Below are 56,556 nucleotides of genomic sequence, written 5' to 3'. Positions count from 1 at the left end.
ACGGGTCAAGTGAGGTGAACTCCGTCATGAACCCGGTCACGTAGTTGAGCACCTCGCGGTCTTTGGATGCGGCGTGCTCACGGGATTCATGCGAGATCAGGATCAGGGTGGACAGCGTGATCGCCACCGCCATCAACACCCCGGCGACCGAACTCGCCAGCGGCAGCCCCCACGGCCGGCGCTGCGTCACCGGGTCGGTCGCGACGAGCAGTGCTCCCTGTCCGGGCTCAAACTTGCGCCGGGGACTCATTTCCCGTTCCCCGGCGGTTTCGGCTTGGTCAGCACGGTGAGGTCGTTGACGCGCCAGGGGCCGTCGCCGTCCTTGGCGAACTGCACGCGGACGGTTGCGGTGATGTATCGCTCCTCGGGCGCCGCGCCGCGCCGCCCCTGCATGAACAACAGCATCGTCGCCCGATCCGGCGACGCCGATTCGATCGAGCCGTCGGTCACCCAGTACTCATTGATCACCGGGTTTCCCTTTTGGACGATGTCCTGCTGAGCCTTGAGCTGACTCCGGTAGTTGTCGGTCGCCAGCGACTGGGCACGCGTGAAATCGTCGTGCAGCGACTTCGGATCGTACGTCAGCATCTGCGCGACGATCTTCGGTCCCTGGATCGCGATCTGTGCCCGCGTTTCATCGGTCGCCCGGTCGCGGGAGTAGACGACCGCGTAGCTGACGACGACGCCGGCCAGGCACAGCCCGGCCGCGGCGAGCACCGCGATGCCCGTCCACCGCCGGATATCGGCCCGCGGCCGCTCCGGCCGGCAGGATCGGACCTCGGTGCGCAGCAGCATGTCGGCGAAGGTGCGGCGCCGCGAATCCCACAGCGGCCAAAGCCATCCCACCACCGAGACGGTGTCGAGCAGGTGAGCCAGGTCCCGCAGCAGCAGGCCCCAGGCGCCGACGACCGCGCCGTCGCGCCGCGTCACCGCGATACCGCACAGCGCGCGTCCCAGGCTCCAGCCGAGCGTGGTCGGCAGCAGCAACCGGTTGACCAACATCGAGAGGATGGCGATGCCGAGAACACAGATGCACAACCACCACCACGCGCCGCGGGCCGGCACGGCGAACGACACCAACGCCATCGTCGTCGCCACGGCCGCGGCGGGCAGCACGTCGACTGCGAACGCGCAGGCGCGAATATGCCAGGGCGCCAAGGCATTCTCCGATGACACTTGGGTGGCCGTGGTCTGAGTGTCCTCGACCACCACCGTCACTTCGTCACCTGGTCGAGCTTGGCTATTCGGTACTGGCCTTCGTCGATCGCCATTTTCACCCGCAGCCGATAGCCGGTTTCGTTCTGCGACTGGTCAGTGGCCACCTTCACGCGCATTGCCACCAGCACATCGATCGAGCCGTCGTTGTTATTGCGCTCGACCGCTGCCCGCACATCCGCGACCTGAACGTGGACGTTCGCCGACTGATAGGCCTGCACGAGCATCCCGGTGTAGACCATGGCCTGTTCGCGGAACGCGCCGGTGCCGCACTCGACGATCTTTTGTTCGCTCGCGATCATCGCGCTGGTGTCGGGCGCTTGCGTCGCCGAAACGCAGTCGATCGCCGCCTTGAGCGCCGCGGTGTTGTTACGCGCGATTGCCTGGCTCTCGTGGTGATACCGCAGCGCCAAGTAGCCTCCGGTACCGACGCCACCGGCCAGCAGGACGAGGGCGGCGGCAATGCCGGCCAGCCACGCGCGGCCCAGACCCGACGGGGGTCGCCCGGAGCCGGCGGCATCGGCATCCGCCTCGGCCGCATCCTCCGTCGTGGCGTCGGCGTCCGGCTGTTCGGGATCATCGGCCGCCGGCACGGCCTCGGCTTCGGCCTCCGGCAGTTCGTCGGCTTCGGCTTCCGGGGTGGCTTCGGTTTCGGGCTCAGCCGACTCCTCGACCGTCACCCCGGTACTGGTCTGGTCGGCTCCGACCTCGGATTCTGATGAATCCTCGCTCGTCACCTCGGTGTTGGTCTGGTCGGCTCCGACCTCGGATTCTGATGAATCCTCGGTCGTCACCTCGGTGTTGCTCTCGTCGGCGGCGGCGTCCGATTCCTGACGAATCTTCGGCCGTCTCCGACGCAGACGACTAATCATCGACATCGGTGGTGGGTTCAGCCGGCTGGCGCCAGCATCTCCTTCCATCCGTCGTCTCCTGTTTTGGTCGAGTTTTCGACGGAGTATTTGACACCGTCGGGCCCTACCAGTTCACCGCTCTGGGGACTGTATACCGCTGAGGGAGGTCCGGTGGGAGTGTAAACGCACGGGTTGGGCTGCTGTCCGTTGCACTGCACGGTACCGGACCCGGGCCGGGTCAAGGGGTCACTGGTCGGCGGTGGCGTCCCCGCGACTCGGTCCGAGGGTGCCGGGTTCATGCCGTTGTTGATCGACGGCGCCGGGATCACCATGCCCGGGCGCACCGACTGATCGCATCGCGCTCCCGGCGCGGGACAGGTCAGGATCTGGTTCGGATCCCCGAACCAGGGGTTCGTTCCGGCGGGCACGTACGGCCTGGGGTCGCGACACTCGCGCGGCGTCGCCGCCCGCTTGCCGGGGATATCCGTACACGGGATGTTGCGCGATCCACGCACGCTGTTGGCCGGCGTATCCATCGGAATCTTGCAGTAGGTACCCGACGGCAACGGCGCCGTGCTGGTGTCGGCCGGAGACCGCCACTCCGGGGCCGGAATGAAACCGGTCAGACATGGCGGCGGCTGGTTGATCGACAGCGCCAAGTCGAGTGCGGCCTGGTTCGGGAAAGGAGCGGCCACCGTCTGAGCGATCGAGGCACCCTGCGGCAGGAACACCAGCACCTGCTCCACCCCGGTGTGGTAGCGCTTGAGCAGGTCGAACACCACCTCGAGATTCGCCAGCGTCTGCGGCAGCGACTCCCGCACGTCGCTGAAGACCTCGTTGACCTGATCGGCGGTCGGCGCCGCTTGGGACAGAATGCTTTTCACGTTGCTGTCGCGTTGCGCGGCCTGCGCGGCGAGCGTGTTCAGGTTGCGCGCCCAGCGCTCGATCGCGTCACCCGACTTCACTTGGCTGTCCAGTACCGGCCCGGAGTTCTGGATGATGTCGTTGACGTTGGTGATGTTCGTCCGGAAATCGCCGACGATCGCCTGCGTGGAGTCAACCAGGCGCTGCAGCGCCGGGCCCAGGCCGCCGACTGACTCTGCCGTCTCGTCGAGCAGCTTGCCGATCTTGTCCCTCGGCAACGCCTCGAGCCCGCGGTTAGCGGTGTCGAGCGCCGGCCCGATCTCGGCCGGCACCGTGCCCTTGGTGATGGTTTGTCCGTCGGCGAGATACTTTCCGGGGTTCCCGGTCGAGACCAGGTCCAGATACTGCTCACCGACCGCGGAAACCGAGTGGACGTTGGCGACCGTATCGACCGGGATCTTGTACTGGCTGTCGATGCTCATCGTCGCCTCGGCGCCATGCTCGGTCGGCTCGACGCCGGTGACCTTGCCGATCGTGATGCCGCGATACGTCACGTTGGCTGTCGGGTAGAGACCACCCGACGCGGGCAACTCGGCCTTGAGCGAGTACCGGCCGATCCCCATCAGGCTCGGAACCTGCAGGTAGTAGATGCCGAGTACCAGCAGCGAGACAACCGTCAGGACCAGGAACAGCCACAGCTGGCGTCTAATGAACGGAGTCAGCAATTCCGGTCCCCCCTTTCCACCAGCGGGCCGCCGGGCGCGTCATTCGGGTTCGGCGTGTAGCGCACGTCGGGAATCATCGTCTCCGGGTCGCGGCCGAAGGACTGCTCGAGTGCCCGCAGAGCGCCCGACAATCCGGTTCCGGTGAGGAACGCGTTGTCGACGGAACTGTAGGTCACGTCAAGCGTCAGCGAGATGTTCACGTAGTCACCGCGGAACATCTTCGGGACGGTGTCGATGTCGAACGGCTGGGTCAGGATCAGCTTCAGCGCGCCGATCAGATACGGCGACGAGCGGCCGAGTTCCTTCAGCGGGCATTGCAGTGCCTGCAGGTCGGTGTGCAGCGGCGCGCGGGCCTCCGACAGGTACTGGTCGGCGGACCCGCTGAGCCGGCCCACCGCATCGATGGCGTTGATCAGCAGGTTCTTGGTGTCGGCGAAATGCTTGATCAACGGCGGAATGTCGGTCAGCACTCGATCGAGGACATCCGACCGCCCACCGACGTAAACCAGCAGCCGGTTGGTGGAGTCGATCGCGTGGGTGATGTCGTCACGCTGCTGGTTGAGCTGGGTGGTGAAGGTGTCCAGCTTGCCCAGGAAGGACCTGATCTGTTCCCCCCGCCCGTTGAAGATGTTGTAGACCTCGTTCTGCAGCACCTCCAGGTTCGGGATGCCGCCCCCACGCAAGATCAACGACAGGCTGGCCAGCGTCTGCTCGGTGGTCGGATACGAGGACGAATTCTTCAGCGGAATAGTGTCGCCGTCCCTCAGCAGCTCCGGCGACGGGTTCGGCGGGGCGGCCAGCTGCACGTGCTGAGAACCCAGCAGCGAAGTCTGGCCGATCCTTGCGATGGCGTTCTTCGGGAGCTTGACGCCGCCCTTGATGCCCAGCGTCAAGGTGGCCACCCAGTTCTTCAGGTTGATGGCCTTGATCGAGCCGACGAAGACGTCGGCGACCATCACCTTGCTGTTGCCGTTGATCGCCAGGGTGTCCGGCACCTGCACGTAGACGGTGTAAGCCCCCGTCCCGTTGCCCGGGCCGCCCGGAATCGCCACGTTGGAGATGCCTCGCCACCCGCAGGAGCTCAGCACCGTGGCGATCACCAGCAACACCAGGCCCTGCCAGGCACGGTGTCGGATCAGCGCGCTCGCCGCGCGCAGCGCGGTCACTGGCCCAGCCCTGCGTCAGCGGGCACCGGCGGACCGCCGGCGTTGGGTGCCGTCGCGCCCACCGGCGCCGGCGTCGGAGCGACGGGACCCGGCAGGACGTTCGGACCGGGCGCCGGCGGCTGGATCGGCGTCGGGGCCCGCAGCCCGATGGGCGGCAGGATCGGGTTCTCGTCGTAGGCGTTCGGCGGCCCCGGCGGCGTCTGCAGGTTCGATTGAACGGGTTCGATGTTCGGGCCGCCCATCAGTTCGGAAAGCGAGTCGGGCGTCATCAGGCCCGCGGTGATCGGCCCGACTTGCTGGCCCTGCATACCCGGAGCCACGATCCAGCCTTGCTGGGTGTTGCGGTGCGAGGTCGGTGTATCCGGCACCCAGATCCCGGGGACGGTCGTGTCCTTGTAGCCGTTGGGCGGGTGCAGCCGGTCTTCGGAGTACGCGACTTGCTTGGGCAACGTCTCGGCGGTGCTGAAGGCGTTGATACCGAACGGCAGGTAGTTGAACTTGATCGCGTCCAGGACCGGCGCCAGGTACTGCGCACACAGTTCGGCGGATTCCTGGTAGCCAAGCCGGCTGCCGGCCTGAATCGAGCTGCAGATGAACTGCATCGGGTTCGCGAAGTTGGTGATCGCCGGAATGGCCACCACCGAACCGTGCGACGGGTGATAGATCTGGTTGATGTTGGCCGCGGCCGTCGGCAGGACGTGCAGGGCGGTCTCCAGCCCGTTCAGCGGATCGGGTTGCAGCAGCGTGTTCGTAGCGGTGGCCAGGTTGTTGACGTCGGTGGACAGCACCTCGCGGTTCTTGTTCAGCCACGGGCGCACGGTGGTCAGCAGACTGTCGAACTGCTGGATGGCATTGGAGAGGTCGCCGTCGGAGCTCGCCAGCCGGCCGGTGACATCTGCCAGGTTTTGATTCAGCGCGACGAACTGCGCGTCGTCCTGGTGCAGCGCGTTGACGAACAGCGCCAGGCTGCGCACCACCGCGAAGAAGTCGCCGCGGCCCTCGTTCAACGCGTTCAACGCCGACGACAGGCTGTTGAGCGCGGTGTTGATCTGCTTGCTCTTGCCGGCCAGACCGTCGGCGAACGACGAGATGACCTCACCGAACGGCCCCGTCGGCTGCTCCTTGGTGGGACCCAGCTTCGAGATGATGTTGGTGATGCTGTTGCGCAGTTCGTCCCACTCCACCGGCACCTGGGTGCGCTCTTCGGGGATCACGGCGTTGTCGTTCAGCACCGGCCCACCCTTGTAGGGCGGTTCCAGCTGGATCGCGCGCGACGCCACCAGGGTGGGGTTGAGGATCACCGCGGAGGCGTTGGCGGGAACCTTGTATTTGTTCTCGTAGTGGAACGTCACCTTCATCTTGTCGCCGACCGGCTCGATGTTGTCGATCGCGCCGACCCGCAGGCCCATGATCTGGACCTTGTCCCCCTTGTAGAGCGCGTTCGCCGCCGGGAAGTAGGCGACCACGGTGTTGTTCGTCAACTTCTCGAACAGCCGGTAACCGACATAGCCGACGACCAGCGCCACGACCACCACCAGCGACCCGATGATGACCGTCGTCCGGGACATCCTCGGTAGCCGCACGTTGCGGATGTCAAAGATGGTGCTCAATTCTGGCTACCTCCCGTGACACCGCTACCGCCCGATCCGCCCGGATTGATGAACGGTGCCGGCAACTGGTTCCCCGGCCCGGGCGGGGCCGGTGGGCCCGGCGGCAGTCCCGGCGCGAATTGCGACGGGGGCGGGACCGGACCGGCCGGCGCCAGGTTCTCGGTACGCGCGCCGGGCGGTGCTTGCGTCGGCAGCGGCACCGGTGTGCCCGGAGCGTTCGGAGGTGGATCACCCGGACGCCCGGCGATCGGAATACCGGGAGTGGGCGGCAGCCCGTCGGGGTTCGGCGGTGACGCCGCGACGTCGACCGGCGCGGGGAAGCCGGGGCCGCCGAACGGGCCGGCGCCGGCACCCGCACAGGGCAGCGGGTTCCACGGCCGCGGCAGACCCTCGTCGCCGACGGTGACGTTGCCGCCGGGGTTCGCCGGCGTGTACGAGCACGGCGACCCGGGTGGGATGGCCGGCCCCGGATGCTCCGGGGTGCCTTCCAGCACCGGCGGCGCCGGCGGCGGCGCACCGTTGGGGAACCGGGTGCCATTGGGGTCGGGCCAGCGGTATTCCGGCAGACCGGCACCGCGCCAGAAGTTCTCCGGGTCGATGCCGCGCTTCTTGAATGCGGCGTCCACCCACGGCTGGATGATCTGGTAGAGCGCCAGGTTGTGCAGGACCACCTTGAAGAACGGTCCCGACGCGATGGCCTCGTTCAATGACGGAAGGAAATGGCCGACCTCGGTCAGACCCGCCGCCACGTCGTCTTTGCGCTCAACCAGGATCTGGCTGATCGTGCGCAATTGCTCCAGCACGTGGTTGAGGTTCGGGTTGTCGTTGATCAGGCCCTTCACCTGCTCCGAGAAAGCGGCGATGTTGCCCAGCAGCGCGTTGATGGCTTGTCCGCGTTCGTTGAACGCGGCCAGCAGCGTCTTGGCGTTCACCAGCAGGCGGTCGACCTGCTCGCTGCGGTCGCCGAGGACGCTGGCCACCTGGTTGGCCTGGGCGAGCAGATGCTTGACCTCCGCGTCGCGTTTGCCCACCGTGTCGGAGAACTTGGCGACACCGTCGAGCGCTGCGCTCAGGTGCGGGTAGGTCTGGTCGATGGTCTCCGAAAGCACATGCAACGACTTCTTGACCATGTCGATGTCCCAGCCGGAGGCTGCCTTGGTGACGTCGAAGAAGGCGTCGTAGATCTGATAGGGCGTCGTGCTCTGGCCGATCGGCAGCGAGGCCCCGGGCCGTAGCTGTTGGGAGCCCCGCGCCTCGATCTCCATGACCTTCTTACCGAGGATGGTGTCGGTCTTGATCGCCAGCCGGCTCTCGGTGCCGATGGTGTTCGTGCCGATCGAGAACTTCACCTCGATGTGGTCACCGTCGATCTTGAGCGCCTCCACCTTGCCGACATCCATGCCGGCGATGCGCACCTTGTCGCCGGTGCTGATTCCGCCGGAGTCGGTGAACTGCCCGTAGTAAGCGGGCTTCGCGAACAGGATCGGGACACTGGTGAAGCTCTGTCCGACGCCGATCACGAGCGCCGTGACCACGATGCCCATCAGGCCGATCCGAAGCCGGTTCGGGGGTTCCAGCGTTCTCATTGCGGCGTGCACCTACCCGTCGGCTGCTGGAAGAGCCGGACCGTGCGGACCGGGCCACCGCCCTGCAGACCATTGATCTTCAACGTGATGTCGCAGGCGTAGAAGTTCACGAAGTCGCCGTAGGACCCGATGGCGCGCCCGATCATGTTCAGCGCGGTCGGCACCTTCTTGAGGTAGTCCTGCAGTTGATCTTGCTGGTCGATCAGCGGCTGCTGAATCCCATCCAGGTAGTTGATGGTCTTGTGCAGCAGTGCGCGGTCCTCGCCCAGCAGGTCGGCGACGGTGCCGGCGGCGTTGCTGATGTGCGCGGTCCCGCCGGCCAGTTGGTCGCCGTGGTCCTTGAGCCCGGTGATCAGCACCTCGAGGTTGTTGATGGTCTGATCGAATTGCTGGCGGTGCCGGACCGTCGTGTCCAGGACGATGTTCAGGTTCTTGATCACCTCGCCGATGGCCTGGTCACGCTCGCCGATCTGACTCGTCAGCTGCGCGGTCTGGTCGAGGATGTCGTTGATGGTGCCGCCCTGACCCTGGAACACCGTGACGAGCGCGGTCGCGATGGTGTTGACCTTCTCCGGGTCCAGCGCCCGGAACAGCGGCTTGAAGCCACCGATCAGTGCGTCGAGGTCGAGTGCCGGCGAGGTGTGCGACATCGGGATGAATCCACCCGGCGACAGCACCTTGTCGGCGCCTTCACCGTCGCCACGCTTGAGCTCCAGGTACCTGTTGCCGATCAGATCGAGGTAGCGGATCTGTGCCGTCGTCGACTGATACAGCGGAACCGAGCGGTCGACGTTGAACTTCACCCGCACGCGCTTGCCGCCGTCGGCCAGCTGCACCGAGTCGACCTTGCCGATCTCCACCCCGGAGGCGCGGACGAATTGGCCCTGCCGCAGCCCGCTGATGTTGTTGAATTCCGCCGAATACGCGTTGGTGCGGTCAAACCGCATCTGACCGAACACCACGATGATCATGACAGTGAACAGCAGCAGCACCAGGGAGAAGATGCTGAGTCGGACGAGCGTACCGGTGATTTTCATGGGTTGATCGTGTTATCCCCTACCTGACGGCCCCAGACGTACTCGATCGCGTAGGGCGAACCGGTGTCGAGGTGGTTGTACGGCGCGATGCTGTTGCCGGAGTCCATCACCAACTCGGGTGCGGGCCAGAGGTCATGGGTGATGTGCTGCCAGCAGCCCGGCGCACCGCCCGGTCCGCCGCGGGCGTTCACCCGGGGCAGGTTCTCGGGATAGATGTAGGGGTTCGGCGCTCCACCGACCACGCCGGCCAGGCCGCCGACCAGGCTGGCGATCGTGGCTACCGCCGAGACCGGGTTGGCCAGCAATCCAAGGCCGGAGAGCGCCTCGGTGTGGGCGTTCAGCGAGTACCCGTTGCCGGCGAGGAACGAGGCGGCCTTCGGCTCGATGTCGTGGTAGTTGCGCAGCGTGCAGAAGATCGCCGGGCTGTAGGTGTCCAGCAGTTGCGCCGACGGCACCAGGTCCTCGGCGCCACGCGCCAGGTACGGCCCGCCCTTCTCGAATATCTCCGCACCGGTGTTGCCGAACCCGGCCGCCGACAACAGCGCTTGGTCCAGATCCTTTTGCTGCTGGTTGATCGTGCGGGAAGTGACGACGGCGTTGTTGAGGAAGTCGAACAGGTCGGGCGAGGCGTTGGCGTAGGTGTCGCCGAGGCCGGCCAGCTGCTGGATGTCGTGGCGGATCTGCGGCATCTGCGGGTTGACGTCGTCGAGGACGGCGTTGGCGTTGACGATCGACTGCCCGAACTTGTCGCCGAGGCCGGCCAGCGACTGCGCGGCCGCGCTCAGCGTCAGGTTCAGCTTGACCGGATCCACCTTCTCCGAGATCGAGGTGATGGTCTGGAACAACGTGTTGATCTCCGTCGTCACCGTCCTCGCGTCGATGACCGACTGCGCGCTGAGCTTTTGCGGCGACGGATTCTGCGGCGTCGTCAGCGACACGTACTTGCCACCGAACACCGTGGTCGCCTTGATGTCGGCGTTCACGTTGGACGGGATCAGCGATAGGTACCTGGGGTAGACGTCCAGGGTGAACTTGGCCGCCGGCTTACCGTCGCGGACGATCTCGGAGATGGCATCCACCCGGCCGATCTCGACCCCGTTGTAAGTGACCTTCGAGCCCGGGTCCATCACCAGCCCGGCCCGCGCGGCCAGCATCGTCAACTTGGTCTTGGGGGTGAAGTCGCCGCGGAACTGCCCGTAGACCATCACGAACACGAGCACAGCGATGACCAGCAAGCCGACGCCCGCCAACTTGTAGGGCGGGTTCCGCGCTGCGTTGATCTTTCCGGGTCGGGTCATGGCGCTACACCGTTAAGGCGAAGTTCGGGTTGACGCCGTAAAGCGCCAACGCGGCGGACAACACGACAACCTGCACCGAGACCAGTGAGAAGCGCATCGAGCGACCGACGGCCTCACCCACACCGACGGGTCCGCCGCCGGCGTTGTAGCCGTAGAAGCAGTGGGTGATCATCACGACGGCCGTGATCAGGATGGCCTCCACAAATGACCAGAACACGTCATCAGGACGCAGGAACGTCCGGAAATAGTGGTCGTAGGTGCCGTTGGACTGTCCATAGATCACCGTCGTGGTGATCTGCGGGGACAGGAAAGTCATGATGATGGCCATCGAATAGATCGGGATGATCACCACGAGCCCGGCCATGATCCGGGTGGTCGCCAGGAACGAGATCGACTTGATGCCCATCACTTCCAGGGCGTCGATCTCTTCGCTGATCCGCATGGCGCCCAGCTCCGCGGTGGCGCCGGCGCCGACGGTGGCGGCCATCGCGATGCCGGTGACGACGGGCGCGGCGATGCGGACGTTGATCAGTGCGGCAAAGAAGCCGGTGAACGCCTCGACGCCGATGTTTCCCAGGGAGGCGAAGCCTTGGATGGCGACCAGGGAGCTACCGGACAGCGTGACGAAGCCGACGATGGCGACGGTGCCGCCGATCACGGCCATGGCGCCGGTGCCCATGCCGATCTGGGCGATCAGCCGCAAGGTCTCCTTGCGGTAGTTGCGCAGCGCGTGCGGGATCTGCCCGAGCGCCACCGCTCCGAACCAGGCCATCTGGCCGATGTCGTCGAGGCCGCGGCCGGCTGCACCGCCGTAGCGATTGAGGTTTTCGGCTGCCCGGGGAAAGCGGGCGCGTAAGACGGCAGCGGTTGACATGTCAGTGCCCCGTCCCGAATCGCACGCCGATCGTGGTGAGCACGACGTTCACCGCGTACAGCGCGACGACGCAGAGCACCACGGTTTCGTTGACGGCGGTACCCAGGCCCTTGGAGCCGCCGCGCACCGTCAGCCCGCGGAAGCAGCCGACCAGACCGGCGATCAGGCCGAAGATCGCGGCCTTGATGGTCGCGATCATGACCTCGGGCAGGCCGGTGATCGTGGTCAGGGTGGCCAGGTAGGCACCACCCGAGACGTTCTGCAGGTACACCCCGAAGAGGTAGCCGCCCACCAGGCCGACGGTGATGACCAGGCCGTTGAGCAGCGTGGCGACCAGGGTCGCGGCGAGCACCCGGGGGACCACCAGCCGGTGGATCGGGTCGATGCCGAGCACCTCCATCGCGTCGATTTCCTCGCGGATGGTGCGCGCGCCCAGGTCGGCGCAGATTGCGGTCGATCCGGCGCCGGCCACCACCAGCACCGTGGTCAACGGGCCGAGCTGGGTGACCGCACCGATCGCCGCGCCGGCGCCCGACAAGTCGGCGGCACCGAACTGCGCCAGCAGCACGTTGAGGGTGAAGATCAGCAACACGGTCAGCGGGATCGAGACGAAGACCGTCGGCAGGAATGCGACCCGCATGATGAACCAGCACTGCAAGACGAACTCGCGCCACTGGAATGGCCGCCGGAACAACGCCCCGCCGGTCAGGACACACATCCGGAAGAATCCGCCGATCAGGGTCAGCGGTGTCTCCAGTTGGTCGCGCACGTAGCCGACCAAGTGCGGACGCGACGACGTTGTCACCACTGCCCCCTCACACCGGCACCGCCCGCCTCGCGGCGCCGCGAATCATGTCGCACGCCTTTCCCCCTCGCCACTGCGCTGCTAGGGGGACCCCCACCCCTCGTCGCTGGGCGGCTGGGGGTACCCCTACCTTGCCCCGGACCCACATGTGTGACCACCGACTCCCTACTGGCAAGTAGTAACGGAGACCACAGGAATGTACCCGATGGCCAAGCACGTGTGAACCGCATCTGCACAATTAACCCTTCGTCAACAGTGGGCAAACGTTACAGTCTCGATCAGGTTTCCTCCCCCGCCGTGAAATCCCTTGAAGTAGCCTGCTTTTGAGCTGCGTCCGCGTCACCGTAGCGAACCCTCAGCTCAGTCTTGAGGACCTTGCCGGCCGGGTTGCGGGGCAACGCGTCGACGATCTCGAGTGCTTTGGGGTGCTTGTAGCGTGCGAGCCGCTCGGTCAGGAACTCGTCCAGGTCGTCGAGCCGGGGTCCGTCCTCGATGATCGCCACGACCGCGATCGGCACCTCGCCCCACTTCTCGTGGACGCGGCCGATGACGGCGACCTCCACGATGCCGGGATGACCAGCGAGAACGTTCTCCACCTCGGCGCAGTAGATGTTCTCGCCGCCGGAGATGATCATGTCCTTCTTGCGGTCCACCACCCAGATGTAGCCCTCCTCGTCCATCCGGACGAGGTCGCCGGAATGGAACCAGCCCCCCGCGAACGCTTCCGCGGTGGCCTCCGGGTTGTTCCAGTACCCGCTCATCAATGTGGGTGCCCGATAGACGATTTCGCCGACCTCGCCGATCGGCACGTCGTTCATGTTTTCGTCGACCACACGGGCGGCGACCGTCGGGATCACCTTGCCGACCGATCCGCGCTTACGGATCGCGTCCTCGCCCAGCAGCATGCAGGTGACCGGGGACATCTCGGTCTGCCCGAACGCGGCCAGGATCTGGGTGCCGGGGAACGTCGCCGACATCTCGCGCAGCAGCGCATCCGGAGCGGGGGCGGCGCCCCACGACATGATCCGCAGCTTCAGGTCGCGGGGGCGGGCTTGCTGCTCGGCGCAGACCGCCTGCCATTGGGCGGGAACCAGGAAGATACCGGTGACCTTCTCAGCCGCCAGCACGTCGAGTAGCTGGCCCGGTTCGAACGCACCGAGGGGATAGATCACCGTCGGCAGGCCCAGCAGCAGCCCACCTAGCAGGTTGCCGACCCCGGCGATGTGGAAGAGCGGGACACCGATGAAGCCGACGTCGTTGTTGATGTCGGCGCCGTTGGTGTAGAGCCCGGTCATCGTCTGACCGGTCAAGTTGGTGTGGGTGAGCACCGCGCCCTTGGGACGCCCGGTGGTGCCCGAGGTGTACATGATCAAGGCCGGCGAGTCGTTCGGGACGTCCGCCGGCTCGGCCGGGCCGCCGGGCTCGTCGATCAGGTCTTCGTAACCGAGCAAGCTGTCGTCGCCTGCGCCGCCGGCCACGATCACCGTGCCCAGCAGCGGCTCGATGTCGCGGACCCCGGTGGCCACCGGAGCCAGTACGGCTTCGGTGACCATGACCCGCGCCTCGCAGTCTTCGACCAGGAGGCCGATTTCGGACGGGGTGAGCCGGAAGTTCAGCGGAACCGCGATAGCGCCGAGCAGGTTGGTGGCCAGCATCGCCTCGACGAACTCCGGGCGGTTGAGCATCAGAATCATGACCCGGTCGCCAGAGCCGACCCCGCGGCGGCTCAGCGCTCCGGCCAGCGCGCTGACCCTTCGCTGTAGGTCAGCCCACGTCAAAGTGCGCCCCATGAACCGCAGCGCGACGGCCTGCGGCTGCATCAGCGCGTGCCGCTCGAGCTGATTGACCCAGTTCTGGCGCCGGGCCAGATACGGCTGCTCGTTCGGGTGTGCAGGCTGCGATGCTTGTGCCTCGTGGCTAGCAAGTTGCGCGGTCAACTAATGCCTTCCCTTCACTCGCGCACCGCTTGCGACAGGTTGATATTTGATAAAACATAGTGTTGTGTGGGTCACACTATGGCCTTACCGCCCTGATGACAAGCCCCGTTACAACCTGAAAACACCCTGAAAATCGCCCCGAAAGCCCTGGCCACCGACGTGAACGTACCTCTATCTACGCGACCCCACGGCAGGCGGCGACAGCTGCGCCGGGCGCAGTTGTCGGACGAGGTCGCGGGCCACCTGCGGGCGGCGATCATGTCGGGGACACTGCGCCCGGGCACCTTCATACGCCTCGATGAGACCGCGGCCGAACTCGGGGTCAGTGTCACACCGGTGCGCGAGGCGCTGCTGAAGCTGCGCGGTGAGGGCATGGTTCAGCTGGAGCCGCACCGCGGCCACGTGGTGCTGCCGTTGTCCCGGCAAGACATCGACGATATTTTCTGGCTGCAGGCGACCATCGCCAGGGAACTGGCCGAGGCGGCCACCGACCACATCACCGAGACCGAAATCGATGAGCTCGAGCGCATCAACAATTCGCTCGCGGCGGCCGTCGGCTCCAGTGATCCCGAAACCATCGCGGGGATCGAATTCTCGTTCCATCGCGTCTTCAACCAGGCCAGCGGGCGGATCAAACTCGCCTGGTTCCTGCTCAACGCCGCGCGATATATGCCGGTGCTGGTGTACGCGAACGACCCGCACTGGGGTGTTGCCGCGGTCGAGAATCACCGGCAGCTGATCGCCGCGCTGCGCCGCCGCGATGCGCCCGCGGTGATCGAGCGCACGGTCTGGCAATTCACCGACGCCGCACAGCGGCTGACCGAAATGCTGAACGGGGCCGGGATTTTCGGTTAGCGGGGGTTGCCGCTAGCTCGCGGCCAGCTGCTCGGCGCGTTGCTTGAGGTTGTCCGCGAGGTGGTCGAGCACGTTGTTCAGCATCGACTTCACCAGCGGCGCCGGCACGGGCATCGACGGTTCGACGTCGATGTCCACCGTCAGCAGGCTCGCGGCGCCCATTTCCACCACGCTGAACAGCTGCTCCTGTTTCTTGAACAGCTCGCCCTGCTGCATGACCGTCTGGATCTGGTTCGGGCCCGGGTAGTACACGGCCTGGATGTAGACGCCCTCGAAGCCTTGATAGGCGGCGTCCAGGCGCAGCTGGCTGGGGCGGCCGTCGTCATAGCGGGCAAGCACCCAGCAGCCCGTGACCCCGTCACTCCATTCCGGGTACCGCTCGAAGTCCGCGACGATGGCCATGACGGCGGGGGCGTTGGCGTCAACCTCGACGGTTTTGCTCAAAACGGGCATTGGCGAAGCATAGCCGGGCAAGCGAAAGCCCCAGCGCAGGGCGCTATCTCGGGCTCTAGGCCGATTCCCCATCGACGCAGGCCGTCGACAGCAGGGCCCGGATGGGGTCGGGAATCGGGACCGGTTTACGGCTGGCCCGGTCGACGTAGACGTGCACCCAATGCCCGACCGCGGTGACCGGCCGCGACACTTGACCTTCTTTCGCGCCCTCTTGGGACTCGAACACGCCCAGCCGGTAGGTGACGCTGCTGCGGCCCAGCCGTGTCACGGCAAGGCCCACCTCGAGGCTTTGCGGGAATTGCAGTTCGGAGAAATAACGGCAGCCCGACTCGGCGACGACACCCAGCGCCGGCATCGAGGTCGGCTCAAGCCCGGTGCCGATGGTGATGAAGGCATTGATCGCGGTGTCGAACAGCTGGTAGTAAACCGCGTTGTTGAGATGGCCGAACATGTCGTTGTCGGCCCATCTGGTGCCTACCGGCCACAGCACCGGGAAGTCCCTGTTGGTGAGCTTCTCTGGTGCCGGCGGGATGATAGCCATGGTTGTATTCCAACATGTTTCGTCGGATGCCCGGCTAGTTGCCGTAGAAGGCGTTCGTCAGGGCGTTGCCTTGCAGCGTGAACAGCCGTTGTGAGTCCGACCAGTCGGGCAGCAGTGAATCGAAGCCGTGGCAGGTGCGGGGAAAGACGTGCAGTTCGGTGGATACTCCGGCGTGCAGCAGCCGCTGCGCGTAGTCGATCGCTTCGTCGCGGAACGGATCGACTTCCGCGCAGGTGATCAAAGTTGGTGGCAAACCGCGTAATTCGGTGCACCGGGCCGGCACCGCATCAGGTGATCCCTCGCCCAGGTAGTAGCGCCACATCAGTTCGGCTGCCTCGCTGTCGAAGGCCGGACTGGTGCGAAACTCCGCTTTCGACGCGGTGGCGCGATCATCGAGCACCGGCTGGTGCAGCAGTTGGAACACGACGGGCGGCAGCGATCCGTCGGCGGCACGCTGCGCCATGGATGCGGCCAAAGTGCCCCCGGCGCTGCTGCCCGCGACGGCCAGCCGCGCGGCGTCGACGTCCAATTCCGCCGCACTGCCGGCCACCCAGTTCAGCACCGCGATCGCATCGTCGAGCGCGGCCGGATAGGGGTGCTCCGGGGCCAGCCGGTAATCGACCGACACCACCGTGCAGCGGCCGCGGCGGGCGAGTTCGGCGCACTGCCGGTGATCGGTGTCGAGGTTTCCCAGCACGAATCCGCCCGCGTGGCAGTAGACGACCACCGGTGCCGGCGACGGCCCGCCACGATAAATGCGGACGGGAACGGCACCGACTTCATCGCTGGTGATCGCCACGCCCGGCATCTCGGTGAGTGCGGCGGCTTCCCGGCGGCGCTGGTCGAACGGCCCGCGCATCAGCTCGATCGCCTCCGGGGAGAAGGCCGTTCGGGTGTTCGCAACCGCGCGCAGCACGGGATCGAGGCGCGCCGCGCCGTCCAATTCCGTCATCGACTCGACCGCTGGGGCGCGATGACAGCCTCGCCGTCGGCAGCGAACAAGGCGTGCTGTGGGCGACGGGAGAACATGAAGTCGGCGGGCTTGAACCTGCGCGTCATCTCCCAGAAGCTACGCGCGCTGCGCGGCCACTGCGTGACCACGCGCCCATTAGCGGCGCGGAAGTAGTTGCTGCACTGGGTGGTCCACACAGTGCCGACCATCCACTGGTCGATCTTGGCGATGAACTGCGCCAGCGCCGAGGGCCGCACCGCCACATACGTCTTGCCCTTGCGCCGCATGTACTTCAGCGCGCGCACGATGTAGCGTGCCTGAGCTTCCAGCATGAAGATCACGCTGTTGGAGCCGACGTTCGTGTTCGGTCCATAGAGCATGAAGAAGTTCGGGAATCCGGGAACGGCCATGCCGAGATACGCATGCGCCCCTTCGCTCCAGACCTCGCGCAGTGTCGTTCCGCCTTCCCCGGAAACATCCAGCTGTCCGAGGTAGTCGGCCGCCGCGTAACCGGTCGCGCACACCACGACGTCGACTTCGCGTTCGGTGCCGTCCTCGGTGACCAGCGATCGGGCCCGCAGGTATCGCGCGGGACTGGTCAGCACTTCGACGTTGGGCCGGGTCAGCGCCGGCAGGTAGTCCGACGAGAACACCAGCCGCTTGCAGCCTATCGGGTGATCCGGAGTCAGCCTCTGCCGCAATTCCTGGTCGGCAACGGTCTTTTCCAGCAGGCCGAGGGCGATGCCGGTGAAATCCTGAGTCTTTTCGCTGCCATGCTCGATCACCGAGATGTTGGATTCGCTGCGCAACCACAGCCGGGTTCGGTACAGCTTCTTGGCGAACGGCAGATGGGCGAAGGCCCAGCGCTCCCGTCGGGTGTAGTGCCGGTCCGGCTTCGGCAGAATCCACGTCGGCGAGCGTTGCACCGAGTACACCTGGCCGGCCACCTTCGCCAATTCGGGCAGCAGCTGCGAAGCCGTCGACCCGGTGCCCAGCACGGCCACCCGTGCGCCCTCGAGCTCGACCGAATGGTCCCATCGCGACGAGTGCATCACGATTCCGGTGAACGGCTCCTGCTCGACGAGCTCCGGAAACAGCGGCCGGGTGAACAGCCCGACGGCCGAGACCACGACATCGAAGCGGTGTTGTTCGCCGCTGCCGGTGGTCAGACACCACTGCTGGGAGTTTTCTTCCCAACGCGCCGTGCGGATTTCGGTGCGCAGTTTCAGGTGGGGCCGCAGCCTGTATTTGTCGGCGCAGCGCTCGAAGTAGGCGAGGATCTCGGGCTGCGGCGACCACAGCCGCGACCATTGCGGATTCAAGTCGAAGGAGAACGAATACAGATGCGACTTCACGTCGCAAGCCAGGCCCGGATAGGTGTTGATCCGCCAGGTGCCACCGACGTCGTCTTCACGGTCGAAGATGGTGAAGTTGTGAAAACCCGAGCGGGCCAGCAGGATTCCCAGAGCCAGCCCGCCCGGACCGGCACCGATGATGCCCACCGACAAGTCCGTTCTCATGTCGTCCTCATCGAATCTGCAGACATTGCCCACCATCGACGACCAGCTCCGAACCGGTGATGAACGACGCCGCGTCCGACACCAGGAAGGCGACCGCGTCGGCGATTTCGGTGGGCTGCCCGAGCCGCCCGAATGGCGCCGTCGCCGTCAGCCGGGCCTGTGTGTCCTCATCGAGCATCGAGGTCGCGATCGGTCCGGGGAACACCGCATTGACCCGGATACCGGACGGGGCCAGTTCGGCCGCCGCGGTTTGGGTCAGACCCCGCAGCGCCCACTTCGACGATCCGTAGGCGCAGTGCGCGGGGAACGGGCGGATCGCTCCCGTGCTGCAAATGTTGACGATGGACGCGTGTTCGGCCTCCCGCATCGCAGCGAGCGCGGCGCGCATGCCCAGGAACGCACCCAGACAGTTGACCCGCCAGGCGTTTTCGAAATCCTCGACCGTCTCGTCGGACAGGGCGGCGCGGTGCAGCACCCCGGCGTTGTTGACCAGTGCGCTCAGTAGCCCGAATCGGTCCACCGTCTTTTCGACCGCGGTCTGCCACTGCTGTTCGCTGGTCACGTCGAGCTCGATCGCGATCACCTCGTCGTCACCCAATTCGGCGACCGCGGCGACGACGTCATCGGCCCGCCGGTCGCACGCCGCGACGGAATACCCCTGCGCACGAAGCTTTTTGGCGATAGCCCAGCCCTGGCCGCCCGCGGCGCCGGTGACGAGTGCGACGCTCACGATGACGGCACCTCGGGGCTGTCGGACAGACCGTGACTAGTGACGAATTGGCAACGCCGCCGCTGGAAACGCCACTGCGCGTCGCGGCGGATGAATTCGTCGTCGTACAGCGCGGGCCGCAGGTGCAGGTCGCCCGCTCGGACGAACAGCACCTGCGAGCGTGCGGTCGCGGTGTCGTCGCCGACGTCTATGCGCGAGACACCGGTCATGTGCAGTCCGCGGGGCGCATCACGGAACATTTTGGCAATCCCCTCGTGTCCGGCGAAAGAGCGTCCATAGACCAAGAATTCCGCATCGGCGGTGAACAGCTGCACGCACGCATCGATGTCGCCTGCGTCAAGGGCGAGCGCATAGCCGGCTATCAGTTCGCGAATCGCCGTTTGGTCGTCGGTCACTGCCCGGTCGCCTCGCGTAGGTGCTCGATCGCTCCGCGCCGCAACGCCTGCGATTCGGCAGCCAGGGTGATCATCCGAAAGCCGAGCTGCGCCATCCCGTGACCGGTCTTTCCCTCGCTGGCGTGAATCCCGGTGACCAGTCCGGCTTCGGTGGCGACGCGATGAATGCGCACGATCGCGTCGAGCACTTCCGGGTGTCTCGTCGATCCGACCGGGGCGTGGCCCATCGAGATCGCCAGATCGGCGGGCCCGATATAGATTCCGGCCAGCCCGTCGACCGCGCAGATGTCGGTGAGAGTCGTCACCGCCGCGGCGGTTTCGATCATCGCGAATACGCTCACCCGCGCTTCGTGGTCGCCCGGGTCGAGCCCCAGGCTAGGGCGCAACGGGCCGAAGCTGCGGATGCCCGCCGGGGCGTAGCGGGTGGCGGCCACCGCCGCCGCGGCCTGGTCGGCCGACTCGATCATCGCGATGAAGACGGCATCGGCTCCGGCGTCGAGCACCCGGCCTATCGGCGCCGGGTCGGCATTGGGCAGCCGCACCGCGGTCGCGATGGGCACCTGCTCGAGGCGCCGCAGCATGCCGGCGATATCGGCGTCGTCGAGGTAGCCGTGCTGGGCGTCGAAGCCCACGTAGTCGTAACCGGCACGCGCGAATTCCTCCGGTCCGATCAGCGTCGGGCCGGTGATCCACCCGCCCCAGATCGGGGCGGGTTTGTCCAGCACCTCACGGAAGATGCTCACTGCGCGATCGCGATCTTCACGCGTTCGGGAACCGGCCGGCACGCCAGGTCGAATGCACCCTGCACGTCGTCGATGCCGAAGCTGTGCGTGAGATAGCAGCCGAGCAGTTCGGGATGTTCGGCGGCGAACTTGGCGGCCAGCTCGAGCACCCGCCGCCGGTCAAGCGTCACACCGGATTTCAGGGTCAGGTTGTTGCGCAGCATGAGACGCATGTTAATCGGGTAGGCCTCGTCGTCGGCGACGCCGAAGTAGAAGACGGTGCCGCCGGGCGCGGCGGCTTCGACGGCGTGCCCCAGGGTGGCGACCTGATGACCCACGGCTTCGATCACGATGTCGGCGCGGTCGGCGGGCGCCAGTTGACTGACCCACCGGTCGCTGGTCGCGCGAACCACGTCGTCGACGCCGAATGTTGTTGCGAGGCTTCGCCGGTCGACGGGGTCAACGCCGGTGACGCGCCGGGCGCCGGCAGCCTTGGCGACGTAGGAGAACAGCAGCCCGATCGAGCCCTGGCCGATGATCGCGACGTGCCGGCCGGCCAGGTCGCCCAGTTGCTCACAGGCGTAGAGGACACACGCCAGCGGCTGCAGACCGACCGCCTGCGCGGCGGTGAGTGCCGGGTCGTAGGGCGCAAGCCCGTCGCCGTCGCTGATCACCCGCTCCATCATCCCGTCGAAACCGGAGGCCCAGCCCACCACGCGATCGCCGGGGCGGTGCTGCCGATGTCGGCTGGCGATCACCTCGCCGGCCACTTCGTGGATCGGGAAGCCGTCTTTCTCGGCGGCGCTCGGCCCGTCGTCACCCGGCAGCCTGCCCTTGGCGCCCCGAAAGGCCGGCAGGTCACTTCCGCATACCCCGGCGGCCAGGAACCGCAGCAGCACCTGACCGTCGGCCAGGCTGTCAGCAGTCTTGTCAGGGATCGACGTGCGCTCGAACGCATACGGGGCGACGATCCGGTAGGACCACACGTCAGACCTCCACCGGGATCTGGTTCCATCCCCACTGGAAGCTGGACGGCAGGCGGGTGGCGCCCTGGCTCTTGATCTCGAAGTCGGGCACCCTGCGCAGCCATTCCTGTACCAGCACAGCCACTTCCAGCCTGGCCAGGTGATAGCCGATGCAGAAGTGCTGGCCGCGGCCGAACACCAGAGAGCGGGTGATGGGCCGATTCCAGATGAACTCGTCGGGGTCGGGGTACTCCCGTTCGTCGCGATTGGCCGAAGCCAGCAACGTGATCACGCGCTGGCCCGGCTCGATGGTTTGGCCGTGAAGTGTGAACGACCGGCGTGCCGTTCGGGCGAACCACTGCGCGGGCGCGCAGTACCGCAGCATCTCCTCCCGGGCGACCGGCACGTTGGCGGCGGGATCGGCACGCACCGCGGCGAGCTGGTCGGGCCGCCGGCTGAGCTCCCACAGTCCGTGGGCAGCGATCTTGGGTACGGTTTCGGTGCCCCCGATGAAGATGCACAACATCTGAGTGGCGGTCTCGACATCGTTCAGGGCACTGCCGTCGGGCAGCCGGTAGCCCAGCAGCCCGTCGACCACCGGAAGCGGGCCGCCGGATTGGTCGGCTCGGCGCCTTTGGACCACGGGTATCAGGTATTCGAGGTAGTTGGGGCGGGACTGCGCGGTGTCGACGCCCTCACCCGGCGCGGCGAGGCTACCGGCGTTGACCGCGGCCAACACCTGCGGTGCGAGTTCGGTTGATATGCCCAGCAAGTCGCAGACCATCGAGGCCGCCACGATGCCACCGTAGTCCTGAGTCAGATCGAACGAGCCCTGCGGCAGCAGCAGATCGAGGCGCTCGTTGGCCAACTCGCGGATCCTGGCTTCCAGCCCGGCGACCGACCTGGGCCGCAATGGCTGCGAATGCGCGCGACGGATCTCGCCGTACAGGTCGGCGTCGAACACCGCGTGAAACGGCAAGGGATGCAATGGCGGATCCTCGACCGGTCCGGTGTTGTGCTTGGCCAGCACCGCCGCGGCGGGCAGGGTTCCCTCCGACGCGACGAAGGTTCCATCGTTGACCTCGAGGACCCGCCAGATGTCGTCGAAGCGGGACAGGGCGAACGTATCCCACTGCGACATGTAGTAGACCGGATAGTCGTCGCGCAGAGTTCGGTAGTACGGCAACGGATTTGCCATGACGTCCGCGTCGAACGGGTCGTAGGCGAAGTCAGAGGTCGGGGCCGTCACTGCAGCGGGGAGGGCGGTAGGGCCTGCAGAATCGAGTCTTCCCAGCCGTCGCGCAATGCCGGCGCCACGCTCATCCAGGTGACGATCTCCGACGGTGGGCTCTCCTTCCACGAGGGGTAGTGGTTGGCGAAGCAGTCCCAGCCGCCATCCAGCGCCCAGTAGTGGATGACCTCGTTGTAGCGGAAGGTGGTGGTGAACGAACCCAGCCAGCGCTTGCCGGTGCGCTCCGACCACGGGACATAGAGACGTTCCAGCTCGCGGATGTAGTCGTCTTGACGTCCGGGCTTGGTCTGCATGATCTCCTGAATCACCAGCGTCGCAGCGAAATTGGCCTCGCGCAGCTGGGCAAGAGTTTTATTGCTGGGCCCGGGGTACATGATTCGCCCTTCCCCCGCGGCGCCGATCTCGGCCAGAAATGCCGACCACTTGCCGGCCGCGGCCTCGTGACTGCCACCGCGCGCCTGGGCCGCCCCGATCTTGGCGTAGTCGGCGAACCCGTCGATCTCCCAGATGACGGTCACCTGTGGCCAGTGACCGTTGTAGGGCGTGGCCTCCCAGATCGCGAACAGCCGGGCGCCGAGCTCCTCCATCATCGGTTGGTAGGTGTCGGCGAAAACCTCGGTGAAGCGGTCGGCAACTCCGGATCCCAGCGAGATCGTCTCGTGCAGGTAGAGCAGGGTGTGGCCGTGGTACTTCTTCATCAGTCGAGCCGGACCAGCTCTGAGTCGACGCGCGGATAGCTCGCCTCACACAGCAGCGTCTCGGTCGGTTCGACTAAGGCGGACGGGATCCCGGCTGCCGCAAGGGCGTAGCCCTTGAACTTGCGCGCCGCCGCGGACAGCACGTGCTGCGCCCGGGTCATCCCGCGGTTCACTCCCAACGGCCATCCCTCGCCCCACAGCGCGACCTCGGTCAGCCGGTCGCCCAGGGATTCGAGCACCTTGTCACGCACTCGGGCATCAGCGCTGAACGCCTCGGCGCTGACGGCCAGCGTGTGGCTCGTCGAGCCCATCGCGGTCGGGACGAATTCCGATTCGGTGTCGACCACGCCCACCCCGAGGATGCGCAGCGGCCGGGTATCGCAGCTGACCGGCAACAGCACGGTTACCTCCCAGCCCGCCATCACCCGGTCGTAGAGCCATCCCCCGGCCGAGTGCACGACGTCGACGGCGCTACCCGCCACCACGTCCAGTCGATATCGCAGGCACTCGCCGTTTCCCTGGGTCGCTCGTCCAGCGCCAACCCGCCGGCTCGGGCCGATGTCGAACGTCGGAGTGACCATCAAATCCGTTCCTCACCGCCACACCGCGGAGTGCAATGGCTCTACGGCATCTGACTGCAGCGCTTGTCATGGGCTTCTCAAGGGCTCACGCCGCCTCACGCAACGGGTGACGCGGCTCATCGCACAGCGTGACACTTCTGGCGAAATTTGTAAAGCTTCTCCGGAGCGGTCAGGAGTCGCGACGGGCCTTCAGTTCGGCCAGAATTTCGTCGGTGTGCTGCCCTAATTCGGGGGCCGGCCAGCGGGGCGCCCACGGTGTGCCGTGGAAATCCGCCGGGGTGGCCACCATCGACACGCTGGACTCTCCGTCGGGTACGTCGACGATGCCGCCCGCAGCGTGGAACTGCTCATCGGCCACGACATCTTCGATCGAGTTGATCGGCGACCAGAAGAAATCCGGTTCGGCCGCGAAAGCCTCCGCCCATTCGTCCAGCGAGCGGGTTGCGAAGATCTGGTCCAGCTCGGCGATCAGCTCCACACCGTTGGCGAAGCGGGCGGCGGCGTCGCTGAATCGCGGGTCGTCGAGCCATTCGGGGTGCCCGACGACGCGGCACAGCGGCGGCCAGTGCCGGTCACCCTCGAGGCCGACGATCCAGAAGCGCCGTCCGTCGCCGGCCGCGTAGTTGTTCATGCACGGGTTGCCCATGGTTTCGCGTTGCCCGATCGCGATCGGCTGGCCGGTCAGCAGATAGGTGTTGAGGTCGAAGCTCACGGTGTAAGCGCCCTGGCGATACAGCGAGGTCGTCACCAGCTGACCGGCCCCGGTGCGTTCGCGGGCCAGCAGCGCCGCGCAGATGGCCGCGGCCAGGGTCATGCCGGCCGAGTGGTCGCCCATGCCACCGCGCTGGAACGGCGGAGTCTGGCCGGGCCGGGTGAGCAGGTGGGCCACCCCGGCGCGCGACCAGAACGCGGCCACGTCGTAGGCGGCCCGGTCGGCGTCGGGGCCGGTCTGGCCGTAGCCGGTGATCAGGCCGTAGACCAGGCGCGGGTTGCGGGCCGACAGCGACTCGAAGTCCAGACCCAGGCGTTGCAACGCACCGGGACGGACGTTGGTCACGAAAACGTCTGCGTCGGCCAGCAATTCGAAGGCGGTCTCCCGGCCCTCTTCGGTGGTGAGGTCCAAGACGATGCTGCGCTTGGAGCGGTTGTCCAGCTCGAACGGCGGGTTGACGCCGAGGTCGCAGCCCAGCATCCGGCCGAACATGCGGCCCGGATCGCCGGCCGGCGGCTCGATCTTGACGACGTCGGCGCCCCAGTCGGCCAGGATGCCGCTGGCGGCCGGCCCGGCCACCCACACTCCGAGTTCGACGACTTTGAGGCCTGCTACCGGTCCTGCCATGGGTACGTTCCTACTCCGTACCGTCGCGGCGTGTTCTTCCTGGGTCACCGGGTTGATGTCCTTAAAGCTTTCCGCTCAGGCATTCCAACCCGGCAAGACGTCGGCGCCTTCGTCTGCCACGCACAGTGGGAGCATCCGCGATTTGCGCCGCTAGTGACCCGGCAATCCGAAGGGAACGGCCGGGGCAGGGTTGGCCACCGGCAACTGGCCTGGGATAGCCGGGGCGTTGCCACCTACGTCCGGCAACGGGAAAGGCATTTTCCCGTTGGCGACCGATGCCATCATGCCCGGGCATTCCATTTGTATCGCCATAGTGGCGACGATCCCCGCCATGCCCGGCGAAAGGCCGGTTTTTCCGGACAATTGCGAGGCCACCGACGCGAGCGTCGCGCCCGGTTTCACCAACATTGGACAGATCGACTGCCCGATCCCGGTGAGGGAGCTGGTGACTGAGCCGTTGGGCGGGTCCGCATGCCCGGGGGCCGGTGCCGTTGCTCCGGCCGTGAGGACTCCCACCGTAACCACGAGTGGACGAAGCACCGCTGAAGCCGCATTGCCGCGACCTTCCCGCGCCTCGGGTGGGCGAACCCGTGAGGCGCGACGGACCCTGTCAATCCTTTTGCGGTACATCGTCGGTGCGGTCATTGATCTCCTGGGTGGTGGCGGAAGTGCGCAAGCCGCACTCATTTCACTTTGATAACAATGGGCGCCTTTTGTCTCTTTTACGACACGGTTAGGTCAAGCTTTGTGATCTGGCCGTTTCCTTATCGTTGCCTCAAGTGCGTTGCGACACTTCGCCCCTCGATGGCCGACTCCCGACGCCGCGCCCACGGCTGCCAGTGGTTAGTGGGCTCAACGCCTCCGGGGCGATGCGGCCGTGCAGCCGGCTAGGCCTCTGATCTGCCCCCCGATGATTCTCGGCTGCCCGACGTATCGGAATACATGCGGACACCGTGCGACAGCCGGCCGCGGTAAGCCCACCGACAGGTGCGGCCTACCGACACCACACAAGAAGGGAGATCGTCATCGTGGTGACAATCTCGGGAAGATCGGTTCTGATTACCGGAGGCAATCGCGGCATTGGGCGCGCGCTGGCCGAGGAGGCCCTGAACAGAGGGGCCGGCCGGGTATACGTCGGTACCCGAAAATCCTTGGCCGACAACGACGATCCCCGCGTGACGCCGTTGGCACTAGACATCACCAACGGCGCGGACATTCAGCAGGCTGTGGACAAGGTCGGTTCTCTCGACATCTTGATCAACAATGCCGGTCTGGCGCTTTACGATGATTTAAGCGACCCTTCCGCGCTCCAACGGCACCTCGAGGTGAATCTCTTCGGCACGTACGCCGTGATCCAGGCCTTCCTGCCGGCGCTGACTCACTCCGGGGGATCGATCGTCAACAATCTGTCGGTGAATGCCTTGGCTCCCTTGCCGCTCATTCCCGCCTACTCCATCTCCAAGGCTGCCGCGTTCTCCCTGACGCAGTCGCTGCGGGTGATCCTGGCCGGGAAGGGCGTTCACGTCCATGCGGTGCTGACCGGTCCGGTGGACACCGATATGACCCGAGGTCTCGAAATACCCAAGGCCACTGCACAATCCGTGGCACAGGGCATCTTCGACGGGGTAGAAAGCGACGACGACGAAATCTTCCCCGATCCGATGTCGCGGTCGTTGGCGCAGAGCTGGCACGAGGGCGCCGCCAAGATCCTCGAACACCAATACGCGGCGTTGCTCGCACAGGCCGAGTCCGTCATCGGCTAAGCCCACGAGCCGAATTCGGCTCGACCCCTTGTCAACTCAACGAGATCATGACTGCCGCTACGGCGGTGAATGGAGAACAGACATGTCGCTTCAAAACAAGAACGCCCTTGTTTACGGCGCCGGAGGAGCGGTGGGGGCCGCGGTTGCCCGCGCGTTCGCCCGCGACGGCGCCCGCGTCTTCCTGACCGGACGAGACATAGGCGTCCTCGACGCGCTAGCGAAAGAAATCGTAGCCGCCGGCGGAGCCGCGGAGACCGCACGGATCGACGCGATGGACGAAACCGCTGTGGCGAGCCACCTCGACAATGTCGTGGCTACCGCTGGCACGGTTGATATCTCGTTCAACGCGATTGGGATTCCGCAGCGAGGGATACAAGGAATTCCTCTCACCAAGCTATCGGTAGAAAGCTTCGCGCTACCGCTAGCCACCTATCCGTGGGCGCATTTCATCACCGCCAGAACGGCTGCACGTCACATGATCAAGCAACGTTCCGGGGTGATCCTGATGCACACACCCGAGCCTGCCCGCCTCGGCGTGGGACTGACCGGTGGTATGACCCCCGCGTGGGCGGCGCTCGAAGGCCTCAATCGGATGTTCTCAGCGGAATGGGCCCCCTACGGTGTCCGCGCCGTATGCCTGCGCACCACTGGCATGGAGGAAACGGCGACGATCGACACGGTATTCGGCCTGCACGCCGACGCATATGGCACCAGCAGGGAGCAATTCGCGGCGGCAGTCTTGAATACGTCTCACACGAAGCGCGCGACCACCCTGGCAGAACTCGCGGATGTGGCCGCATTTGTGGCCTCCGATCAGGCCGCGGCACTCACTGGGACGGTCGTCAACTTAACCAGCGGAGTCATCGTCGACTGACCAATCTCCAAAGTCACGCGCATGACGACACGTCGGCTCGCCAGGCGATCCCGCCTCACGAAACGTCCGTCCCGGTCGAACTCGGCGCCCCGAAGACGCCGGCCTCGGTGGCGGCCTGGGCGAAGATCGCGGTGAAGCGTTCGGCCGACATCCAGATCCGGGACAGTGACGCCGCCCGACGGCGTTAACCTAGGCACCATGACCTTGGTGGCCGGACGTGGTCCCCTCAGCGGCGATCCGGCCGGGCGGTTCTCTCCCCCGCTGCCCGGCGACGTGGTCTACATCGAGCCGCACCCACGACGCGTTCAGGCGCTGCGGGACGGACGCCCGGTGATCGACACCGAGCAGGTGCTGATGGTGCACCGGCAGGGTCGCCCGCTGAGCTATCTGTTCCGGGCCGACGAAGTGGGCGACCTACCCGCCGAACCCGAGCCGGAAGCGCCGGGTTTCGTTCACGTGCCGTGGGATGCCGTCGACACCTGGCTGGAGGAAGGCCGCGAACTCGTTCACTACCCGCCGAATCCATACCACCGCGTCGACTGCCGTCCGACCAAACGGCGCCTGCGCGTCAGCGTCGCGGGCTGCACGCTGGTCGACACGCACGACACCGTGATCGTTTTCGAGACCGCGCTCGCGCCAAGGCTTTACGTCGATCCCGCGCATGTGCGCACCGATCTGCTGCAACGCTCTGACACGTCGAGCTACTGCAACTACAAAGGCTTCGCCACGTATTGGTCCGCCGTCATCGACGGCGATGTCATCGAGGACATCGCCTGGAGCTATCCGGATCCGCCGCCGGAAAGCCTTCCCATCAAAGGCTTTCTGAGTTTCGACGACGCGCGGGTGGACGTGCAGGCCGAGCTGCCGCTCAGCTAGCCAACGCAACGATCGCAAACATGAATAGCACCCCGGCGACGGTGCATCCCAGGGTCGCCGCGGTGCGCTGCCCGGTGTGTGCTTTCGGCAGAATGTCGGCGCTCGCCAAATACATCAGGAATCCCGCGAAGAAGCCAAGGTAGACCGCGAGGATGCGATGGGGAATCGTCACGATCAGCGTGAGAGCCGCACCGACAACCGGCGCGACAGCATCAGCGGTCAGCAGTGTCAGCGCCCGTCGGCGGTCATTTCCATAGATCGACGTGATGGTGTAGGTGTTGAAGCCGTCCGCGAAGTCGTGGCCGATCACCGCCACCGCGACCACTGCTCCCACGCCCGCACCCGCCTGGAATGCGGCTCCGATGGCGAATCCGTCCATGACGCTGTGGCCCACCAACCCCGATGCCGCCAACAGTCCAACGCTGGGCGCTTCCGCGATATCCGCGTCATTCGCCCGCTGGCCGCGATGAATACCGACGGTGTGTTCGATGACATGCAGCACGAGAAAGCCGAGAACGAATGCCACGAGCGAAGCAGGGATACCGAATAGCTGCCAACCGCCTTGGCTCAACGCTTCCGGCAACAGGTCGAAGCTCACCGCACCGAGCATCAACCCGGCGGCCAAGCCGAGCACGAGATTACGGTAGGAGCCGATACGCAGCGCCGCATAACCGCCCAACAAAGTGGTGAGGAACGAGCCAAAGGCCACCAGAACGGCCACCGCGCGGCCCACCTTTCTGCCGTCGATTCAACGGAGCAGCACGGCCCAAGAGTAGGGCGGTGAGTCCGGCGGCAGGACAGCGGGACTCTGCGCTCAACCGCCGTAGCTAGGGCGTCCGAGCTTCAGCTCGTGCTGGGCGATCATGTTGCGGAAGACCTCCATGGTGCCGCCGTAGATCCCGGCGGGTATGCCATGCCGGAAGATGAACTCGACAGCGCCGTCGTCCGCGGAACCCGTTGTATCAGTGGGCAATGCCGATGCTGCCCCCAGCATGTCCATCAATTCCGGTGAGACGTCCCGCATTGTCTGAATGAGCGCCACGCGTCCGTACATTCCGGGAGTCGACAGCGCCGCCTCGATGCGGGCCAAGCTGCGCCCAAGCCGGTATTTGATCGAGTCGTCGTCGATCGGGCGCCGCCCGTCCGCACCGGGCGTGGCCAGGATCACCGTGACTCCGTCGGCCGCCTCGGCCATCAGGTGGCCGTGCTCTGACATCATCGAAATGTTCTGCAGGCCATGGTCTTCAGTCTCGGTGATGCCGTGTTCCGCGTCGAGAGCGAACCGCATCACCGTCCAGCCGGCATTGACCTCACCGATCCGGTAGAGGTCATCGACCCGTACGTCGCTGTAATACACGATGTTGGTGCGGTCGCCGTCCAGCGTCCGGATGCCCTGGATTTCGATGCCCGGGGAATCCAGCGGCACCAGGAACATGGTCAGGTTTTTGTGTTTGCGCCCCTGCGGATCGGTGTTGGTGAGCAGGAAGACATACTTGGCGTTCTGCGCGTTGGAGGTAAACATCTTGGAGCCATTGATGACCCAGCTCGATCCATCCGCTTCCCGCACGGCTCGGGTCTTGCAGCTCGCGACGTCGGAGCCGCCCTCGGGCTCGGTGTAGCCCAGGCATAGCCGGATTTCACCGGACAGCACGCCCGGAAGTATCGCGTCGACGAGTTCGGGTGCGCCGAATTGCTTCACCAACCGCGCGACGACCGCCGTGGTGCCCCAGTGGAACCACGGCGTGTGGGCACGACCAATCTCGAGGTGGAAGATGCGCCGGCGCACCGGATTGAATCCGCCTTCGGACTCCAGCTTGAAATCCGATGTCAGATAACCCTCTTCAGCCAGCGCCAAATGCACTTGTTCACTGAAGTTTTCGCCAGTCTCGCGATCACGCCGCCGAACTTCGTCAGTGACGTGCTCGGCGACGAACGCCCGGGTCTGGTCGTAGAATTCCTGGTTCTCGGGCGAGAGGTCGACGTGGGAGAAGTCCATTGTCGTCTTTAATCCAACTAGGCGGCGTCGATCACGAGCGTACGGAAACGGTCCAGAGTCTCGAGCGCGTGCGCCATGCTGTCGCCGGGCAGGTGGATGCTCACCCAGGTGACCCCCAGCTTCTCCAGCTTTTGCAGGCCCTCGAGGTAAGCGTCGGCGTTGAAGTCGTCGTCGGTGATGCTGCCACCCTCGAAGTTGGTGAAGGTGATGTCGATCGCCGACCAATCTCTGCCGGCCGCATCGCATCTGCGTCGGAGATCGTCAATGCATTCCGTGAGGCGTTCCACGGAGGTGATGGACGCCGTGCCGGCGGTCTGGGCCAGCTGCGGCGGCGCGGGAAACGGGCACCAGCCATCGCCATACTGCGCTACCCGCTGCCGGGATGACGACGTGTTGCCGCCGATCCAGATCGGTGGGTGCGGGCTGCTGACCGGCCGCGGATGCGCCGTGATGCCGCGCGCGCTGAAATGCTTTCCCTCAAAGGTGATGTCGTCGCCGGTCCAGATCGCCCGGATCACTTGCAGGGATTCCTCGAACAGCTCGGCGCGCTCGTCGTAGCTGACACCCAGCGCAGCGAACTCGCGCTTGAGATAGCCAACGCCGACCGCAAGCGTGAAGCGGCCTCCGGACAGCAGGTCCAGGGTGGCCCCGGATTTGGCCACCACGAACGGGTTTCGATACGGCAGCACCACGATGTTGGGGATCAGCCGCAGCGTGGATGTGGTGGCCGCCGCGAAACCCAATGCGACAAAAGGATCTAATGCGTCGTGTCCGCCGGCCTCCAGCCAACGCTGCGACGGCGCGGGATGGTCGGTGAAGCCGAATCCATGGACGCCCGCCGCTTCGGCGGCCGCGGCGACCTTACCGATGCCGTCCCCACTGACCAGCTCGGGGTTGTAGGGGTAGCTGTGCATCGGGTGGGTGATCGTGAAGCGCATCTGGGTTCCCGGCCGTCAGAAGCGTGCGCGCGAGTCGATCGCGCTGTCGCTGGTGCGCAGCGGTCGGATCAGGGCCTCCTGCGCGAAGGAGGCCAGCAGCTCGCCCTCTTGCGCATGGACGGCGCCGCGCACATACGACATTCCGGCGCCGACCTGGGTGCTCTCGTGCGTGTAGAGCAGCCACCCGCTCCAGCTGACCGGTTCGTGAAAGGCGACCGAGATGCTCATCGGGGCGGTGGACACGGTCAGGTGCGCCTGGGCGGTGCCGATGCCCGGGTGCGCGCGCATGGTGGTGGAGATCCCCAGATGGCCGGTGAAGTACGCCAGCAGCGCCTTGGCCAGGTCGTCACGGGCCGGGATCGGGTCGTAGTGCAACCACGCGTGCAGCTCCGGCGGTCCGACCTCGTCGGGGCTGTTGACGTCGAGGACATCGACCAGGCGTAGCTCGCGTCCGACCATCGGCATCGGTGAGTGGTGCGCATCGGCCGGGGCGGCCACGTCGGGCCGGGGCAGCTGGTGGCGGATGACGTCGTCGGTGGGAACGTCGGCCAGCACCGTGATGCTCAGGCAGCGCCGCCCGTTCTGATGCACGGCGACGACCGCGGTCGCGGTGGACCGGCCCTCGGACACCACGTCGATGACGAGCTCGATCGGCGGCCCGACGACCACGGCACGCGAGAACACCGCGTGTGCCGAGCGAACCGACTTGTCCGGGAAGCGTTTGGCCACGGCGACAATCGCCTGGGCGAGCACCTGAGTGCCTTCCACCACCTGCCGTTCGTCGCCAACGGCGATGCCGGTGTCACCGGTGAACCGGTCGTCCCCGTCGGCTTGCACGTCAAACAGATCCAGCAGGCCCTGAACCGTCCACTCAGTCTGCTCAGATTCCGTGGTCAAATCGCACTCCACCTCTCGCGCTTGCGGCTTCCGGCTCAGCGTGACACTTTGAGTAGGATTTGTAAAGCTTGGCTAACAAGACTCCGGCGAGCACTGCGGGCCGGCCCCGAATAGGCCAATGGAAAGCACAGAGAGGCAACGTAATTGGGCATCGTGACGAGCACGTCAGAGACCGCGTTCACCCAGTCCGCCGAGACCGTGTACGACTTCGTCACCAATCCAGAAAACTGGACGAAGACCTATCCCGGCAGCGCGCACATCGGCGAACTGCCACCACTGCCACTCAAGGTCGGCGACACCTGGGAGGAAGCGGGTCCCGACGGGGATCGGATCTTCAGCTGGCAGCTGGCCGTCGCGGTGCGGCCCATCCAGTTCGTATTCACCTCGATCGGACGCCTGGGCCATGACCGCGAGGGCGGTATTTTTCAAGGGGGCTTGGAGGGCCGCATCACGGTGTCCTACCGGTTCAGCAGGCCGGGACAGGACATGACGCTGTTTTCCCGCACCATGACGATTGAGGCGCCCAAGCACGCCCCGCTGCCCGATCGGCTCTTCGAACAGGCCAACCCGGCCAGGATCGACGCCTATCACGAGGCCGTCGCACGCGAGCTCGCCCGGGCAACAGATTGACACCAGCGCCGCCATTGCATGACACTTCTGCGGTGTTTTGTAAAGCGGAATCTTTGCCCAAAGGCGCGCGCGGATGATCCCCGAGCCGCTGGCCAACGGGTTCTGCTTCGGCGAAGGCCCCCGCTGGTTCGAGGGTCTGCTCTGGTTCTCCGACATGCTGGGCGAGGCGGTCCACACCTCGACCCTGGGAGGCGCGCTGACCACGTTGCCGCTGCCCGGTCACTCTCCATCGGGCCTGGGTTTCCGTCCCGACGGGTCGCTGCTGATCGCCTCGGCCGAAGACCGGCGGGTGCTGCGCTACGACGGGGAAACGGTGGTGGAGATCGCCGATCTCACTCCCCTGGTACCGGCCAACCTGGGCGATATGGTCATCGACGACGCGGGGCGGGCCTACATCGGGTCCCAGGCCTTCTCCGGCGGCGTCATCGTGCGCCTCGACGCCGACGACAGCGTCACCGTCGTCGCAGCGGACCTCGACTTTCCCAATGGAATGGTCATCACGCCGGACCGCAAGACGTTGATCGTCGCCGAATCGACCGGCCGGCGGCTCACCGCGTTCACCATCGACGACGCCGGCGCACTGCACGACCGGCAGACCTTCGCCGACGGCCTGGACGGACCGCCCGACGGCATCACCCTGGACGCCGAGGGCGGCGTGTGGACATCGATGACGCTGGCTCACCAATTCGAGCGGATCGTCGAGGGCGGCGACGTGACCGACCGCATCGACATCGGCGATCGGGTCGCCATCGCCTGCACGCTCGGCGGCCCCGAACGCCGCATCCTGTTCCTGCTGTCGAGCACCGACGCTTATCCTCAGCGCCTGGTGGGCACCCGACTCTCGCGGCTGGACGCCGTGCAGGTCGCCACGCCCGGCGCCGGGCTGCCCTGAGACCCGAGAGGTAGACACGTGACCGACTCCTACTACGAGCTGATCGACCCCCCTAGTGGCCAAGCCGACGCGTTCGGAGAGAAGTTCCGGGCGACCGACCTGGCGCGCGGCACCTGGTCGGCGGCGATCCAGCACGGCGGTCCGGTGTCGGCGCTGCTGGCCCGGGCGCTGGAGCGGTGCGAGCAGCGCGACGACACCCGGCTGTCCCGGGTCGTCATCGACCTGCTGGGCGGGGTGCCGTCCGAGGGAGATATCTGGGTCCGTTCGCAGCTGCAGCGCGGCGGCAAACAGATCGAGCTGGTAACCGCCGAGATGCTGGCGCTGGGCCCCGACGGCCAGCCCCGCCCGGTCGCTCGCGCCAGCGGTTGGCGGCTGCAGCAGCAGGACACCCAGGCGGTGGCGCACGCGGCTGCCGAGTTGCCCCGGCCGAGAGCCGAAGCGCGCAACCGCAATCTCAAGGCCAAGGAGTGGGACCGCAACTACGTGCACAGCCTGGAGTGGCTCTGGCTGACCGAGCCGCTGAGCCCGGGCCCCGGCGAATCGTGGATCAAGCCGGACGCCGACGTGGTCCAGGGCGAGAACATGACGCAGCTGGAACGGCTGTTCGCGGTGGCCGACTGCGCCAACGGCATCGGCAGCAAACTCGACATCACCAAATGGACGTTTTTGAACACCGATCTCGCCGTGCACGTGTTCCGTGTGCCCGACGGTGACTGGGTCGGTATCCGCGCGGAAACCAGTTACGGGCCGGACGGAATCGGGACGACGATCGGCACGCTGTTCGACGAGCAAGGTGCGGTCGGCGCCATCCAGCAGTCAGTGCTGGTGCGCCGGCGGCCGCGGTCAGACTGACGGGGGAGCAGAAGAAATGTGGCTAGTTCGGCAATACTTCGTAAAGTCTCAGATATGACCCAGCCGGCCGGGGCGACGACCATGACCGAGGACACCTCGACGCGTCAGCGGATCCTGCTGGCGACCGCCGAGGTGCTCGGGCGCAACGGCAAGACCAAACTCAGCCTGTCCGAGGTCGCCGCCCAGGCCGGGGTTTCGCGCCCCACGCTCTACCGTTGGTTCGCGTCCAAAGAGGAGTTGCTGTCGGCGTTCTCGCAGTACGAGCGCCAGCTGTTCGAAAGCGGTTTGGTGAAAGCCACCGCGGGGCTCAAGGGCTACGACAAGCTTGACGCCGTGCTGCGATTCATTGTCGAGTACCAGCATTCGTACTCGGGTGTGCGCATGGTCGACGTCGAACCCGAGCACACCATCGCCGAGTTCGCCCACGTCATCCCGCAGATGCGCGACGGTCTGCAACGACACCTGCCCGGACCCAATGCCGCGGTGAAGGCGGCGACCGTGATCCGGATCGCCATCTCGCACTACATCGTTCGCAGCGACGACGCCGAGCAGTTCCTGGCGCAGCTGCGCCACGCCGTCGGGATCAAGCCCGCCGCGGCTGAATAGCCCTACTTCTCAGCGGGCCCTGCCGGCCCGCATCGTCGCAGGACAGAAGACTAGTCGAACAATACCGCCGCGTTCAGGTATCCGGTCGGGTCCAGCGCGGCCTTTACCGACCGCATCGCTGCGATATCGGTTGCCTGCCTTGACATTTCGAGGTAGGCCCGCTTGCGGCTGCCGACGCCGTGTTCGGAGCTGACATTGCCCCCGCATGCCGCGATCAGGTCCATCATCGGCGCGTACAACACCTTCTCCCGGTCGAGCGGCACGCGCAGCACGTTGAGGTGCAGGTTGCCCTCACCGACATGGCCGAACAACAGCGGCACGGCGTCGCTGACCAGCTCGCGAATCAAGGCGACCGCATCCGCGGCGAACCCGGCGATCGCCGCCAAGGGCAACGAGACGTCGAACTTCAGCGGCGGTCCGTACACGCCGAGCACCTCGGCCAGCGATTCGCGCACGCGCCATAGCCGTTGCTGCGCAGCAACATCCACTCCCACCGCGGGCTCGGCACACATCGGCGCGTCGGCGAGCAGGTCGGCGAGCCGGTCGGTCTGATCGTGGTCGGCGGCCAGCTCCACCAACAGCAGCCAGGCCGCCTCGACCGGTGCCGAAAAGCCGAGATGCTCGGCGGTCAGCGCGGCGGCGCGGCCGTCGATCAACTCCAGCGCGGCGATCCCGTCCACGTCCCGAAAGGTGCGGCCGGTGGCGATCAGCGCGTCGAGATCGTCGAAGCCGCAGACCGCCGTCACCCGGTGCGACGGCGTGGGATGCAGCCGCAGATCCAGCGCGGTGATCACACCGAGAGTGCCCTCGGCGCCGACGAACAACGCCGGCAGGTCGTATCCGGTGTTGTCGCTGCGCACCAGGCTGTGCCGGCGCATCAGCGACCCGTCGGGCAACGCCACATCCAGGCCGACGACTTGCTCGCCCATGTTGCCGTAGCGGACCGTGCGCAGCCCGCCGGCGTTGGTCGAGGCCATGCCGCCGACGGTAGCGGTGTCGCGGGCGGCCAGGTCCACGCCGAACACCAGGCCCGCCGCGATCGCGGCGTGTTGCACGGCGACCAGAGTGGCTCCGGCACCGACGGCGATGCGGCGCTCGACGGTATCGACATCGCTTAGCGCACAAAGCCGTTCGGTGGACAGCAGCACGTCGTCGTGCTCGGGAACAGTGCCGGCCACCAGCGAGGTGCGGCCGCCCTGCACGGTGACGTGGGCTCCGGCGTCACGGCACACCCGCAACACCTCGGCGACCTGCTCGGCCGACCCCGGCCGCACCAGCGCACTGGCCCGGCCGCGATAGCGGCCGGTGTGGTCGACGCTGCGCCCGGACAGCACATCGGGGTCGGTGACGACGTGGTTGGATCCGACAATCCCTTTCAGGTCCGCAACGCTGCCTGGCATGTTCGCGGTTATAGCACCCGCCGGTGCCGGTCGATCACACCGCCTTGGAAGACTGCAGGAATCACACGACGCTGGGAGCGGGGATGTACGACCTCGAGGACGTGATCAGGCAACGCCGTTCGATCAGGATGTTCCTGCCCGACCGGCCGGTGCCGCGGGAATTGCTTCACGAAGCGCTGGACCTGGCGATTCGTGCACCGTCGAACTCGAATGTGCAACCGTGGCACCTCTACTTCGCGTCCGGCGCGGCCAGGGACCGGCTGGTGGCCGCGCTGCTCGAGGCCGCAGAAGCGGGACCGCCGAAGGTACCGCCGCTGCCGGAAGCCTTCGCCCACTATCGAAGCGATACGGGGAAAGTGGTCTACGGGTCAATGGGCATCGCCCGCGACGACCAGGCCGGCCGGCGCGCCGCGGTGTTGCGCAACTGGGAGTTCTTTCGTGCGCCCCTGGCCGGCGTCGTGTGCATGCACCACGAGCTGGGCCTGACCGACGCCCTCGGTGTCGGGATGTTCCTGCAGAACCTGATCCTGACGCTCACCGCCCACGGGCTTGGCACCTGTGTCCAGGTGGCGATCGCCGGCTACCCCGAAGTCCTGCGTGAGCAGTTAAACATCCCGGCCGAGTTGACCATCCTGTGCGGCCTGTCAGTCGGCTACCCGGACCCGGATTTCGCCGCCAACCACATCCGCCTCGGCCGGGATCCGGTCGAACGGAAGGTCGTGTTCGCCGACGACTAGAACTCCTTGTGGTTCACGTCGGTGATCAGCCCGCCGTCCATGACGAACTCGCTGCCGGTGGCGTAGGACGACTCGTCGCTGGCCAGGAACAGCACGAACGTCGCGACCTCCCGCACTTCCCCGGGCCGGCCCAGCGGGATCGTCACCATGTCCTCGGGCAGGTGTTCGGTCATCGGAGTGCGGATGAAGCCCGGGTGAACGGAGTTGACCCGGATGTTGTGCGGTGCCAGCTCCAGGGCCGCCGACTTGGCCAGCCCACGCACGCCCCACTTGGACGCGACGTACGGGTGCACCATGGGCGCACCGCGCAGGCCTTCGATCGACGAGACGTTGATGATCGAGCCACCGCCGGCCGCGATCATCGGGTCGACGGCCACCCGCATGCCCAGGAAGGTCCCGGTCAGGTTGACGTCAATCACCTTCTGCCACTTGGCCAGATCGAAGCTCCGCAGCGGGCCGAGCGCCACGGTTCCGGCGTTGTTGACCAGCACGTTGAGCTTGCCGAATTCGCCGATCGCGGTCGCGACCGCGGCGTCCCACTGATCGGGCTGCGTGACGTCGAGGTGCACATAGCGTGCGGCCTCGCCGATTTCGTCGGCCAGCGCCTTGCCCTCGTCGTCCAGGATGTCACCGATCACCACCTTGGCGCCTTCCTCCACGAGAAGGCGCGCGTCTTCGGCGCCCATCCCGCGGGCACCGCCACTGATGAGTGCAACTTTGCCGTCTACCCGACCCACGTGAGGGTCTCCTTTCGTTTTAAGTGGTCACCAAAGTGCTTGGTGTGTAAAGGCCTTTGCCGGTCACCAGCGGTAAATCGAGGGTGGTTCGGATGCCGGGCGGTGCCGCGATCACGGCCGGGATCGCGTTGACGACACGACCGGCGGCGCCGGCGATCGCGGCGTGGTTGTGGTCGCCCTTGCGGCTGCTCGGAATGATGTCGACGGCGTACGACGGCTCGCCGGTGATCTCGACGCGGTAGGAGCCGTCGCCGGCGGCGGGCTGCGGCAGGTCGGGTCGCAGGTCGGGCCGCAATCGGGTGACGTGCTCGATGACGACGGCGGGATGGCCCTTGACCATGCCGCGAATCTCGAACTGCAGCACGGCCACCGTTCCCTTGGCCACATGGCCGACCGCGATGTCGAAATCCTCCGGCGCCGGTTCTCGCTGGTAGGACTCGGTGATCTGGTCGACCTCGATGCCGAGGCCGGCCGCCAGCTGACGGATCGCGGTGCCCCAGGCGATGCTCAGAATGCCCGGCTGCAGCAGCATCGGGATTTCGTCCATCGGCCGGGCGAAGCCCATATAACTCATGACTTCTTCGCCGTCGTAACTGGCGTAATCGTGAATCTCCATGCAGCGCACCTGCTCGATGCGCTGACACGTCCCGGCGAGCGCGAACGGGATCAGGTCGTTGGCGAATCCCGGGTCGACACCACTGATGAAGATGCTCGAATTCCCTTGCTTGGCAGCGTCCTCCACGCGAGCGATGTACTTGTCGGGCATGACGCCCCACGGGTATTGCAGCAGCCCTGGCGACGAGCCGACGACGTTGATTCCGGCGGCCAGGATGCGCATGACGTCGGCCATCGCGTCGGGCAGCCGAGTGTCGCCCATCGCGCAGTAGACGACGCACTCGGGCTTGGCAGCGATGATGGCGTCCAGGTCGTCGACCGCAGCGATGCCCGTGACGGTGGGGGCGTCCAGGCCGACGCCGCACAGTTCCCCGGCGTCGCGGCCCACCTTCTCCGGTGTGGACACGCACACGCCGGCCAGTTCGAACTGCGGGTTGGTGATCAGTTCGGCCAGGGCCAGGCCTCCGACGTTTCCGGTACCGACATGCGCGACGCGGATCGCCATCTACAGTCTCCGTCCCTTGAAACTTGGCAAACTTTTCTAGACACTAGTCCATAACTTCCGGGGCGCCTACCGGGCCGGACGTAACGGCGGCCAGCCAGAATGGAACGTCGATGACACAGCGCGAAGATGTCCAATTCACCTCCGGCGCCGACCGGATCAGCGCATGGCTCTATCGACCCGCCGGCGTCAGCGCCCCGCCGCTTCTGGTGATGGCCCACGGCCTGGGCGCGGTGCGCACCATGCGACTCGATGCCTACGCCGAGCGGTTCACCGCGGCCGGCTACGCCTGCCTGGTCTTCGACTACCGCAACTTCGGCGACAGCGAAGGTCAGCCGCGCCAAGTCCTCGACATCGATATGCAGCTGGCCGACTGGGCCGCCGCCGTGGCCTACGCCCGCACTCTCGACGGGATCGACCACGATCGAATCGCGCTGTGGGGCACGTCTTTTGCCGGTGGCCATGTGATCGCCACGGCAGCCCGGCTGCCGGGAATCGCCGCCGTCGTCGCGCAATGTCCGTTTACCGACGGCATCGCGTCGGCGCGCACGATCTCCAACCCGTTGGCCAAAGCGCATCACCGTGCGGGCAATTCGCGACGTTATCGGCGCCCGGCTGGGCAGGCCCCCGGTGATGATCGCGACCGCGGGCAAGCCCGGGGACGTCGCGTTGATGAATACGCCCGACTCCTACGCGGGCTACCTGGGGCTGGTTCCCGAGGGCGTCGAACTGCGCAACGAGATCGCCGCGCGCATCGCGATGAAGGTCTTCACCTACCGGCCCGGTCGGCGCGCCGCGAGGATCGGCTGCCCGATCCTGTTCTGTGTGTGCGAGCACGACTCGGTGGCGCCCGCGGACGCCACCCTGCGCCACGCGGCCAAGGCTCCCCGCGGCGAGGTGCGAACCTACCCGGAAGGCCATTTCGCGATCTATGTCGATGACGCCTTCGAGCGGGTGGTCGCCGACCAGCTCGCCTTTCTCGACAAGCATTTGAAGCCCGCGATCTGAGTAGTCCTAGACCACGCCCACGCCTGCGGCGAGGCGGGTCAGGGTGGCAATCCGCGCCAAGACCGGCATCGCGGCCAACACCAACACGTAGGCGCCCAGGAACCACAGCAGCTGGATACTGACGCCGGCGACGGGCTGGTAGATGTGTTGGGGCAGAACCGGATACAACATGGTCAGCGCGACCGCCCAAAACCCGAGGTAGTAGAACACCGGCCGGAACAGCCTGGTGCAGCGTTTCATCAGCCAGCCGCCCCAGTTGGTCCCGGGCTGCCAGGACGACAGGCATGCCGCCGCGCCCGCGAAGAAGAACAGCGGCATGATCTGGAAAATCCAGGTAAGTGCCTGAAACACCACCGAGGTGGTGAGCATGTTGTCCCAGATGAGCACGTGGTTTTCGATGATGCTGATCGCCATAACGGTGTGGCCGGCCACGACGCCGACCAGGGACACGATGCGAATGAGATCGAGGGCGCGGTCGCGGTCAGTCGGTGTGCGCGCCGCCAGCTCGGTGGGGCTGGGAATGCCCAGTGAAGTTGTCATGGCGAAAGCATCGCCGAACAGCAAATGCCAAGTCCCGCGCGAATCTACGCGTCAGGCCTGAGTAGTACTACTCAAAGACGGGCGGGCTACGGCCCGAGGGGAGATTTCGTGCGGATCGCCTCGTCGCGGATCAGCCCGCGCAGCAGCGCGGTGCTGAACTCGGCGGCGATTTCCTTGGCGCTGCGCCGCCCGCTCGGCCGCAGCCACCGGTAGCTGCCCAGCGTCATCCCGATGTAGCCCAGCGCCAGCACATGGGAGTCGCACTGGTAGAACTCGCCGCTGGCGATCCCGCGGTCGATCAGGCCGTGCACGTGGTGGTAGACCTGGGCTTCCTTCTCGCGGACCTCGGCGACCTGCTCGTCGGTGAACCACTCGGTGATGTAGGGCTGCTCCTGGAAGTACACCGCGGCCCGCTCGGGATCGCTGGCGATGCCGGTGAGCAGGCGAATCGTGTATTGGTAGAGCGCCTCGCGCGCCGTCCACGAAGGGTCGTCGTGCACGGCGGCCAGCGTGCCCTCGGCGGCCTGGCGGTAGATGTCGAACAGGATCAGCGACTTGCTGGCGTAGTAGTGGTAGACGGTCGCCTTGTTCAGGCCGATGACGTCGGCGACGTCATCCATCCGGGTGCCGTGGTATCCGCGGGCGGCGAACAGCTTGGTGGCAACAGCCAGCAACTCCTCGCGGCGTGTTAACCCGTTGCGGGTGATGCTGTCGGATGACATCTCTACTCACTATCGTCGCTGCCAGCGGGGCCGGACGGGCTTGGATCCAGGCCCGGTTCAAGCAAAGTTACCAATCAACTGGTTGGACAGTTTAAGGCCTCGATACGTTTCGGCCGCCTGTCGCACCGGCGCGGATGGGACTAGACTCCAATATTTGAACTAGTCGCAAGGGGAGAGGTAGCGCTGATGGATCCGAGCCCGGACTACGACGCGAGCGACGAGATCGAATTCTTCATGAAGTATTTCACCTGGGGCCTGCGTGGGGTTCAGGACGGCAACGGGTACCCGCCGCCCGCCTACCCGCCCGTCTAGACACGTCGCGAGCAGACTTTTTTCACACCCGCGGCCCGGCGTATCCGCCTACGTAGACCGGTAGGCGACGTCGAGGCGCTTGACTCCGTTGATCCAGCCCGATCGCAGTCGCTGCGGTTCGGCGAGCTTGGTGATGTCGGGTAACTGCTCAGCGAGCTCGTCGAAGATCAATTTGATCTCCATGCGGGCCAGGTTGGCACCGATACAGTAGTGCGCCCCGTTGCCGCCGAAACTCAGGTGCGGATTGGGATTGCGCGAAATGTCGAATCGAAAAGGGTCTTCGAAGACTTCCTCGTCGAAATTGGCCGAACTGTAAAACAGGCCCACGCGCTGACCTTCCCGAACCGTGACACCGCCGAGTTCGACGTCGGCAAGCGCGGTGCGCTGGAAGCAATGCACGGGGCTGGCCCATCGGATGATCTCGTCGACCGCGGTGGCCGGCCGCTCCCGCTTGAACAGTTCCCATTGATCGGGGTTGTCCAGGAACGCGTTCATCCCATGCGTCATGGCGTTGCGGGTGGTTTCGTTGCCGGCCACGGCCAGCAGGATGACGAAGAACGCGAATTCGACGTCCCCCAGCGCATCCCCGTCGATGTCGGCCTCGATCAGACGAGTGACGATGTCGTCGGCCGGGCAGCGGCGCCGCTCATCGGCCATGTTGTAGGCGTAGGCCATCAGCTCCGCATTGGCGACCGTGGGATCGCTGTCGAAGTCGGGATCGTCGGTGTTCATGATCGCGTTGGTCCAGTCGAACAACTTCGCGCGGTCTGCCTCCGGCACCCCGATCAGGTCGGCGATCGCCAGCAGGGGCAGGTTCATCGCGATGTCGTCGACGAAGTTGCCGTCCTGCTTGAGCGAGGCGGCGTGCACGATTTCGGCCGCCGCCCCGGCCAGCTTCTCTTCGAGCTGGGTAATCGCGCGCGGTGTGAACAGCCGCGACACCAGCTTGCGCAGCCGGGTGTGCTCGGGCGCGTCGTGGTTGACCAGCAAGGCTTTGGTCAATTCGAGTTGATCAGCGGTGACCCCGTCGGGAAGGCGCATGACCGCGCCCTTGCGGTTCGTCGACCACAGCTCGCTGTCCCTGGAGACCGCCTTGACGTCTTCGTGGCGGCTGATCACCCAGTAGCCACCGTCGTCGAAGATCGACTCGGGCTGTGCGTTCCACCAGACCGGGGCCGTGCGGCGCAGCTCGGCGAATTGAGTGACCGGCAGGCCCGCCAGCAATACGTCGGGGTCGGTGAAATCGAAGTTCTCTCCGAACGGACACGTCGTCGTGTTCATGTCGTCTCCTTTGACGGTTTCGATCATACAGATGATTGTGGGACGTATGACCAGGAGAAAACGTGCGCGTCGGATATCGTCGCGGTGTGCGGACCCGTGGATGGGGCGGCAGCGTTCCGGCCAGCGATGAAGAGGCGGTGGCCCGCATCCTGTCGGCCACCCGCCAAACCATTGACGACTGCGGCGACCAGATCACCTTGGCCGATGTCGCGCGCACCCTGAACGTCACCCGGCAGACGATCTATCACTACTTCGCTTCGACCGACGAGCTGCTACAGGCGACTGCTCAAGACGCGACCGCCGACTTCATGGACCACCTCGCGACGGCGCTGCACGGCATGACCGACCCGGCCGCGGCGCTGATCGAGGGCATCTGCCTGACCCTGGAGCGCTTGCCTAAAGATCCCTATATCGGCCTGATGCTGCGGGCGTCGCGCACCGCGGCGTTCGCCGAACAGGTCACCGTCACAAACGACACCGCCCGGGTATTGGGACGTTCGATTTTGGACCGCCTCGACGTCGACTGGTCGCCGTTTCCACCTGCCGCGATCGAAGACATCCTGCAGATTGTGTTGCGCACTCTGCAGTCGTTCATCATGTCGCCGCCGACCGGCGGGGTGACCGAACTGCGCCGTCTGCTCGGCGTGTGGATCGGTCCCGTCGTTGCGGCGCTACCGCGCAAGCCGGGTTAGAGGGCTTTGAGCTCCTCGGCGACGGCGGTCACCGATTTCTTCGCATCACCGAACAGCATGCTGGTGCCTTCCGCGTAGAACAGCGGATTGTCGATGCCGGCGAACCCGGAGTTCATCGACCGCTTGAGCACGATGACCGACTTCGCCTTGTCCACATTGAGAATCGGCATGCCGTAGATCGGGCTGGACGCGTCGTTGCGGGCGGCCGGGTTGGTGACGTCGTTGGCGCCGATGACGATCGCGACGTCCGTGCGGGCGAACTCGTCGTTGATGTCGTCCATGTCCTTCATGGCGTCGTAGTCGACCTCGGCCTCGGCCAGCAACACGTTCATGTGCCCGGGCATCCGGCCGGCAACCGGGTGGATCGCGTACTTCACCGTCACACCCTTGTTCTCCAGCAGGGCCGCCATGTCCTTGACCGAGTGCTGTGCCTGGGCGACGGCCAGGCCGTAGCCCGGCACCACGATCACCTGGTTGGCGTAGGCCATCTGGATCGCCGCGTCGGCGGCCGAGGTGGCCCTGACCGTCTTGTCGCCCCCGCCGTCGCCGCTCGGGGCGACCCCGCCACCGCCGAAGCCGCCCGCGACGATCGCGGGGATGGACCGGTTCATCGCCTTGGCCATCAGGTTGGTCAGGATCGAACCCGAGGCGCCGACGATCATGCCCGCCACGATCATCGCGGTGTTGTTCAGCGCCAGGCCCGCCGCGGCGGCCGACAGCCCGGTCATCGCGTTGAGCAGTGAGATGACCACCGGCATGTCGGCACCGCCGATGGGCAGCACCACCATCAAGCCAAGGAGGCCGGCCGCGGCAAGCAGGCCGACCATCCACCACAACGGTGCTCCCCCGCTGCCGGGATGCGCATGCAGGCCGATGACCACCGCGGCAGCCACGGCCGCGGTCAGCAGCAGCAGGTTGACCGGTTGCTGGGCCTTGCCGAAGCCGATCGGCGATCCGGAGATGAGTTCCTGCAGCTTGCCGAACGCGATGATCGATCCCCAGAACGAGATCGATCCGATGATCGCGGCGAACAGCGAGGCCACCACGATGTGCACGGTCGGGGACTCGCCGTGCTGGAACGCCGAAAAGCCTTTGGTGTCAATGAATTCCGCAAGCGCGATCAGCGCGACCGTACCGCCGCCCACGCCGTTGAAGAACGCCACCAACTGCGGCATGGCGGTCATCTTGGTCAGCCGCGCCGGCGGAACGCCCAGCGCAACACCCACCACCAGACCGGCGATGATCAGCACCCAGGATTCGGTGTGCCGGATCTTGACCAGCGTGGCCCCCACCGCCAGCGCCATACCCACCGCCGCGATCAGGTTGCCGCGCACCGCTGTCTTGGGCCCGGTCAGGCCCATCAGGCCATAGATGAAGAGCCCGAAAGAGATGATGTAGAGGCCGATCACCAAGTAGTTCATTTGGCGGCCGGCTCCTCGCTCGTGGCGGGCACGGGCTTCTTCTTGCCCTTGAACATGCCCAGCATCCGGTCGGTGACGATGAAGCCACCGATGACGTTCAGGGTTCCGAACACCACCGCGACGAACAGGATGATCTGCACCGCCAGCGACGGGTGCTCAACCTCGCCGAACACCACCAGCGCGCCCAGCACCACGATGCCGTGAATGGCGTTGGTGCCCGACATCAGCGGGGTGTGCAGCGTGTTGGGGACCTTGGAGATCACCGCGAACCCGACGAAACCGGACAGCACCAGAATCGCGAGGTTGGCTAAAAGTTCGTCGTACATCTAGGAGTCCTCTCGGTCGCGGGTCACACACGAGTCCGCGATAACTTCGTCACCGAAGTCGGGGGCGAGCTTGCCGTCGGTGATCAGCAGGTCCAGCAGGGCCGTGATGTTCTTGCTGTAGAGCTCACTGGCGTGCTCGGGCATGGTCGCCGGCAGGTTGAGCGGCGAGGCGATGGTGACGTCGTGGCGGACGACCGTCTGCCCGGGCTCGGTGAGCTCGCAGTTGCCCCCGGTCTCCCCGGCCAGGTCGACCACCACGCTGCCGGGCTTCATTGCCTGCACCGCCGCGGCGGTCACCAGGCGCGGCGCGGGCCGGCCCGGAACCAGCGCCGTGGTGATCACGACGTCGAATCCGCTGATCGCTTTTTCCAATGCCTGCTGCTGCTCGGCGCGTTCGGAATCGGTGAGTTCGCGGGCGTACCCGCCCTCACCTGCCGCGTCGATACCGACATCGAGCCACTGCGCTCCCACCGACCGCACCTGGTCGGCGACCTCGGGACGCACGTCGTACCCGGTGGTACGCCCGCCGAGCCGCTTGGCCGTGGCCAGCGCCTGCAGCCCGGCCACGCCCACCCCGAGCACCAGCACCGTGGCCGGCTTGACCGTTCCGGCCGCCGTCGTCAGCATCGGGAAAAACCGGGTGGACTCCGACGCCGCCAGCAGCACGGCCTTATAGCCGGAGACGTTGCCCTGCGACGACAACGCATCCATCGCCTGGGCCCGCGAGATGCGCGGGATGGCCTCGAGTGCGAACGCCTGCACACCGGCCGCCTTCAGCGCGCCAATCGAGTTCTCGGCATTGCGGGGCGCCAGGAAGCCGATCAAGGTCTGACCGCTGTGCAGCTTGCCGACCTCGGCGGTGTTCGGCGGCGCGACCTTGACGACGACATCGGCGGCCCACGCGTCTCCGATGGTGGCGCCGGCCTCGGTGTAGAGCTCGTCGGGAAGCAGAGCCCGCGCACCCGCTCCGGCCTCGACCACCACCGCCACACCGCTGCTCACCAGGGATGCGACCGCCTTGGGTACCAGCGCGACACGCCGCTCATCGGTCCCGGACTCGGCAACCACCCCGACCCTGACGGTGTTGGCCTGCGCATCTGTCATGGCGCGTACATCTACTTTCCTTAGCTCAACTGCCTTGTTGCGAACTCCGTTGAGTTGAACACCCTAGCGGCCGCTACCAAAGCGGGATGTCTTGGCCGTGTTCGGATGCCGGCCGGGGCCCGAAGTAACGCCGTTCTGATTCCTCGATCGGCACGTCGTTGATGCTGGCCTCGCGGCGCGCCATCAATCCGGACGGCGTGAATTCCCACAGTTCGTTGCCGTAGCTGCGATACCACTGGCCGGTGTCATCGTGGCACTCGTACTGGAACCGCACGGCGATCCGGTTGTCGTGGAAGTCCCACAACACTTTGCGCAGCGCATAGTCGAGTTCGCGCTGCCACTTGCGGGTCAGGAACGCCACGATCTCGGCCCTGCCGACGACGTGCTCGCCGCGGTTTCGCCATCGCGAGTCGGGTGTGTAGGCCAGGCTGACTTTTTCGGGGTCGCGGGTGTTCCAGGCGTCTTCGGCGGCCTGGACCTTCTGCAGTGCCGTTTCATACGTGAACGGGGGGAACGGGGGCCGGGATTCGGCGGCGTCGGTCATGAGTCCATCGTGCTCGATCGGTGTTCATCGCGGTTTAAGAGTCGCGCCGGCGACCTGAAACTGGGCGCCGCGGACCGTGACCTATCGTGACGGTCATGGACTTCGCGATGTCGGCTAAGGCCACCGACTACCACAAGCGGTTGTCCGACTTCATGACTGAGTATGTCTTTCCGGCTGAGGCCGCCTACGACAGCTACCGCCACGAGGCCGGCCCCGACGACCACACCGTTCCGCCAGTCATCGAGGAACTCAAAACCAAGGCCAAAGAACGTGGCCTGTGGAACCTGTTCCTGCCGGCCGAGTCGGGGCTGACCAACCTGGAATACGCCCCACTGGCCGAGCTGACCGGCTGGAGCCTGGAGCTCGCCCCCGAAGCGGTCAACTGCGCGGCGCCGGACACCGGGAACATGGAGACCCTGCACCTGTTCGCCACCGAGGAGCAGCGCAAGCAGTGGCTGGAGCCGTTGCTGGCCGGCGAGATCCGCAGCGCCTTCTCGATGACCGAGCCGGCGGTCGCCAGCAGCGACGCCCGCAACATCCAAACGGCCATCGTGCGCGACGGCGCCGACTACGTCATCAACGGCCGCAAGTGGTGGACCTCGGGCGCGTCGGACCCGCGCTGCAAGATCCTGATCGTGATGGGCCGGACCAATCCCGACGCGGCCAGCCACCAGCAGCAGTCGATGGTGCTGGTGCCGATCGATACGCCGGGCGTCACCGTGGTGCGCTCCACATCGGTCTTCGGTTACCAGGACCAGCCCGGCCACTGCGAAATCATCTACGACAACGTCCGGGTGCCGGTGACCAACCTGCTCGGCGAAGAGGGTTCCGGTTTCGCGATCGCCCAGGCAAGGCTCGGGCCGGGCCGCATCCACCACTGCATGCGCGCGCTCGGTGGGGCCGAGCGTGCGTTGGCCTTGATGGTGCACCGGGCCAACACCCGCATCGCGTTCGGCAGGCCGTTGGCCGACCAAGGCCTCGTCCAGCAAGCAGTTGCTAAGTCCCGCAACGAAATAGACCAGGCCAGGCTGCTGTGCGAGAAGGCGGCGTGGACGATCGATCAGCACGGCAACAGGGCAGCGCATCTGCTGGTGTCGCAGATCAAGGCGGTAGCCCCACAAATCGCGTGCGATGTCATCGACCGCGCCATCCAAGTGCACGGCGCCGCGGGCGTCAGCGAAGACACGGCGCTGGCCCGGATGTACGCCTGGCATCGCGCCATGCGCATCTTCGACGGACCCGACGAGGTGCACATGCGAACGATCGCACGCGCCGAACTCGGCGGCGAGCAGTCCACCTTCGCCTCGGCGGTCACCACGCATGACTGAAGCGCTGCGAGAACTGTCGGGCGCCTGGAACTTCCGCGATGTCGCCGACGGCACGCCCGCGCTTCGGCCCGGACGGCTGTTCCGCTCCGGCGAGCTGAGCCGACTGGACGACGACGGCCGCGCAACCCTGCGCCAGCTGGGCATCACCGACGTCGCCGACCTGCGCGCAAACCGCGAAGTTGCCCGCCGCGGACCGGGATTGGTGCCCGACGGCATCGAGATCCACCTACTGCCCTTCCCCGACCTCGGCGATGACGCGCCGACTGATGACGAGGCTCCGCACGAAACAGCGTTTCGACGGTTGTTCGATGGCGAACCCGGCGAATCCGACGAAGCAATCAACGCGACCGCCGTCCGCTACATGACGGACGAATACGCCCAATTCCCAACGCGTAACGGGGCTCGGCAGGCGCTGCACCGGGTCTTCACCCTGCTGGCAGCCGGGCGTCCGGTCCTCACGCACTGCTTCGCGGGCAAGGATCGCACCGGCTTCGTCATCGCCACGGTGCTGGAAACGATCGGCATCGACCGCGACACCATCGTTGCCGACTACCTGCGCAGCAACGCCGCGGTACCCCAACTGCGAGAACACATCTACGACATGATCCAGCAGCGCTCCGACGTCGAACTCACCCCGGAGGTGGAGACGTTCACCGAGGCGCGGTTGTCCGACGGTGTCCTCGGCGTGCGTCCGGAATACCTGGCCGCCGCGTACCGAACCATCGACGAGGCATTCGGATCGCTGGACGCCTATCTGCGCGACGCGGGTATCAGCGAGGCAGACGTCGAGCGCCTACGCGGCGAACTGCTCGCCTGACTCGCTGACCACCCCGGTCGCGTCTGGGCTTAGGCCAACTTGAAGTCGGCCTGCTTCGCCGCGGACAGGTCGGTGATCTCGTCCCAGTGCGCGGCGACGTCGTCCACCGTCGGCGGCGTGTCGAAGTTGACGCCGTCGGTCTGGAACAGCGCGACGCGCTGCACCTTGCCCCCGCCGACCACGAAAACCGAAGCGCTGTTGGGATTTTCCTCGGTGCACAGGTAGGCCACCACCGGCGCCACATACTCCGGGGTGAGCTTCTCCAGCACTTCCTTGGGAAGGATGTCCTCGGTCATGCGGGTGGCCGCGATCGGGGCGACCGCGTTGGCGTGGATGTTGTACTTGGCCCCCTCCAGCGCCAGGCTGTTGATCAGGCCGACCAGCCCGAGCTTGGCCGCGCCGTAGTTGGTCTGGCCGAAGTTGCCGAACAGGCCACTGGTGGAGGTGGCGACGACCACGCGGCCGTAGCTCTGCTCCCGGAAATGCGGCCAGGCCGCGCGGATGACGTTGTATCCGCCGTACAGGTGCACCTTGAGCACGGCATCCCAGTTCTCGAACGACATCTTGTGGAAGGTGCCGTCGCGCAGGATCCCGGCGTTGCTCACCACACCGTGGATCGCGCCGAACTCGTCGAGCGCGGTCTTGATGATCTTCTCGGCGCCCTCGGGCTCGGCGACGCTGTCGTAGTTGGCGGCTGCCCGGCCACCGGCGTCCTTGATCTCCTTGACCACGTCGTCGGCCATGTTGTGGCCGGCGCCGGTGCCGTCGCGGGACCCACCGAGGTCATTGACGATGACGCTGGCACCCTCCTTGGCGAGGGTCAGCGCATACTCGCGACCCAATCCCCCACCGGCTCCGGTGACGACGATGACGCGATCCTGCACTCCGGGCATCAGGTTCCTCTCTGCGTTGAGAAATCAAAGGTTGTGGTCGGCTGTCGAAAGTTGCCGGGCCAGTGTGTCAGAACAGCCTGCGGGCCAACTTCAGTGCCCGCTCCGTGTACGGCGGGTAGGTGAAGCTGGAGAGGTCGGGACGGGTCGGTTTGGTCAGCACCGACTTGCGGTGGCTGAACTCCTCAAAGCCCCACTTGCCGTGGTAGGCACCCATTCCCGATGCGCCGACCCCACCGAACGGCAACTTGGCCGTCGACACCTGGAAGGCGAGGTGGTTGACCAGCATGCCGCCGGCCGGAACTTCCCTGATCACCTTCTCGCGGACTTCGCGCGACTTGGTGAACAGGTACGCCGACAATGGCTTGGGCCGTGCGTTGACGAAACGTATTGCGTCGTCCAGGGATTGGACGGTGATCACCGGCAGGAGCGGTCCGAAGATCTCGTTTGTCATCAGCGGCCCGTCCACGTCGGGGTCGACGACGACCGTCGGCTCGATGCGCAGGGTCGACGGGTCGGTGCCGCCGCCCACGCTGACCTTGCCGCCCGCGCCCTTGAGGTAACCGCTGAGCCGGTCGAACTGGCGCTGGTTGGCCACCCGCATGCCGGTCGGCCCCTCCGAGCGGTACTTCGTGATGGCCGCGCTGATCTTGCTCACGAGTTCGTCGCGGATCTTCGCGTCGGCCAGCACGTAGTCGGGGGCGACGCAGGTCTGCCCGCCGTTGAGCAGTTTGATCCAGGCGATCCGTTTGGCCGCGACGTCCACATCGGCATCGGCCGCGACGATCACCGGGCTCTTGCCGCCGAGCTCGAGCGTGCACGGGGTCAGGTACGGCGCCGCGCCTTCGTAGACCTTGCGGCCGATCTCGGTGCCACCGGTGAACATCACCCGGTCCAAGCCCTGCGCGATCAGCTCCTGGCTTACCGCACCGTCGCCTTCGATCACCGCGATCGCATCGCTGTCGAGATAGCGCGGCACCAGCTCGGCCATCAGGTGCGAAGAAGCGGCCGCGATTTCTGACGGCTTGAGCACCACCGCGTTTCCGGCGGCGATCGCGCCGACCGCCGGACCCAAGGTCAGGTAGAACGGGTAATTCCAGGCGCCGATGACCAGCACGGTGCCGTAAGGCTCGTACTCGATCCAGCCCCGGCCGGGAAGTTGCGCCGCCTCGAGGAGGCGGTATTTGCGCTTCGTCCACTTTCGCACGTTCTTGGCGGCGTACTTGGCCTCGCCGATAGTGCCGGCGACATCTCCGATGAACGCCTCGAACGGGTGGCGGTCCAGGTCCTCGGCAAGCGCGGCGTTGATCGCGGCGTCGTTTTCTTCCATCAACCTGGCCAGCTGTAGCAGCTGACGCTTGCGCCACTCCAGGTCACGGGTGCGCCCGGTGGCGAATGTCTGGCGCAGCCGGGCCACTGTCGCGGGGATATCGACGGGCTGAGCCGCCGCGGCCCCGTTGGTGGACTCGGATGTCTTTGGTGCAACCGATTCGGTAGTCATCGCTGTCTTCCCTTCTCGCACCTTCCCGGAGATGCCCACGACTGTGTGCGCGGACACTCACGGGCGATAACCGCGATCCTAACCATCCGGTTGGGTGGGCAGTAAAGGAAGATCCGGCAAGCGCCGGCCATCGACGCGATGACCAGGAGTCGTCTCGCCACGGATGTGGCCAGACCGCCTGGTCAGGGTTTGGTTGCGGTCACATACGTGACCACAAAAGGTCGGGTCTCGGGCTGCGACGCCCGGCCCAGCCGCAGCGCCTCTTCGTGCCCGTCGACCGCCGCGGTGGCCCAGCCGTGAGCCGCGAACCAGTCCGCACAATCGGGGCGCTCCCCATCCTCGAACCACAGGTCGAATGGGTTGAACGAGGTGTCTTGGCCGCGGGCTTCGCGCTTGGCGCGTAGTTCGGCAAAGCTGGCCTCGGCTTCCCGGCGCCTGTCCGGGTCGATGCCGAAGTTCTCGACGGACACCAGGCTGCCCGATGCGCTGAGCGCGTCGATCGCGATGAACAAGGCCTCCTGCGCCGCAGCCGGCAGGAACGGCAACAGCCCTTCGGCCAGCCACGCCGTCGGCTGACTCACGTCGAAACCCTTGCTGCGCAACATTGCCGGCCAGTCGTGGCGAAGGTCGACGGGCACTGGTCGCCGCTCGGCGATCGGCTCAGCGCCGAGGCCGTCCAGTGTTCCGGTCTTGTACTCCAGCACCTTGGGCAGATCGATCTCGTAAACGATCGTGCCGGCCGGCCAATCCAACCGGTAGGCGCGGGAGTCCAGGCCCGCGGCCAGCAGCACGATCTGCCTAACACCGGCCTGCGCAGCGGCGGCGAAGTAGGCATCGAAAAAGTGGGTGCGCACTGCCTGCGAGTCGATCATGTTCTGCGACCGGACCGAAAAGTCTTCGTCCTCGGCTTCGTCATCGCCGTCGCCGGCCCACCACGCGGCCACCTGCTCGCGAACGCCCTCGAGTTCGGGCGTCGAGACCAGTGGCTCGGCGAACGGGTCGCGGATCAGCGGATCAGCGCTGGCGGTCTCGGCGGCGCGGGCCAGCGCGACCATCACCGCGGTCGCCCCGACACTGGTGGCGATGTCCCAGGAGTCGTCCGCGGTACGCGGCATTTACCGGCGCTCAGCGATCACGAAGTCGGAGAAGGCGTCCTTGTCATCGTCCAGCTCGACGCTGGCAACCCGGCGGCCCACACGGTCCATCTCGTCCAGCGAGTTTTGCGCCGTGGCGCGCCAGCCGTGGTCGTTCAGCCACTCCGCGACGTCCGCCCGATTCTCGTCGCGATACATCAGCTCGCCGACGTCGACACTTTGCTCAATGCCGATCTCGTCGGCCACCTTCTTGAACCGTTCCCGCATCTGCTCTCGCCGCTCATCGGAGTGCGTGGGTGCGGTTTCGGCCGAGACGCGGCTGCCCGCCGGGCTCAGTTCGCCGATCTGGGTGAACAACTTGTCCTGGGCCTCGGCAGGCAGATACATCAACAATCCCTCGGCCAGCCACGCGGTGCGCTGAGCCGGGTCGAAGCCGGCGGCACGCAGCGCGGCCGGCCAGTCCTCACGCAGGTCGATGGCTACCTCGCGACGATCGGCGGAAGGGGTGGCGCCGCTTTCGGCCAGTGTGGAGGACTTGTAGTCCAGCACTTGGGGCTGGTCGATCTCGTAGACGGTGGTGCCGGCCGGCCAGTCCAGGCGGTACGCGCGCGAATCCAGACCCGACGCGAGGATCACCACCTGGCGGATCCCGGCGGCGACTGCATCGGCGAAGTACGCGTCGAAGAAGTGGGTCCGAACCGCCTGGTAGCCACGCATGTGGTGGATGCGAGCGGCGGATTCTTCATCGATGGCTTCGATCTTGGCCACGACCTCCGGGTCGAGCATCGCCTCCCAGATGATCTCGGCCCCGGCGTTGTTGACCAGCAGTCTCGCGTAGGGGTCCTGGATCAGCGCGTCGGGCTGCTCGGTTTCGATGGCGCGGGCGGCAGCCACCATGACCGCGGTGCTGCCGACGCTCGTCTTGATGTCCCAAGTGTCGTCATGTGTGCGCAGTGAACTCATCGTGTGCTCCCGGTCTTGTGGTGTCTCGTTGGGTCAGTGGGTTGGTCCGCCGAAACGCGCCCGCAGCAGCGCGCTGCGCACGGCATCGTCGGCCAGGTCTTCGGGGACCGCGCGGCCCAGCCGGGCCATCTCCTCGCGGTTGTTCACGACTGTCACCTGCCAGCCGTGGCCGGTCAGCCACTCGGCGGCATCCGTTCGGTCGGGCTCGTGGAAGGTCAGCGCCTGGACGTTGACGTCCAGGCCGAGCCGATCGCGCATCCGCTGCCAGCGGTTGGTGTTGCTGCTCGAATTCATGCCGAACGCCTCGATAGCGACCTGGCTGCCCGGCGCGCTGAGCGCGGTGAACATCTCGAAAAGCCGGTCCTGGGCATCGCTGGGCAGATACGGCAACAGGCCCTCGGCCAGCCATGCCGTCGGTTGGGTGCGGTCGAATCCGGCCGCCGTCAGCGCCGCGGGCCAGTCTTCGCGCAGATCGATCGCGATCGTGCGCCGACGGGCGGTGGGCACCGCGCCATGCGATTCCAGAATCGCGGTTTTGTACTCCAGCACCTTGGGCTGGTCGATCTCGTAGACCGCGGTCTTGACGGGCCAATCCAGCCGGTAGGCCCGGGAGTCCAGGCCGGCGGCCAGAATCACCACCTGCCGGATCCCGTCGCGGGCGGCGTCGGCGAAGTACTCGTCGAAGAAGTGCGTCCGTACGGCCTGGTAGTCGATGCTGAGGCGATGCGCCCGCTGCCCGTGCGCGTCGCCGTCCAGCCAAGCCAGCTCGGGATCGGTCAGCCGGGCCCACGCATGTCCGGCGGGCGACACGAGTTTCCAGGCGAATTCGTCACGAATCAGCGGGTCGGATCCAGCCGTCTCCGCGGCGCGCGCGGCCGCGACGCCCAACGCGGTGGCGCCGACGAGCTCGGTGATGGCCCACGAGTCCCCCACGGTTCGAAGCGAGGGTGGTAACGGGGGCTGCAACGAGGAGGAATCGTCGAGATCAGTCATCTCGCGCCATGCTACCCGAATAAGTTAGTTAGCCTATACGCTTTGTGCGCGATCTCACTGCACGCCCGAGCGCCGCGATTACCCGGCTAGGCCCCGGACCGAAACAGCGCGCCGTCCAGCAACTGGCCCAGCATGCCGGTGACGGCCTGCATTTCCTGGTAGCTCTGGACATAACCGGCGTAGAACCCGGCACCGCACAGCACCACGAGAAGTGTCTCGATCAATGCATTGGCATCGATGTCGGCAGCGAACTCCCCCTGCGCGATTGCGTCGTTGATCGCCCGGGTCAAAAACCCTCGGCAAATCCGTATCGCATCGTTTTCGGATTGGCTCAATTCCGGGTGGCGCTGGGATTCCAGAATCGAGCCGATCAGAAACGCCGAGGCCGAGGGATGCTCGGAATTCACCGCCACCGCCGCCGAGATGAACCCGGTGAGCCGCGCCATCAGCGTTGTCTCACGGTCCGCCTGGGCAATACCGGCGCCGAATAGGAGTTCGGTGGTTTGGCTCAACACTTCCCGATACAGCACTCGCTTGCTGGAAAAGTAGTGGTTGATGGCTGGCCGGGTGAGATCGGCGCGCACCGCGATGGCCTGGAAAGTGGCTCCCTCGTAGCCGCGTTCGCTGAAGACGATTCGGCCGGCGCGCAAGATTCTCTTGCGCGTCTCGTCAGCCTTAGCGGCGGGTGGACGGCCCGGCCGGCGCCTCGCCGTTGACGGCACCGTTAAAGTGTGCCACCCGCGTGATGCGGCATTAAGGCATTTGGCGGAATGTTGCCAAATTTTCCCGCTTGGTAGTCCTCGACTGCTTGGAGCAATTCCGCTCGCGAGTTCATCACGAATGGCCCGTAGTAGAAAACCGGCTCGCGAATCGGCTGTCCACCCAGCAGCAGCACATCAATTGCCGAGGTCGATGACGATCCCTGAGTGGCGTCAGCAGTCACGGTGATCCGGTCGCCGGGCCCGAACACAGCTAACTGACCCTGGTGAATCGGATGCTCGACCGGACCGACTGATCCACTCCCGGACAACACATACACCAGCGCGTTGAAATCGCGACGCCAGGGAATGTTGAGCCTGGCCCCATTTTGAATCGTGGCGTGCGCCAGCGTGATTGGCGTGTGAGTGGCACCGGGCCCGCGGTGACCGTCGATTTCGCCTGCGATGATGCGGACCAGCGCCCCGCCATCGTCGGAGGCGAGCAACCTGGCGTCGTTCCCTTCGATCGCCTGATACCTCGGCGGTGCGAACTTGTCCTTCTTCGGCAGGTTCACCCAGAGCTGGATGCCGTGGAAGACACCACCACTTTCGACCAATTCCGCGGGCGGGGTCTCGATGTGCAGGATGCCCGAACCGGCCGTCATCCACTGCGTCGCACCGTCGGTGATCAGGCCGCCACCTCCGTGGGAGTCCTGGTGCGCGAACTTGCCGTCGATCATGTAGGTGACGGTTTCGAAGCCACGGTGCGGGTGCCAATCGGTACCCCGCGGCTCCCCCGGCTCGTAGTTCACCTCGCCCATCTGGTCCATGTGCACGAACGGGTCCAGGGCCGCGGTGCTGACCCCGGCGAATGCCCGGACGACCGGGAATCCCTCGCCCTCGTACCCGCGGGGGCCGGTGCTGACCGATCGGACCGGACGTTCCGTCTCCCGCGGACTGGCCGCGCTCACCCGGGGCAATGTCAACGTGTCTGCGGTGATGGCAGGCATATCGACCTCCTTCGTCTAGGACTACC

Annotated in this window: 57 protein-coding genes and 2 pseudogenes (1 of these 59 only partly in view); 14 read left to right on the top strand and 45 right to left on the bottom strand. The window is 66.1% G+C overall.

Features of this window, described 5'->3' with window-relative positions; genetic code table 11:
• The 12 genes from ACZY0B_RS13700 to fadD5 all read right to left on the bottom strand — a co-directional run.
• Window positions 1-250, bottom strand: partial view of a mammalian cell entry protein gene (locus ACZY0B_RS13700; protein WP_463764662.1) — the 5' portion only. 308 nt of this gene lie to the left of the window's left edge; only the first 250 of its 558 coding nucleotides appear in the window; it begins with the start codon at window positions 248-250; its stop codon lies beyond the left edge, outside the window.
• Window positions 247-1,218, bottom strand: coding sequence for an RDD family protein (locus tag ACZY0B_RS13695; protein WP_463764661.1), 972 nt, complete (start codon window positions 1,216-1,218; stop codon window positions 247-249). The genes ACZY0B_RS13700 and ACZY0B_RS13695 overlap by 4 nt, the downstream gene beginning before the upstream one ends.
• On the bottom strand, window positions 1,215-2,009 hold the full coding sequence (locus ACZY0B_RS13690; protein ID WP_463764730.1) for an Mce protein: 795 nt from the start codon (window positions 2,007-2,009) through the stop codon (window positions 1,215-1,217). Before ACZY0B_RS13690 ends, ACZY0B_RS13695 begins: the two co-directional genes overlap by 4 nt.
• A gap of 95 nt (window positions 2,010-2,104) precedes the next feature.
• A complete protein-coding gene (locus tag ACZY0B_RS13685; protein ID WP_463764660.1) occupies window positions 2,105-3,655 on the bottom strand; it encodes an MCE family protein in 1,551 nt (516 codons plus the stop codon).
• On the bottom strand, window positions 3,649-4,821 hold the full coding sequence (locus ACZY0B_RS13680) for a virulence factor Mce family protein (protein WP_463764659.1): 1,173 nt from the start codon (window positions 4,819-4,821) through the stop codon (window positions 3,649-3,651). Before ACZY0B_RS13680 ends, ACZY0B_RS13685 begins: the two co-directional genes overlap by 7 nt.
• Window positions 4,818-6,431 carry a virulence factor Mce family protein gene (locus ACZY0B_RS13675; RefSeq protein ID WP_463764658.1) on the bottom strand — a complete coding sequence of 538 codons (1,614 nt, stop codon included), beginning with the start codon at window positions 6,429-6,431 and terminating at the stop codon, window positions 4,818-4,820. The genes ACZY0B_RS13680 and ACZY0B_RS13675 overlap by 4 nt, the downstream gene beginning before the upstream one ends.
• Entirely contained in the window at window positions 6,428-8,017 is a 1,590-nt protein-coding gene (locus tag ACZY0B_RS13670; protein WP_463764657.1) for a virulence factor Mce family protein, read from the bottom strand. Before ACZY0B_RS13670 ends, ACZY0B_RS13675 begins: the two co-directional genes overlap by 4 nt.
• The gene (locus tag ACZY0B_RS13665) at window positions 8,014-9,054 is read right to left on the bottom strand and encodes a virulence factor Mce family protein (RefSeq protein WP_463764656.1); all 1,041 of its coding nucleotides are present in this window, start codon (window positions 9,052-9,054) and stop codon (window positions 8,014-8,016) included. The genes ACZY0B_RS13670 and ACZY0B_RS13665 overlap by 4 nt, the downstream gene beginning before the upstream one ends.
• Window positions 9,051-10,352, bottom strand: a complete 1,302-nt coding sequence (locus tag ACZY0B_RS13660) for an MCE family protein (protein WP_463764655.1) — start codon at window positions 10,350-10,352, stop codon at window positions 9,051-9,053. The genes ACZY0B_RS13665 and ACZY0B_RS13660 overlap by 4 nt, the downstream gene beginning before the upstream one ends.
• Before the next feature lie 4 nt (window positions 10,353-10,356).
• Entirely contained in the window at window positions 10,357-11,226 is an 870-nt protein-coding gene (locus ACZY0B_RS13655; RefSeq protein ID WP_463764654.1) for an MlaE family ABC transporter permease, read from the bottom strand.
• A gap of 1 nt (window position 11,227) precedes the next feature.
• Entirely contained in the window at window positions 11,228-12,031 is an 804-nt protein-coding gene (locus ACZY0B_RS13650; protein ID WP_463764653.1) for an MlaE family ABC transporter permease, read from the bottom strand.
• Between the two features lie 278 nt (window positions 12,032-12,309).
• The gene (fadD5, locus tag ACZY0B_RS13645; RefSeq protein WP_463764652.1) at window positions 12,310-13,968 is read right to left on the bottom strand and encodes a fatty-acid--CoA ligase FadD5; all 1,659 of its coding nucleotides are present in this window, start codon (window positions 13,966-13,968) and stop codon (window positions 12,310-12,312) included.
• Window positions 13,969-14,127: 159 nt separating this feature from the next.
• On the opposite strand from fadD5, the gene ACZY0B_RS13640 reads away from it, so the two are divergent.
• Window positions 14,128-14,823, top strand: a complete 696-nt coding sequence (locus ACZY0B_RS13640) for a GntR family transcriptional regulator (protein WP_463764651.1) — start codon at window positions 14,128-14,130, stop codon at window positions 14,821-14,823.
• A gap of 12 nt (window positions 14,824-14,835) precedes the next feature.
• Here the strand turns inward: ACZY0B_RS13640 and ACZY0B_RS13635 are convergent, their stop codons facing one another.
• From ACZY0B_RS13635 to ACZY0B_RS13580, 12 genes are all read right to left on the bottom strand, one after another.
• Window positions 14,836-15,276, bottom strand: coding sequence for an SRPBCC family protein (locus ACZY0B_RS13635; protein WP_463764650.1), 441 nt, complete (start codon window positions 15,274-15,276; stop codon window positions 14,836-14,838).
• Window positions 15,277-15,331: 55 nt separating this feature from the next.
• Window positions 15,332-15,817: an acyl-CoA thioesterase gene (locus ACZY0B_RS13630; RefSeq protein WP_463764649.1), complete on the bottom strand. Its 486-nt coding sequence runs from the start codon at window positions 15,815-15,817 to the stop codon at window positions 15,332-15,334.
• Window positions 15,818-15,851: 34 nt separating this feature from the next.
• Window positions 15,852-16,769 carry an alpha/beta hydrolase gene (locus tag ACZY0B_RS13625; RefSeq protein ID WP_463764648.1) on the bottom strand — a complete coding sequence of 306 codons (918 nt, stop codon included), beginning with the start codon at window positions 16,767-16,769 and terminating at the stop codon, window positions 15,852-15,854.
• Window positions 16,766-18,289 carry a flavin-containing monooxygenase gene (locus ACZY0B_RS13620; protein WP_463764647.1) on the bottom strand — a complete coding sequence of 508 codons (1,524 nt, stop codon included), beginning with the start codon at window positions 18,287-18,289 and terminating at the stop codon, window positions 16,766-16,768. The genes ACZY0B_RS13625 and ACZY0B_RS13620 overlap by 4 nt, the downstream gene beginning before the upstream one ends.
• A gap of 7 nt (window positions 18,290-18,296) precedes the next feature.
• Window positions 18,297-19,022: an SDR family NAD(P)-dependent oxidoreductase gene (locus ACZY0B_RS13615; protein ID WP_463764729.1), complete on the bottom strand. Its 726-nt coding sequence runs from the start codon at window positions 19,020-19,022 to the stop codon at window positions 18,297-18,299.
• Window positions 19,016-19,414 (bottom strand): nuclear transport factor 2 family protein, encoded by a 399-nt coding sequence (locus tag ACZY0B_RS13610; protein WP_463764646.1) that lies wholly within the window; start codon window positions 19,412-19,414, stop codon window positions 19,016-19,018. The genes ACZY0B_RS13615 and ACZY0B_RS13610 overlap by 7 nt, the downstream gene beginning before the upstream one ends.
• Window positions 19,411-20,157, bottom strand: a complete 747-nt coding sequence (locus ACZY0B_RS13605) for an HpcH/HpaI aldolase family protein (protein ID WP_463764645.1) — start codon at window positions 20,155-20,157, stop codon at window positions 19,411-19,413. The genes ACZY0B_RS13610 and ACZY0B_RS13605 overlap by 4 nt, the downstream gene beginning before the upstream one ends.
• The gene (locus ACZY0B_RS13600) at window positions 20,154-21,122 is read right to left on the bottom strand and encodes a zinc-binding dehydrogenase (RefSeq protein WP_463764644.1); all 969 of its coding nucleotides are present in this window, start codon (window positions 21,120-21,122) and stop codon (window positions 20,154-20,156) included. The genes ACZY0B_RS13605 and ACZY0B_RS13600 overlap by 4 nt, the downstream gene beginning before the upstream one ends.
• Window position 21,123: 1 nt before the next feature.
• On the bottom strand, window positions 21,124-22,299 hold the full coding sequence (locus ACZY0B_RS13595) for a cytochrome P450 (RefSeq protein ID WP_463764728.1): 1,176 nt from the start codon (window positions 22,297-22,299) through the stop codon (window positions 21,124-21,126).
• Window positions 22,300-22,346: 47 nt separating this feature from the next.
• Entirely contained in the window at window positions 22,347-23,051 is a 705-nt protein-coding gene (locus ACZY0B_RS13590) for an NIPSNAP family protein (protein ID WP_463764643.1), read from the bottom strand.
• Window positions 23,051-23,632, bottom strand: a complete 582-nt coding sequence (locus tag ACZY0B_RS13585) for a hypothetical protein (protein WP_463764642.1) — start codon at window positions 23,630-23,632, stop codon at window positions 23,051-23,053. Before ACZY0B_RS13585 ends, ACZY0B_RS13590 begins: the two co-directional genes overlap by 1 nt.
• A 169-nt stretch (window positions 23,633-23,801) precedes the next feature.
• Complete coding sequence (locus ACZY0B_RS13580; RefSeq protein ID WP_463764641.1) at window positions 23,802-24,971, bottom strand: CaiB/BaiF CoA transferase family protein; 1,170 nt, start codon at window positions 24,969-24,971, stop codon at window positions 23,802-23,804.
• Between the two features lie 1,028 nt (window positions 24,972-25,999).
• Between ACZY0B_RS13580 and ACZY0B_RS13575 the strand changes: the two genes are divergently transcribed.
• The 3 genes from ACZY0B_RS13575 to ACZY0B_RS13565 all read left to right on the top strand — a co-directional run bounded on the left by ACZY0B_RS13575 (window position 26,000) and on the right by ACZY0B_RS13565 (window position 28,484).
• The gene (locus ACZY0B_RS13575; protein WP_463764640.1) at window positions 26,000-26,734 is read left to right on the top strand and encodes an SDR family NAD(P)-dependent oxidoreductase; all 735 of its coding nucleotides are present in this window, start codon (window positions 26,000-26,002) and stop codon (window positions 26,732-26,734) included.
• 82 nt (window positions 26,735-26,816) lie between these two features.
• Complete coding sequence (locus ACZY0B_RS13570; protein ID WP_463764639.1) at window positions 26,817-27,608, top strand: SDR family NAD(P)-dependent oxidoreductase; 792 nt, start codon at window positions 26,817-26,819, stop codon at window positions 27,606-27,608.
• 198 nt (window positions 27,609-27,806) lie between these two features.
• Complete coding sequence (locus tag ACZY0B_RS13565) at window positions 27,807-28,484, top strand: DUF427 domain-containing protein (protein WP_463764638.1); 678 nt, start codon at window positions 27,807-27,809, stop codon at window positions 28,482-28,484.
• On the opposite strand, the gene ACZY0B_RS13560 is transcribed toward ACZY0B_RS13565, so the two are convergent.
• The 4 genes from ACZY0B_RS13560 to ACZY0B_RS13545 all read right to left on the bottom strand — a co-directional run bounded on the left by ACZY0B_RS13560 (window position 28,477) and on the right by ACZY0B_RS13545 (window position 32,315).
• Window positions 28,477-29,205 carry a ZIP family metal transporter gene (locus tag ACZY0B_RS13560; RefSeq protein WP_463764637.1) on the bottom strand — a complete coding sequence of 243 codons (729 nt, stop codon included), beginning with the start codon at window positions 29,203-29,205 and terminating at the stop codon, window positions 28,477-28,479. The genes ACZY0B_RS13565 and ACZY0B_RS13560 overlap by 8 nt on opposite strands.
• A gap of 93 nt (window positions 29,206-29,298) precedes the next feature.
• Complete coding sequence (locus ACZY0B_RS13555; protein ID WP_463764636.1) at window positions 29,299-30,480, bottom strand: acyl-CoA dehydrogenase family protein; 1,182 nt, start codon at window positions 30,478-30,480, stop codon at window positions 29,299-29,301.
• 17 nt (window positions 30,481-30,497) lie between these two features.
• Window positions 30,498-31,418 carry an LLM class F420-dependent oxidoreductase gene (locus tag ACZY0B_RS13550; protein WP_463764635.1) on the bottom strand — a complete coding sequence of 307 codons (921 nt, stop codon included), beginning with the start codon at window positions 31,416-31,418 and terminating at the stop codon, window positions 30,498-30,500.
• Between the two features lie 15 nt (window positions 31,419-31,433).
• On the bottom strand, window positions 31,434-32,315 hold the full coding sequence (locus ACZY0B_RS13545; RefSeq protein ID WP_463764634.1) for an acyl-CoA thioesterase: 882 nt from the start codon (window positions 32,313-32,315) through the stop codon (window positions 31,434-31,436).
• A gap of 144 nt (window positions 32,316-32,459) precedes the next feature.
• On the opposite strand from ACZY0B_RS13545, the gene ACZY0B_RS13540 reads away from it, so the two are divergent.
• The 4 genes from ACZY0B_RS13540 to ACZY0B_RS13525 all read left to right on the top strand — a co-directional run bounded on the left by ACZY0B_RS13540 (window position 32,460) and on the right by ACZY0B_RS13525 (window position 35,295).
• Entirely contained in the window at window positions 32,460-32,945 is a 486-nt protein-coding gene (locus ACZY0B_RS13540) for an SRPBCC family protein (protein WP_463764633.1), read from the top strand.
• Window positions 32,946-33,018: 73 nt separating this feature from the next.
• Window positions 33,019-33,837, top strand: a complete 819-nt coding sequence (locus ACZY0B_RS13535; RefSeq protein ID WP_463764632.1) for an SMP-30/gluconolactonase/LRE family protein — start codon at window positions 33,019-33,021, stop codon at window positions 33,835-33,837.
• A gap of 18 nt (window positions 33,838-33,855) precedes the next feature.
• Window positions 33,856-34,689, top strand: coding sequence for a thioesterase family protein (locus ACZY0B_RS13530; protein WP_463764631.1), 834 nt, complete (start codon window positions 33,856-33,858; stop codon window positions 34,687-34,689).
• Between the two features lie 54 nt (window positions 34,690-34,743).
• Window positions 34,744-35,295 (top strand): TetR/AcrR family transcriptional regulator, encoded by a 552-nt coding sequence (locus tag ACZY0B_RS13525; protein ID WP_463764630.1) that lies wholly within the window; start codon window positions 34,744-34,746, stop codon window positions 35,293-35,295.
• Window positions 35,296-35,345: 50 nt separating this feature from the next.
• Here ACZY0B_RS13525 and ACZY0B_RS13520 read toward each other — a convergent pair whose 3' ends face one another.
• On the bottom strand, window positions 35,346-36,695 hold the full coding sequence (locus ACZY0B_RS13520) for an FAD-binding oxidoreductase (protein ID WP_463764629.1): 1,350 nt from the start codon (window positions 36,693-36,695) through the stop codon (window positions 35,346-35,348).
• An 83-nt stretch (window positions 36,696-36,778) separates the two neighbouring features.
• Between ACZY0B_RS13520 and ACZY0B_RS13515 the strand changes: the two genes are divergently transcribed.
• Entirely contained in the window at window positions 36,779-37,432 is a 654-nt protein-coding gene (locus ACZY0B_RS13515) for a nitroreductase (protein WP_463764628.1), read from the top strand.
• On the opposite strand, the gene ACZY0B_RS13510 is transcribed toward ACZY0B_RS13515, so the two are convergent.
• Window positions 37,429-38,169: a glucose 1-dehydrogenase gene (locus ACZY0B_RS13510; RefSeq protein ID WP_463764627.1), complete on the bottom strand. Its 741-nt coding sequence runs from the start codon at window positions 38,167-38,169 to the stop codon at window positions 37,429-37,431. The genes ACZY0B_RS13515 and ACZY0B_RS13510 overlap by 4 nt on opposite strands.
• Before the next feature lie 19 nt (window positions 38,170-38,188).
• Window positions 38,189-39,289 (bottom strand): NAD(P)H-dependent amine dehydrogenase family protein, encoded by a 1,101-nt coding sequence (locus tag ACZY0B_RS13505; protein ID WP_463764626.1) that lies wholly within the window; start codon window positions 39,287-39,289, stop codon window positions 38,189-38,191.
• Window positions 39,290-39,399: 110 nt separating this feature from the next.
• Here ACZY0B_RS13505 and ACZY0B_RS13500 point away from each other — a divergent pair.
• Window positions 39,400-40,294 (top strand): annotated as a pseudogene (locus tag ACZY0B_RS13500) (alpha/beta hydrolase).
• A gap of 9 nt (window positions 40,295-40,303) precedes the next feature.
• On the opposite strand, the pseudogene ACZY0B_RS13495 reads toward ACZY0B_RS13500, so the two are convergent.
• Window positions 40,304-40,834 (bottom strand): annotated as a pseudogene (locus ACZY0B_RS13495) (acyltransferase family protein); the annotation flags it as partial.
• 86 nt (window positions 40,835-40,920) lie between these two features.
• Window positions 40,921-41,556, bottom strand: coding sequence for a TetR/AcrR family transcriptional regulator (locus ACZY0B_RS13490; protein WP_463764625.1), 636 nt, complete (start codon window positions 41,554-41,556; stop codon window positions 40,921-40,923).
• Between the two features lie 183 nt (window positions 41,557-41,739).
• Here ACZY0B_RS13490 and ACZY0B_RS13485 point away from each other — a divergent pair, with 183 nt between their 5' ends.
• Window positions 41,740-41,868 (top strand): hypothetical protein, encoded by a 129-nt coding sequence (locus ACZY0B_RS13485; protein ID WP_201263506.1) that lies wholly within the window; start codon window positions 41,740-41,742, stop codon window positions 41,866-41,868.
• 48 nt (window positions 41,869-41,916) lie between these two features.
• Here the strand turns inward: ACZY0B_RS13485 and ACZY0B_RS13480 are convergent, their stop codons facing one another.
• Window positions 41,917-43,149 (bottom strand): cytochrome P450, encoded by a 1,233-nt coding sequence (locus ACZY0B_RS13480; RefSeq protein ID WP_463764727.1) that lies wholly within the window; start codon window positions 43,147-43,149, stop codon window positions 41,917-41,919.
• 86 nt (window positions 43,150-43,235) lie between these two features.
• Between ACZY0B_RS13480 and ACZY0B_RS13475 the strand changes: the two genes are divergently transcribed.
• Window positions 43,236-43,841, top strand: a complete 606-nt coding sequence (locus ACZY0B_RS13475; RefSeq protein ID WP_463764624.1) for a TetR/AcrR family transcriptional regulator — start codon at window positions 43,236-43,238, stop codon at window positions 43,839-43,841.
• Here ACZY0B_RS13475 and ACZY0B_RS13470 read toward each other — a convergent pair.
• From ACZY0B_RS13470 to ACZY0B_RS13455, 4 genes are all read right to left on the bottom strand, one after another.
• Window positions 43,838-45,262, bottom strand: coding sequence for an NAD(P)(+) transhydrogenase (Re/Si-specific) subunit beta (locus ACZY0B_RS13470; protein WP_463764623.1), 1,425 nt, complete (start codon window positions 45,260-45,262; stop codon window positions 43,838-43,840). The genes ACZY0B_RS13475 and ACZY0B_RS13470 overlap by 4 nt on opposite strands.
• Window positions 45,259-45,588 (bottom strand): NAD(P) transhydrogenase subunit alpha part 2, encoded by a 330-nt coding sequence (locus ACZY0B_RS13465; RefSeq protein ID WP_463764622.1) that lies wholly within the window; start codon window positions 45,586-45,588, stop codon window positions 45,259-45,261. Before ACZY0B_RS13465 ends, ACZY0B_RS13470 begins: the two co-directional genes overlap by 4 nt.
• Entirely contained in the window at window positions 45,589-46,692 is a 1,104-nt protein-coding gene (locus ACZY0B_RS13460) for a Re/Si-specific NAD(P)(+) transhydrogenase subunit alpha (protein WP_463764621.1), read from the bottom strand.
• A 73-nt stretch (window positions 46,693-46,765) separates the two neighbouring features.
• The gene (locus ACZY0B_RS13455; RefSeq protein ID WP_463764620.1) at window positions 46,766-47,236 is read right to left on the bottom strand and encodes a nuclear transport factor 2 family protein; all 471 of its coding nucleotides are present in this window, start codon (window positions 47,234-47,236) and stop codon (window positions 46,766-46,768) included.
• A gap of 107 nt (window positions 47,237-47,343) precedes the next feature.
• Here ACZY0B_RS13455 and ACZY0B_RS13450 point away from each other — a divergent pair, with 107 nt between their 5' ends.
• Window positions 47,344-48,564, top strand: coding sequence for an acyl-CoA dehydrogenase family protein (locus ACZY0B_RS13450; RefSeq protein ID WP_463764726.1), 1,221 nt, complete (start codon window positions 47,344-47,346; stop codon window positions 48,562-48,564).
• On the top strand, window positions 48,557-49,381 hold the full coding sequence (locus ACZY0B_RS13445; protein ID WP_463764619.1) for a tyrosine-protein phosphatase: 825 nt from the start codon (window positions 48,557-48,559) through the stop codon (window positions 49,379-49,381). The genes ACZY0B_RS13450 and ACZY0B_RS13445 overlap by 8 nt, the downstream gene beginning before the upstream one ends.
• 29 nt (window positions 49,382-49,410) lie before the next feature.
• Here ACZY0B_RS13445 and ACZY0B_RS13440 read toward each other — a convergent pair whose 3' ends face one another.
• From ACZY0B_RS13440 to ACZY0B_RS13410, 7 genes are all read right to left on the bottom strand, one after another.
• Window positions 49,411-50,274, bottom strand: a complete 864-nt coding sequence (locus ACZY0B_RS13440) for an SDR family oxidoreductase (protein ID WP_463764618.1) — start codon at window positions 50,272-50,274, stop codon at window positions 49,411-49,413.
• Between the two features lie 67 nt (window positions 50,275-50,341).
• The gene (locus ACZY0B_RS13435; protein WP_463764617.1) at window positions 50,342-51,772 is read right to left on the bottom strand and encodes an aldehyde dehydrogenase family protein; all 1,431 of its coding nucleotides are present in this window, start codon (window positions 51,770-51,772) and stop codon (window positions 50,342-50,344) included.
• A 182-nt stretch (window positions 51,773-51,954) separates the two neighbouring features.
• Window positions 51,955-52,887 (bottom strand): SAM-dependent methyltransferase, encoded by a 933-nt coding sequence (locus ACZY0B_RS13430; RefSeq protein ID WP_463764616.1) that lies wholly within the window; start codon window positions 52,885-52,887, stop codon window positions 51,955-51,957.
• A complete protein-coding gene (locus ACZY0B_RS13425; protein ID WP_463764615.1) occupies window positions 52,888-53,829 on the bottom strand; it encodes a class I SAM-dependent methyltransferase in 942 nt (313 codons plus the stop codon).
• A gap of 33 nt (window positions 53,830-53,862) precedes the next feature.
• On the bottom strand, window positions 53,863-54,822 hold the full coding sequence (locus tag ACZY0B_RS13420; protein ID WP_463764614.1) for a class I SAM-dependent methyltransferase: 960 nt from the start codon (window positions 54,820-54,822) through the stop codon (window positions 53,863-53,865).
• An 86-nt stretch (window positions 54,823-54,908) separates the two neighbouring features.
• Window positions 54,909-55,544 (bottom strand): TetR/AcrR family transcriptional regulator, encoded by a 636-nt coding sequence (locus ACZY0B_RS13415; protein ID WP_463764613.1) that lies wholly within the window; start codon window positions 55,542-55,544, stop codon window positions 54,909-54,911.
• Between the two features lie 2 nt (window positions 55,545-55,546).
• Entirely contained in the window at window positions 55,547-56,530 is a 984-nt protein-coding gene (locus ACZY0B_RS13410; protein WP_463764611.1) for a pirin family protein, read from the bottom strand.
• Window positions 56,531-56,556: the final 26 nt, after the last annotated feature.

The organism is Mycobacterium sp. IDUB_19, assembly GCF_055419445.1.
This window is presented reverse-complemented; position numbering and strand designations above follow the sequence as displayed.

Bases quoted from the DNA above. Each gene is read 5' to 3' on its own strand.
- ACZY0B_RS13670 (WP_463764657.1), bottom strand. From the start codon at position 8,017: ATGAGAACGCTGGAACCCCCGAACCGGCTTCGGATCGGCCTGATGGGC.
- ACZY0B_RS13665 (WP_463764656.1), bottom strand. From the start codon at position 9,054: ATGAAAATCACCGGTACGCTCGTCCGACTCAGCATCTTCTCCCTGGTG.
- ACZY0B_RS13660 (WP_463764655.1), bottom strand. From the start codon at position 10,352: ATGACCCGACCCGGAAAGATCAACGCAGCGCGGAACCCGCCCTACAAG.
- ACZY0B_RS13655 (WP_463764654.1), bottom strand. From the start codon at position 11,226: ATGTCAACCGCTGCCGTCTTACGCGCCCGCTTTCCCCGGGCAGCCGAA.
- ACZY0B_RS13635 (WP_463764650.1), bottom strand. From the start codon at position 15,276: ATGCCCGTTTTGAGCAAAACCGTCGAGGTTGACGCCAACGCCCCCGCC.
- ACZY0B_RS13630 (WP_463764649.1), bottom strand. From the start codon at position 15,817: ATGGCTATCATCCCGCCGGCACCAGAGAAGCTCACCAACAGGGACTTC.
- ACZY0B_RS13625 (WP_463764648.1), bottom strand. From the start codon at position 16,769: ATGACGGAATTGGACGGCGCGGCGCGCCTCGATCCCGTGCTGCGCGCG.
- ACZY0B_RS13620 (WP_463764647.1), bottom strand. From the start codon at position 18,289: ATGAGAACGGACTTGTCGGTGGGCATCATCGGTGCCGGTCCGGGCGGG.
- ACZY0B_RS13595 (WP_463764728.1), bottom strand. From the start codon at position 22,299: ATGGCAAATCCGTTGCCGTACTACCGAACTCTGCGCGACGACTATCCG.
- ACZY0B_RS13590 (WP_463764643.1), bottom strand. From the start codon at position 23,051: ATGAAGAAGTACCACGGCCACACCCTGCTCTACCTGCACGAGACGATC.
- ACZY0B_RS13585 (WP_463764642.1), bottom strand. From the start codon at position 23,632: ATGGTCACTCCGACGTTCGACATCGGCCCGAGCCGGCGGGTTGGCGCT.
- ACZY0B_RS13580 (WP_463764641.1), bottom strand. From the start codon at position 24,971: ATGGCAGGACCGGTAGCAGGCCTCAAAGTCGTCGAACTCGGAGTGTGG.
- ACZY0B_RS13570 (WP_463764639.1), top strand. From the start codon at position 26,817: ATGTCGCTTCAAAACAAGAACGCCCTTGTTTACGGCGCCGGAGGAGCG.
- ACZY0B_RS13565 (WP_463764638.1), top strand. From the start codon at position 27,807: ATGACCTTGGTGGCCGGACGTGGTCCCCTCAGCGGCGATCCGGCCGGG.
- ACZY0B_RS13555 (WP_463764636.1), bottom strand. From the start codon at position 30,480: ATGGACTTCTCCCACGTCGACCTCTCGCCCGAGAACCAGGAATTCTAC.
- ACZY0B_RS13550 (WP_463764635.1), bottom strand. From the start codon at position 31,418: ATGCGCTTCACGATCACCCACCCGATGCACAGCTACCCCTACAACCCC.
- ACZY0B_RS13535 (WP_463764632.1), top strand. From the start codon at position 33,019: ATGATCCCCGAGCCGCTGGCCAACGGGTTCTGCTTCGGCGAAGGCCCC.
- ACZY0B_RS13525 (WP_463764630.1), top strand. From the start codon at position 34,744: ATGACCCAGCCGGCCGGGGCGACGACCATGACCGAGGACACCTCGACG.
- ACZY0B_RS13520 (WP_463764629.1), bottom strand. From the start codon at position 36,695: ATGCCAGGCAGCGTTGCGGACCTGAAAGGGATTGTCGGATCCAACCAC.
- ACZY0B_RS13515 (WP_463764628.1), top strand. From the start codon at position 36,779: ATGTACGACCTCGAGGACGTGATCAGGCAACGCCGTTCGATCAGGATG.
- ACZY0B_RS13505 (WP_463764626.1), bottom strand. From the start codon at position 39,289: ATGGCGATCCGCGTCGCGCATGTCGGTACCGGAAACGTCGGAGGCCTG.
- ACZY0B_RS13490 (WP_463764625.1), bottom strand. From the start codon at position 41,556: ATGTCATCCGACAGCATCACCCGCAACGGGTTAACACGCCGCGAGGAG.
- ACZY0B_RS13480 (WP_463764727.1), bottom strand. From the start codon at position 43,149: ATGAACACGACGACGTGTCCGTTCGGAGAGAACTTCGATTTCACCGAC.
- ACZY0B_RS13470 (WP_463764623.1), bottom strand. From the start codon at position 45,262: ATGAACTACTTGGTGATCGGCCTCTACATCATCTCTTTCGGGCTCTTC.
- ACZY0B_RS13465 (WP_463764622.1), bottom strand. From the start codon at position 45,588: ATGTACGACGAACTTTTAGCCAACCTCGCGATTCTGGTGCTGTCCGGT.
- ACZY0B_RS13460 (WP_463764621.1), bottom strand. From the start codon at position 46,692: ATGACAGATGCGCAGGCCAACACCGTCAGGGTCGGGGTGGTTGCCGAG.
- ACZY0B_RS13455 (WP_463764620.1), bottom strand. From the start codon at position 47,236: ATGACCGACGCCGCCGAATCCCGGCCCCCGTTCCCCCCGTTCACGTAT.
- ACZY0B_RS13450 (WP_463764726.1), top strand. From the start codon at position 47,344: ATGTCGGCTAAGGCCACCGACTACCACAAGCGGTTGTCCGACTTCATG.
- ACZY0B_RS13445 (WP_463764619.1), top strand. From the start codon at position 48,557: ATGACTGAAGCGCTGCGAGAACTGTCGGGCGCCTGGAACTTCCGCGAT.
- ACZY0B_RS13440 (WP_463764618.1), bottom strand. From the start codon at position 50,274: ATGCCCGGAGTGCAGGATCGCGTCATCGTCGTCACCGGAGCCGGTGGG.
- ACZY0B_RS13435 (WP_463764617.1), bottom strand. From the start codon at position 51,772: ATGACTACCGAATCGGTTGCACCAAAGACATCCGAGTCCACCAACGGG.
- ACZY0B_RS13430 (WP_463764616.1), bottom strand. From the start codon at position 52,887: ATGCCGCGTACCGCGGACGACTCCTGGGACATCGCCACCAGTGTCGGG.
- ACZY0B_RS13425 (WP_463764615.1), bottom strand. From the start codon at position 53,829: ATGAGTTCACTGCGCACACATGACGACACTTGGGACATCAAGACGAGC.
- ACZY0B_RS13420 (WP_463764614.1), bottom strand. From the start codon at position 54,822: ATGACTGATCTCGACGATTCCTCCTCGTTGCAGCCCCCGTTACCACCC.
- ACZY0B_RS13410 (WP_463764611.1), bottom strand. From the start codon at position 56,530: ATGCCTGCCATCACCGCAGACACGTTGACATTGCCCCGGGTGAGCGCG.